Origin of the sequence: Curtobacterium flaccumfaciens (assembly GCF_013359815.1) — a bacterium.
In the GTDB taxonomy this organism is placed as follows: domain Bacteria; phylum Actinomycetota; class Actinomycetes; order Actinomycetales; family Microbacteriaceae; genus Curtobacterium; species Curtobacterium flaccumfaciens.
On the sequence record NZ_JABMCF010000040.1, the window covers coordinates 227,606 to 284,999 of the forward strand.

The window sequence follows — 57,394 nt, forward strand, 5'->3', positions numbered from 1 at the left end:
CGTCGGCCGGATCGTCGACGCGTACACAGTCTACGACGAGGAGCGCCTCGCCGAGCAGGCCGGGCAGCGCCCCGGTGGCCGTGGCACCGCCCCGGTCGGCAACCCCGACGGCGCCAACCGCGCCGAACGCCGTGGGCGCCCGCCGCAGGACCGCGCACGACCCCCGTACCCCCAGAACGACGCCCGAGGAGGCACCCGGTGAGCATCGAGCTCAACAACGAGTCCGGCGTCGAGGTGGACGAGGCCGCGATCCAGCGGCTCGCCGCCTTCGCCCTGGACGCGATGCACGTCCACGCCGATGCCGAGCTCGCGATCGTGCTGGTCGACGAGGGCGCGATGGAGCAGCTGCACGTGCGGTGGATGGACGAGCCCGGTCCGACGGACGTCCTGAGCTTCCCGATGGACGAGCTGCGTCCGGGCACCGAGGACGACCCCACGCCGGCCGGGCTGCTGGGCGACATCGTGCTCTGCCCGCAGGTGGCCGAGGAGCAGGCGAAGACCGCCGGGCACTCGAGCACCGACGAGATGCTGCTGCTCACGTGCCACGGCATCCTGCACCTGCTCGGCTTCGACCACGCCGAGCCCGACGAGAAGGCCGAGATGTTCGGCATCCAGGGCGAGATCCTGACCGCCTTCGCCGCCCAGCACCGAGGGCGGTAGCCGGTGGTCGTCGTCGCCGGACTCCTCGCGGTGGCGCTGGGGCTCGTCGTGCTCGGCGGGCTCCTCGCCGCGAGCGACGCCGCGCTCTCGGTGGTCTCCCGTGCCGACCTCGAGGAGATCGCCAGGGGCAACAAACGCCGCCACGCCATCGAGGCGATCGCGGACGACGTCGGGGCGCACGTCAACGCGCTGAACTTCTTCCGCGTCCTCGCCGAGACCGCGGCCGCGGTGCTCGTGACGATCGCCCTCGTGCGTGCCTTCGACAGCTGGTGGCTCGCACTCGTGCTCTCCGCCGCGATCATGACCGCGGTGTCGTTCGTGCTGGTCGGGTCGAGCCCGCGCAGCGTCGGACGCGCCCACGCCGAGCGGCTGATCGGTGCGACCGGCGGCATCGTCCGGGGGGTCCGCATCGTGCTCGGTCCGCTGGCCGGGCTGCTCGTCCGGATCGGCGACCGGGTCACCCCCGGCCGCGGCCGGAGCGCCTCCACCGTGTCGAGCGAGGAGCAGCTGCTCTCGCTCGTGGACGAGGCCACCGAGAGCAACGTGCTCGAGGACGAGGACCGCGAGCTCATCCACTCGGTGTTCGAGTTCAGCGACACCCTGGTGCGCGAGGTGATGGTGCCCCGCACGGACATGCTCACCGTCGACGGTGCCGAGACGCTCGCCGCGGCCATGGAGCAGTTCCTGGCCGCCGGGGTGTCCCGGATGCCGGTGACGGGCAAGGACAGCGACGACGTGCGGGGCGTGCTCTACCTGCGCGACGTCGCGCGGTCGCTGTACGAACGGCCGGCGTCCCGCAGCGAGCGGGTCAGCCGGCTGCTGCGGCCCGCCGAGTTCGTGCCGGAGTCGAAGCACGCCGACGACACCCTGCGGCACATGCAGGTCGCCAAGAACCACCTGGTGCTGGTGGTCGACGAGTACGGCGGAGTCGCCGGGCTCGTGACCATGGAGGACCTCATCGAAGAGCTCGTCGGGGACATCTCCGACGAGTACGACCGCGCCGTCGTCGACCGGACCGAGGTCGAACCGGGCATCTGGCGGATCTCCGCCCGACTGCCGATCGACGAGCTCGGCGACCTGTTCGGCATCGAGCTCGACGACGACGACGTCGACACCGCCGGTGGCCTGCTCACCAAGGAGCTCGGACACCTGGCCGTCTCCGGCGACACCGTCACCGTGTCCGGGGTCGTCCTGACCGCCGACCGGGTCGAGGGCAAGCGCCGCCACCTCATCACCGTGCTCGCCGAGCGCACCCACGCCCTGGCCGACGTCGAGGACGCCTTCGACGACGCCGAACCCACCACGACGGGAACCACGCACGCATGACCGACACCGACACCACCCAGGCCGGCTCGGACAAGCCCTACCGCGCGGGCTTCGTCTCGTTCGTCGGCCGTCCGAACGTCGGCAAGTCGACCCTGACCAACGCCCTGGTGGGCGAGAAGGTCGCCATCACCTCGTCGAAGCCGCAGACCACCCGGCGCGCCATCCGCGGGATCGTGCACCGGCCCGACGGCCAGGTCATCATCGTCGACACCCCGGGCGTCCACCGTCCGCGCACCCTGCTCGGCGAACGGCTCAACGACCTCGTGCAGTCCACGCTCGGCGACGTCGACGTGATCGGGTTCTGCGTGCCGGCGAACGAGCCGGTGGGCCCCGGCGACCGGTTCATCAACGACACGCTCGACCAGTACCCGCGGGCGAAGAAGATCGCGATCGTCACGAAGATCGACAGCGCCTCCAAGGACCGCGTCGGTGAGCAGCTGCTGGCCGTCTCGAAGCTCCGCGACTGGGACGCCGTGGTGCCGACCTCGGGCACCCGGGGCATGCAGCTCGAAGACCTGCTCGGCGTCGTCACGAGCCTGCTGCCCGAGTCGCCGCAGCTGTACGACTCGAGCGCGGTGACCGAGGAGACCGACGAGGAGCGCATCGGCGAGCTCATCCGCGAGGCCGCGCTCGAGGGCGTCCGTGACGAGCTGCCGCACTCGCTCGCCGTCGTCATCGAGGACATCGTCGAGCCCGACGCCGACGAGGACGCCGACGGCCCCCTGCGCATCTTCGCGAACCTGTTCGTCGAGCGGGACAGCCAGAAGGCGATCGTCATCGGACACAAGGGCGAGCGCCTGAAGGACGTCGGTTCGCGGGCCCGCGTCGAGATCGAGTCGCTGCTCGGCGGCCGGCACGTCTACCTGAACATCCGCGTGAAGGTGGCCAAGGAGTGGCAGCGTGACCCGAAGCAGCTCGGACGCCTCGGCTTCTGACCGTCGGCCGCTCGCACCCCGGGTCATCCGGGCGAGGGACGCGGGGACGAGCGGCCCGCCGTACCGTGGACGGGTGTTCCGTCCCATGCTGCGCGCGCAGGTCATCACCGACCTGCTGATCGCCGTGCTGCTCGGCGGCCTCGTGCTGGTCGCCAGCGGGCGCGGGCTCGACGGGCCGTTGTCCGTCGTCACCGTCGTCGGGATGACCGCCGCTCTGGCACTCCGGCGCCTGTCACCCGGGCTCGCCCTGGCCGTGGCGTGGGTGTTCGCGGTCTTCGAGATGGTCACCCTGCAGGTGCCGGACGTGTCGAACGCGTTCATCGCCGGCGTCATGTACACGACGAGTGCGTACGGCAGCCGCCGTGTGCGGCTGGCCGGGCTCGTGTCGGCGATCGTCGGGTCCGTCGCCGCGGCGGCGTACATGGGCTTCGACGACTACCGGAACCGCTTGACCTACGAGACCACCTCGACGTCGGTGCCGGAGTCGCTGCAGGTCACACTCTCGTTCTTCGCCGTCGTCCTGCTCCTGCTGCTGCTGCCGTGGCTCGCCGGACTCGTGGTCCGAACCCGTCGCTCGGCGAGCATGAGTCGCGAGGCCCAGCTGCTGGCCGAGCGTGACGCCGCGCGGGCCGACCGGGCCGTCGCGGTCGAGCAGGAGCGCGTGCGGATCGCCCGCGACATGCACGACATCGTCGCGCACTCGCTCGCTGTGGTCATCGCGCAGTCCGACGGTGCCCGGTACGCCCTGAAGGCCGACCCCGCGGTGGCCGACCAGGCCCTCAGCACCATCTCGGCCACGGCCCGGCGCGCACTCGGCGACGTGCGCGAACTCCTCGGCGCGCTCCGGCACGAGCAGGGGACCGCGCCGACGCCCGAGATCGACGACATCGACCGGCTCGTCGACGAGATGCGGCAGCTCGGGCTCGACGTGCGGGTGGAACGCGAGGGCGACCCCGCCGGGCTGCCCACCACCACGCAGCTCGCGGTCTACCGGATCGTGTAGGAGAGCCTGACGAACGCGTACAAGCACGGAGAGCCCGGCAGCCCGGTGCGTGCCGCCCTGACCTACCGGCCGGACACGGTCGAGATCGCCGTCGTGAACCGCCGTGCCGACGACGGCGTCCGCGGCCCCGGCACGGGCCACGGCCTGGTCGGCATGCGCGAGCGCGCCGTGATGACCGGCGGCACCATGACCGCCGGGGCCCGGGGGGACGACTTCGCGGTCGCCGTCCGGATGCCGACCGTCCCGGCCAGTGGGCAGATGCCCCGGGGCCGGATCACCCTGACCGAGCAGGAGCACACCGCCCGATGACCACGATCCCGACCGACGAGCACTCGATCCGCGTCGCCCTCGTCGACGACCAGGCGCTGTTCCGCACCGGCATCCGGATGCTCATCGACTCGCAGCCCGACCTGCGGTTCGTGGGCGAGGCGGGCGACGGTGCCGAGGGGGTCGAACTCGTCCGGCGGACCCGTCCCGACGTGGTGCTGATGGACGTCCGGATGCCCGTGATGGACGGCATCACGGCGACCGGTCACATCGTCGAGCAGTCCGGCACCGACGGCGCGAAGGTCCTCGTGCTGACCACGTTCGACTTCGACGAGGCCGCCGCCAAGGCCATCCGCGCCGGTGCGAGCGGCTTCGTGCTCAAGGACGCCGATCCCGAGTTCCTGCTCGCGGCGGTCCGGACCGTGCACGCCGGCACCGCGGTGTTCGCCGCGTCGGCCACGCGGGAGCTCCTGCGACGGTACGACGACTCGGTCGGCCGCGCCGCCGCCGTGCCCGCTGCGTTCGCCGACCTCACCCCGCGTGAGCGCGAGATCTTCGACCTGGCCGCCCGCGGGTTCAGCAACAGCGAGATCGCGCAGCACGAGTACGTCAGCGAGGCGACCGTGAAGACGCACATCTCGCGGGTCCTGACGAAGCTCGAACTCCGCGACCGGGTGCGGCTCGTCGTCTTCGCCCACGAACACGGGCTCGTCACCAAGGCCGACTGACGCCGGGTCATCCGCGGGGATGACCCCTCCACAGGCAACCGAGCCGAGCGGACGATCCACAGGAGCCGAGCGGGCGACGCGGGTCGGGACCGCTGAGCGTCATCGTGGATGCATGACCACGAGCCACGCCCCGATCATCCGCCTCGACCACGTGTCCAAGCACTACGGCGACGACGCCCGACGTGTGACCGCGCTCGACGACGTCAGCGTCGACATCGGCGCGGGGGAGTTCACCGCGGTGATGGGCCCGTCCGGGTCCGGCAAGTCGACGCTCATGCACGTCGCGGCCGGTCTCGACGCCGTGTCCACCGGTCGGATCCAGATCGACGGCGTCGACATCACGGCCCTGGGCGACAAGGACCTCACCGAGCTGCGTCGTCGTCGGCTGGGCTTCGTGTTCCAGTCGTTCAACCTCGTCCCGACGCTCGACGTCAGCGAGAACATCCGGCTGCCGTTCCTGCTCGGTGGGCACAAGCCCTCGCGCGAGGAGTCCGCCTGGATCGACCGGCTGGTCGAGATGCTCGGGCTCGGCAACCGGCTGACGCACCGTCCGCACCAGCTCTCCGGCGGGCAGCAGCAGCGCGTCGCCATCGCACGGGCGCTCGCTTCGCGGCCAGCGGTGGTCGTCGCCGACGAGCCGACCGGCGCACTCGACTCCCGCACCGGGCGCGACGTGCTCGCGATCCTCCGCGGTGCCGTCCAGGAGTGGGGCCAGAGCGTCGTCATGGTCACGCACGACCCGGTGGCGGCCGCGAACGCCGACCGCATCCTGTTCCTGGCCGACGGCCGGATCGTCGCCGACCGCCCCGCGATGGACGCCGGCGCGATCTCCACGACGATGCTCGGGATGGAGGCAGCAGCGTGAACGGCGTCCGCTCCTTCGCCCCCACCGTCCTGGTCGCGGCCCTCGGCACCACGTTCGGTTCCGCCCTCGTCATCGCACCGGGGATCGTGACCGAGGCGCTCCGAGCCGCAGGGGTCGCCGACCTCGGTCCGATCAAGGCGATCCTGTCGGTGGTCGGGTGGCTGTTCCTCGGCATCGCGCTCTACGTCGGCGCGATCGTCACCGCGAACACCTGCGCCACCCTGATCGCCGGGCAGACCCGGATCATCGCGCTGCAGCGGCTCGTCGGTGCGACCGGTGCGACCCTCCGTGCGCGGATCACCCGCACCGGCCTGGTCGTCGGCGTGCTCGGCGGGGTCGTCGGCGCCGTGGTGGGGACCGCGCTCTCGGCCCTGTTCGTCGTCGTCCTGCGGGGCAACGGGGTCCTGCCCGAGGCCGAGTACACGTACGTGCCGTGGGAGCTCGTCCTGCCGGTCGTGGCCGTTGTCCTCGCCACCTGGGGTGCCTTCGCTGCCGGGTCGCGCCGCGTGCTCACCGTCACCCCGCTCGAAGCGCTGTCGTCGTCCGTCGAGCCGAGCCACGACGACGTCCGGTCCGGCACGGCCCGCAAGGTCTGGTCGATCGTGCTCATGGCCGGCGGCGCGGTGCTCATGCTGCTCGGGCTCGCGGTGAGCTCGCTGTCCCCGGTCGCGGTCCTGCCGGCGGCGCTCGGCGGGTTCGTGTCCTTCGCGGGGGTCGCCGTGGGGGCGACGATCGTGATGCCGCCCGTGCTGCACCTCATCGGCCGCATCGGCTCGCACGACCCCGTCGTCCTGCTCGCCGGACGGAACGCGATGCGGGCGCCGGGGCGGTCCTCGCGGGCGACCATCGGGCTCGTCATCGGCGTCACCCTGCTCGTCACCTTCGCGGTCGCGCTCGGCATCATGCAGCACGTGCTCGAGACCGAGATGCGCGCCATGAGCGCGGGGAGCGCCACCCCCGAGATGATCGAGGCGCAGCGGGACCTCTTCGTGCAGATCAACGCCGTCGTCAGCGTGATCGTCGGGTTCTCCGCCGTGATCGCCGCCGTCGGGGTCGTCAACGCCCTGGCGCTCGGGGTGCTCCAGCGTCGACGCGAACTCGGGCTGCTGCGGGTGCTCGGCCTGACGGGTGCACAGGTCCGACGGATGATCGTGACCGAGGCCGTGCAGATGGTCGTCGCGGCCGTCGTCTCGGGGCTCGCACTCGGCACGCTGTACGGCTGGGTCGGCGGGCAGACGCTCCTCGGCTCGCTCGGGACGCCCGTGGCACCGGTGCTGCCGCCGCTGACAATCGGCATCGTGGTGATCGGCGCGCTGGTCCTGGCGGTCGTCGCCACCATCGCCCCGGTGCGGCGCGCGATGCGCGTCCCGCCGACCGAGGCCCTCGCGGTCGACTGACCCGTCGCCCTGGTCGCACCACGCGACGACACGGGAGGCCCGGTGCCAGCTGGCACCGGGCCTCCCGTCCGTCGTGGGGTCGCGCCGACGTGCCCTGCCCGGCCCCGCCACGCCGCTCACCTTCGCCGAGGTGCCACGAACCGTCGTCCAGACGCGGCCCGGGCGACACAACGTGACCACTCGGCGACCGGCCCGCGGCATGTCTCGAGCACTCGGCACCGCACCCGGCACCGCACCCGGCACCTCACCCGGCACCGCACCCGGCACCCTGCTCGGCACCCTCTTCGGAAGCCGCGGGCAGTCCCGCGTCACACGCTTGCGCCAGCCCGCTGCTCCGGTGCTACCGTGGGTCCCGATGTACTCGGCACTCCTCCTCCTTCGCTGCCGCGACGAGGCCTGACACTCCGGCCCACCTCGTCGCGGAGTCCGTCGTGGCCGCACCACAACAGCTCACGAACACGCGACGAAAGCGAAGAACGATGCAGAACACCCAGCAGCCCTCCGGGATGCCGATCCACAAGTACGTCCCGTTCCACGAGCAGATCAGCGTCGACCTGCCGGACCGCACCTGGCCCACGAAGCGCATCGACAAGGCACCGCGCTGGTGTGCGGTCGACCTGCGTGACGGCAACCAGGCACTCATCGACCCGATGGACGCCGAGCGCAAGCGGGCGATGTTCGACCTCCTCGTCCGGATGGGCTACAAGGAGATCGAGGTCGGGTTCCCGAGCGCCTCGCAGACCGACTTCGACTTCGTGCGGTCGCTGATCGACGAGGGCGCGATCCCCGAGGACGTCACGATCCAGGTGCTGACCCAGGCGCGCGAGCACCTCATCCAGCGCACCTACGAGGCGATCGACGGCGCGAAGCAGGCCATCGTCCACCTGTACAACTCGACGAGCATCGTGCAGCGCGAGGTCGTCTTCCGCACCGACGTGCAGGGCGTGGTGGACATCGCGGTCACCGGTGCGAAGCTCTGCAAGGCGGCTGAGGCGACGCTGCAGCACGACACGACGATCTACTACGAGTACTCGCCGGAGTCCTACACGGGCACCGAACTCGAGGTCGCACTGGAGATCTGCAACGCCGTCCTCGAGGTCTTCGAGCCGACGCCCGAGCGCAAGGTCATCATCAACCTGCCCGCGACCGTCGAGATGGCCACGCCGAACGTCTACGCCGACTCGATCGAGTGGATGTCCCGCCGCCTCGCCCACCGCGAGGACGTCATCCTGTCGCTGCACCCGCACAACGACCGGGGCACCGCGGTGGCGGCCGCCGAGCTCGGCTACATGGCCGGTGCCGACCGCATCGAGGGCTGCCTGTTCGGCAACGGTGAGCGCACCGGCAACGTGGACCTGGTCGCCCTCGGGATGAACCTGTTCACGCAGGGCATCGACCCGGAGATCTCGTTCGCCGACATCGACCAGGTGAAGCGCACGGTCGAGTACTGCAACCAGCTGCCGGTGCCCGAGCGCCAGCCGTGGGCGGGCGACCTCGTGTACACGGCGTTCAGCGGCTCGCACCAGGACGCCATCAACAAGGGCTTCGAGGCGATGAAGGCCAAGGCCGCCGCCGCGGGCAAGGACATCGACGAGATCGAGTGGGCGGTGCCGTACCTGCCCGTCGACCCGAAGGACATCGGCCGGTCGTACGAGGCCGTCATCCGCGTCAACTCGCAGTCCGGCAAGGGCGGTGTGGCCTACCTGCTCAAGACCGACCACGCCCTCGACCTGCCCCGCAAGCTGCAGATCGAGTTCTCCGGCGTCGTCCAGCGGCACACTGACACCGAGGGCGGCGAGTTCTCGTCGCAGCGCATCTGGGACGTGTTCCAGGACGAGTACCTGCCGGCGTCGATCGACGACGAGAAGTGGGGCCGGTACGAGCTCACCAAGACGGCGACGTCGAGCGACTTCGAGGGCACGACCTCGCTGTCCGTGGCACTCCGGGTCGACGAGGGCGCGGTCACGGCCGAGGCCGTCGGCACCGGTCCCATCGACGCGTTCCTGAAGGTGCTCGCCGAGCAGGGCGTCCAGGTCACGCTGTACGACTACTCGGAGCACACGATGAGCGCCTCCGGTGACGCGAAGGCGGCGTCCTACGTCGAGCTCGACGTCGACGGCGTGCGCCTGTGGGGCGTCGGCATCGACGCCGACATCTCGACGGCGTCGCTCAAGGCGATCGTGTCCGCGGTGAACCGCGCGGTGCGTGCGGGTGCCGCGGCCGGCGCGCCGGAACTCGTCTCGGCCTGAGACGCAACCAGCCCTGGAGGCGCGGTGCGGGTCCGTCCCGCACTGCGCCTCCCGTCTGTGCCCGGTCTTTCCCCCGTCACGCGCGATGGCAGGTCGAATCGGGCGTACCTGGTCGTTTCTTCCGACCAGGTACGCCCGATTCCACTCGGTACGCCCGGGCCCCCGCCCGCACCGCACGCGGCTGTCGGCGGGGCGGGGGATACTGGGGGCATGCCGCTGTACCGGGACGAGTGCGTCGTGTTGCGCACCCACAAGCTCGGTGAAGCCGACCGCATCGTCACGATGCTCTCGCGGCAGCACGGCAAGATCCGTGCCGTGGCCAAGGGCGTGCGACGAACGGCGTCGAAGTTCGGCAGCCGGCTCGAACCGTTCATGGTCGTCGACGCCCAGTTCTACGAGGGCCGGTCGCTCGACATCGTCACCCAGGCGGAGTCCCTCGGCGCCTACGGGGCCCAGATCGTCGCCGACTACGGCGCGTACACCGCGGCCAGCGCCATGGTGGAGACCGCCGACCGACTGAGCGAGGCCGACGCGGGGCTGCAGCAGTACCTGTTGCTCGTCGGGGCGCTGCGCTCGTTGTCCCGCGGGGAGCACCAGTCCAGCGCGACCCTCGACTCGTACCTGCTCCGCGCGATGAGCATCGCGGGGTGGGCGCCCTCGTTCAGCGACTGTGCGGTGACGGGGGAGCCCGGCCCGCACTCGGCGTTCGTGGTGCAGCTCGGCGGTGTCGTCGCCGACCGTGCGGCACCCCCGGGCACGCCGCGGCTCGACCCGGCGACGCTCGGGGTGCTCGGCTCCCTGCTCGCCGGCGACTGGGCGACGGTCGACGCCACCGACGAGCGGACGCGTTCGCGGGCCTCCGGCGTGGTCGCGGCCTACGCCCAGTGGCACCTGGAACGATCGCTCCGGTCCCTGCCGCACGTCGACCGCTCCGAGCACCCGATGCCGGTGCCGCAGACCCACGGCGGACCCGAGGCGACAGCACGTGCGGTGGCCTCGACCCCGGCACCCGCCGTGCCCGAGCCCGACCCCGCTGTCGAAGGAGCCCCCACCGCATGAGCCCCCGCCGCCCCGACGACGTCGAACCGTTCCGCCCGATCGACTGGACCGGCGAGACGCCGCCGGCGATCCCGGCCCGGTTCGTGCCGGAGCACGTGGCCATCGTCATGGACGGCAACGGCCGGTGGGCGAACGGCCGCGGCCTCACCCGGATCGAGGGGCACAAGGCGGGCGAGGCCTCACTGCTCGACGTCGTCGCCGGCGCGATCCAGATCGGCGTCGGGCACGTGTCGGCGTACGCGTTCTCGACGGAGAACTGGAAGCGCTCCCCGGAAGAGGTCCGGTTCCTGATGGGCTTCAACCGCGACGTCATCCGCCGTCGCCGTGACCAGCTGCACCAGTGGGGCGTCAAGGTGCGGTGGGCAGGCCGGCGTCCGCGGCTGTGGCGGAGCGTCATCGACGAGCTCGAGACCGCCGAGCGGATGACGGCGGGCAACGACGTCCTCACGCTGACGATGTGCGTGAACTACGGCGGCCGGAACGAGATCGTCGACGCCGTGCGGGGCATGGCCGAGGACGTCGCAGCCGGGCGCTTGAAGCCGAGCCAGGTCACCGAGAAGGCCCTGGCGAAGCGGCTGTACGTGCCCGAGATGCCCGACGTCGACCTGTTCCTCCGGAGCTCGGGGGAGCAGCGCACGAGCAACTTCCTGCTCTGGCAGTCCGCCTACGCCGAGATGGTGTTCCTCGACCGGCTCTGGCCGGACTTCCGTCGCACCGACCTGTGGGGTGCGATCGAGGAGTACGCCAGCCGCGACCGACGCTACGGCGGCGCGGTCGACGCCCCGACGGCCTAGCCCCGAGCCCGAGTCCGAGCCCAAGCCCGAGCCCGAGCCCGAGCCCGAGCCCAAGCCCAAGCCCGAACCCGAGCCCTGCCCCTCAGCCCGGCAGCGGCCCCTCGAGCAGGTGGGCCGCGGAGCGCACCGCGTCGAGCGCCGCACGGACGCTCGGCACCCGGTCGGCACCACGGGCGACGACGACCTCGACACGCCGGGCCAGCTCGTCGTCCACGGGGTCGATCGCGACACCGGCGGGGATGACCGTCGTCGCGAGTGCCAGCCGGGGGAGCAGCGCCACCCCGAGCCCGGCGGCGACGAGTCCCACCACCGCGGCGGCGTTGTCCGTCTCGAGCACGATGTCCGGCGTGAACCCCGCGCTCGCGCACGACGCGAGCAGGTGCCCACGGCACCGCGGGCAGCCCCCGATCCACCGGGCGTCGTGGTGGGACGCGAGGTCCACGACGGTGGAGCCGGCGGTGCGGAGTCGCTCCGTGCCTCCCGGCTCGACCGGTGTCACCAGCGCGAGCGGGTCGCGACCGAGCGCCCGGGTGACGAGGCCCGGGTCCGGGGTGGTCCCGACCTCGTCGCCGACGTAGGTGAAGGTGAGGGCGACGTCGACCTCGCCACCGCGCAGCAGGTCGAGTGCCTCGGGCGGCTCGACCTCGACGTACGAGGTCGTCACCCCCGGCGCCGTCGCGGCGAGCCGGGCGAGCACGGCGGGCACGAGGGCGGAGGACGCGCTCGGGAACCCGGCGAGTCGCACCCGGCCACGGCTGAGCCCGCCGACGGCGTCGAGGTCCTCGCGCGCCGCGGTCAGCGCGGCCTGCACGTGCAGGGCGTGGTCGGCGAGCACCTGCCCGGCGTGCGTGAGGGTCGCGCCGCGTCCGCCGCGCAGGACGAGCGCGTGCCCGAGCCGCTGCTCGGCCCGGGCCACCAGCTGGCTGACGGCCGGCTGGCTCGACCCGAGGGCGGCGGCGGCGCGGGTGATCGACCCGCCGTCCGCCACGGCACGCAGGATCCGGAGCAACTGGGGATCGATCTCGTCCATCACCCGATGTTATCGGTGGCACAACGAACCGGCTCTGGTGTGATGGTTCGGGAACCGGGACGCTGTCGGCATGGACTCCTTCCCTGCCGGCCGCGGCTACCTGGCGGCGTGCACCGCGGGCCTGCCGACCCGCGGCACCCTCGCCGCCCAGCGCGCCGACCTCGACGCGTGGTCCCGTGCGGAGACCTCACCGGCCCGGTACGGGGCGCTGGTCGAGCAGGGGCGTGCGCTCTTCGCCGCGCTGGTCGGCGTCCCGGCGGAGCGCGTCGCGACGGGCTCGCAGACGTCGGTGATGGCCGCGGTCGTCGCTGACGCACTGCCGGACGGCGCCGAGGTGGTCGTCCCCGACGGCGACTTCAGCTCGGTCGTCTTCCCGTTCCTCGCCCAGGCACACCGCGGCGTCCGGGTCCGGAGCGTCCCGCTGGACCGGCTCGCCGCCTCGGTCGGGCCCGACACCGCCCTCGTCGCGTGGTCCGCGGTGCAGTCCGCCACCGGCGTGGTCACCGATCCTGACCCGGTCGTGGCCGCCGCTCGACGTGTCGGCGCCCTGACCCTCTGCGACCTCACGCAGGCCGCCGGCGTCCTGCCCGTCGACGCCGCCCCGTTCGACGTGACGCTCACGCACACCTACAAGTGGCTCTGCGCGCCGCGCGGCGTCGCCTTCATGACGCTCTCCGACACCGCCCTCGGTCGGCTCCGCCCGGTGCAGGCCGGTTGGTATGCCGGAGCGGACGTCTGGTCCTCCTGCTACGGCCCCGCCATGCACCTGGCCGACGACGCGCGTCGCTTCGACGTCTCGCCGGCCTGGCAGGCTTGGCCCGGTGCCGTGGCCGCGCTCGAGCACGCGGTCGCGCTCGACCAGCAGGCGGTCTGGAGGCACGCCACCGGTCTCGCGGATCGGCTGTGCGACGCACTCGGGTCGCCTCGGCAGGGCGACGGGCAGGCGATCGTGACGTTCGCGGACGCCGACGGGTCGGCCCTCCGGGCCCTCACTGCCTCGGGGCTCACCGCCTCGGGGCGTGCCGGGCGACTGCGCATCGCGTTCCACCTGTGGAACGACGAGTCCGACGTGACCGACGTCGTGGCCGCGCTGGGCGGGGTGGGGTCGGCCACGTCGGCGAGGTGAGCGTGGAGGGCGGACCCGGGGCGGGCCTCCCGGGCCAGGATCGCCGGTAGTCTTGCCCGGACCGTTTCCGCACCGAGCACCCAGCTCGGCGACCTCTGGAGCACCCTTTGGCACAGCCCTCCCGTCTCGACAGCGTCATCGCCCTGGCCAAGCGCCGCGGCTTCGTCTTCCAGTCGGGTGAGATCTACGGAGGCTCCCGCTCCGCATGGGACTACGGGCCCCTCGGCGTGGAGCTCAAGGAGAACATCAAGCGCCAGTGGTGGCAGCGGTTCGTCCGCGGTCGCGGGGACATGGTCGGCCTCGACTCCGCGGTGATCCTGCCCCGCAAGGTGTGGGAGGCCTCCGGCCACGTCGCGACCTTCACCGACCCGCTGGTGGAGTGCCTGCACTGCCACCACCGGTTCCGCGAGGACCACCTGATCGAGGCGTTCGTCGCCAAGAAGGGCCGCGACCCCGAAGGCCGCATGGCCGAGATCGCCTGCCCGAACTGCGGCACCCGCGGCGAGTGGACCGAGCCCCGCGAGTTCTCCGGGATGCTCAAGACCTACCTCGGCCCGGTCGAGTCCGAAGAGGGCCTGAACTTCCTGCGCCCCGAGACCGCGCAGGGCATCTTCGTCGACTTCGCGCAGGTCGTCACGACCAGCCGCATGAAGCCCCCGTTCGGCATCGGGCAGGTCGGCAAGGCGTTCCGCAACGAGATCACGCCCGGCAACTTCATCTTCCGCACGCGCGAGTTCGAGCAGATGGAGATCGAGTACTTCGTGCCGCCGGCCTCGGCCCAGGAGCACTACGAGCAGTGGATCGCCGACTCGGTCGCCTTCTACACCGACCTCGGCATCGACCCCGAGAACCTGCGTCGCTTCGACGTGCCGGACGGCGAGCGGGCGCACTACTCCGACGCCACCGCCGACATCGAGTACCGCTTCGGCTTCACCGGCTCGGAGTGGGGCGAGCTGATGGGCGTCGCGAACCGCACCGACTTCGACCTGAACAACCACATCGAGGCGTCGGGCCAGGACCTCCGGTTCTTCGACCAGGCCGCCAACGAGAAGTACGTGCCGTACGTCATCGAGCCGTCGTTCGGGCTGACCCGTGCACTCATGGCGTTCCTGCTCGACTCGTACCACGAGGACGAGGCCCCCAACGCGAAGGGCGGCGTCGACAAGCGCACCGTCCTGCGCCTCGACCCACGCCTGGCCCCGGTGAAGGCCGCCGTCCTGCCGCTGTCGCGCAACGAGCAGCTCTCGCCCGTCGCCCGCGGCCTGGCCGACGACCTGCGCAAGAACTGGAACGTGGACTTCGACGACGCCGGTGCCATCGGTCGTCGCTACCGTCGCCACGACGAGATCGGCACGCCGTTCTGCATCACGGTCGACTTCGACACGCTCGAGGACAAGGCCGTCACGGTGCGCGAGCGCGACACGATGAGCCAGGAGCGCGTCTCGCTCGACCAGCTGCAGGGGTACCTGGCGCAGCGGTTGCTCGGCGCGTAGGGGTTCCGCGGGCGTCGCGGCGCGTCGGAACCAGGTTCCGGACACAGCACCACGAAGATCCACGGTGCGGTGTCCGGAACCTGGTTCTGCGGGAATGCGCGCCGCACGAGCGCGTTGGGGTCAGCATGAACGACTCCGTGAAGGTCGATGTCTGGTCGGACATCGCCTGCCCCTGGTGCTACATCGGCAAGCGCAAGTTCGAGGCCGGCGTCGCCGCGTTCGGCGCCTCGAGCGAGGGCCGTCCCGTCGAGGTTGAGTACCACTCCTTCGAGCTGAGCCCGGACACCCCCGTCGACTTCGAGGGGACCGAGGCCGAGTTCCTCTCGGGCCACAAGGGCATGCCCGTCGACCAGGCGCAGCAGATGCTCGACCAGGTCACGGCCATCGCCGCGGGCGTCGGCCTCGAGTACGACTTCGAGGCGATGCACCACACCAACACCGTGAAGGCCCACCAGGTCATCCACCTCGCCAAGCAGCACGGCAAGCAGCTCGAGATGGTCGAGCGTCTGTTCACCGCCTACTTCGAGCGCGGCGAGCACGTCGGACAGGAGTCCTCGCTCGCCGACCTGGCGGCGGAGGTCGGTCTCGACCGCGACGAGGTCCTCAGCACCCTGCGCGACGACGCCCAGCTCGCTGCAGTCCGCGCCGACCAGGCACAGGCGCAGGCGTACGGGATCAACGGCGTGCCGTTCTTCGTCATCGACGGCAAGTACGGCGTCTCCGGCGCCCAGGACCCCACGGCGTTCGAGCAGGTGCTCCGCCAGGTGGTCGCGCTCCGCGAGACCACGCCGGAGGAGGTCGCCTCGGCGGCCGAGCGCGCTGCGGACGACGCGAGCGCGGACGTGGCGGTGACCCGATGACGGACATGACCATCAGCGACCAGGGCGCGGTGCGCCTCCGGGCCGTGACGTCGGTCCCGTCCGTGCCGGACGCGCTCACGGGGCTGCCGGGCGTCCGCGGCCTCTCCGCCGCTTCCGGCGTTTCCGGCGTTCCCGGCCTGGAGGCCCGTCCCGCGTTGCTGACGCTCGTCACGCCCGGCGGTGCGCCGGTCTGCGAGGGCGATGCGTGCCTGATCGACGCCGGCTCGTTCGCCGGGGCCGAGGGCGACTGGTCCGAGGTCCCGGACTGACGGCTGCGTCAGTCGCGCTGCGGTTCCTCGTCGGTGATGTCGGCGACGGTCGCGCCGTAGGCGGCGACGAGCGCGTCGGCGTCGACGAAGGCGCTCGCACCGTGCCGGCCCGCACCCAGGGCGACCCGGCGGCCGACGATGCGTTCGTCGGCGTACACCGGCAGGTCGCCCGTGGCGCCGATCGGCGTGATGGTGCCGCGCTCGTAGCCGGACGCTCCGAGCGCGGTGGCGGCGTCGGGCATCGAGAGCTTGTTGACGCCGACGACCGTGCGCAGTTTCTTCCAGGCGATGCTGCGACCGCCGGGCACCAGGGCGAGCAGGAACCCGCCGTCGTGGCGCTTCACCACCAGGGTCTTGACGATGTCGCCGGGCTCGATGCCGAGCAGTCCGGCGGCCTCGTGCAGGGAGTCCGCGGCCGGGCGCTCGACCACCTCGACCGGCAGGCCACGGGCCTGGGCGTCGGCGTCGAACCGGGTGCTGGCGTCGGTCGTCATGTGGAGAACGCTACCGGCGCGCACCGACGTGGGAAGATGGGACAGGTATGACGATCACACAAGCACCCGCCTCGCGAGTCGGCGGCCCCCTGCGCATCGGCCCGATCGAGGTCGACGTGCCGGTCGTGCTCGCGCCGATGGCCGGGATCACGAACATGGCGTACCGCCGGCTGTGCCGCGAGTACGGCGCCGGGCTCTACGTGTGCGAGATGATCACCTCGCGTGCGCTGGTCGAACGGACCCCCGTGTCGATGCAGCTCATCCAGCACCACGAGTCCGAGACCCCGCGGTCGATCCAGCTGTACGGCGTCGAGCCGAACACCGTGGCCGAGGCGGCGTCGATCCTGGTGGGCGAGGACCGTGCCGACCACATCGACCTGAACTTCGGGTGCCCGGTGCCCAAGGTCACCCGCAAGGGCGGCGGCGCGGCCCTGCCCTGGAAGCTCGACCTGTTCCGCGAGCTCGTCACCAAGACCGTGCGCGCCGCGGGCGACGTCCCCGTCACCGTGAAGATGCGCAAGGGCATCGACGAGGACCACCTGACCTACCTCGACGCCGCACGCATCGCGCGCGACGCCGGTGTCGCCGCGGTGTCGCTGCACGCCCGCACCGCGAACGAGCACTACTCCGGGCACGCCGACTGGTCCGCGATCGCCACGCTGAAGGAGACCGTCACCGACATCCCGATCCTCGGCAACGGCGACATCTGGTCGGCCGCGGACGCGCTCCGGATGATCGACGAGACCGGCGCCGACGGCGTGGTCGTCGGCCGTGGCTGCCTCGGCCGTCCGTGGCTGTTCGGTGACCTGGCCGCGGCGTTCCGCGGCGAGGGGCTGCGGTACATGCCGTCCCTGGGCGAGGTCGCCGACGGGTTCCGCCGGCACGCCGAGCTGCTCGTCGAGTTCTTCGGCGACGAGGAGCACGCCTGCCGCGACATCCGCAAGCACGTTGCCTGGTACTTCAAGGGGTACCCGATCGGCAGCGACGTCCGGGCCGGCCTGGCGATGGCGTCGAGCCTGCAGGAGATCGACGACTTCCTCGGCCAGCTCGACCACGACGCGCCCTACCCGGGTACCGACGCCGAGGGGCCGCGCGGTCGTGCCGGACACCCGAAGCGCACCGCCCTGCCCGACCGCTGGCTCGAGAGCCGCGACGTCGACTCCGAGTTCCGTAAGGTCCTGGCCGCCGCCGAGCTGCACCACAGCGGCGGATGAGCGCCACCGCCTCGTACGGCCCGGCGGACGCGGAGCGCTGGCTCCCCGAAGAGCACGGCAACCGCCGCTCGGACTTCGCCCGTGACCGCGCCCGACTGCTGCACTCCAGTGCGCTCCGGCGCCTGGCCGCCAAGACCCAGGTGCTCAGCCCGACAGCGGGGCTCGACTTCGCCCGCAACCGGCTGACGCACTCGCTCGAGGTCGCGCAGGTCGGCCGCGAGCTCGCCGACTCGCTCGGGCTCGACCCCGACGTGGTCGACACCGCGTGCCTGGCCCACGACATCGGGCACCCGCCGTTCGGGCACAACGGCGAGACCGCGGTGAACGCCTGGGCGACCGGCATCGGTGGCTTCGAGGGCAACGCGCAGACGCTCCGGTTGCTGACGCGGCTCGAGCCGAAGGTCTACGGCGTCCGGCCCGGCGCCGACGTCGACCGTCCGTTCGGACTCAACCTGACCCGTGCGTCGTTGGACGCGAGCTGCAAGTACCCGTGGCCCGCTGCGCAGGGGGTGTCGGAGTCGTCGTCCGGGCGCACCAAGTTCGGGTTCTACGACGACGACCACGACGCCTTCGAGTGGCTCCGAGCCGGCGCCCCGCGTCGCCAGCGGTGCATCGAGGCGCAGGTGATGGACCTCGCCGATGACATCGCGTACTCGGTGCACGACTTCGAGGACGCCGTCGTCGCCGGGTTCATCGACGTCGCGGCCCTGGGCGACCGCGTCGGTGAGAACGACATCGTGACCGCCATGCACGCCTGGGTCGGCGACGACCTGAGCCGCGACGAGCTGCTCGAGGCGTTCGACCGCCTGCGTGCGCTGCCGCTCTGGATGACCGCGTACGACGGCTCCCGCCGGGACGCCGCACGCCTGAAGAACCTGACGTCGCAGCTGATCGGACGCTTCGCGCGCACCGCCACGACGGCCACCCGCGAGTCCTACGCCTCGGGATCGCTCGTGCGGTTCGCGGCGTCGGTCGTCACCCCGCCCGAGATCATCGGCGAGATCGCCGTGCTGAAGGGCATCGTCGCGGCCTTCGTGATGACCCAGGGCGACCGTCAGCCCGTGTACGAGGACCAGCGCCGCGTGCTCACCGAACTGCTCGACGCGCTGGCGGCGACCGGTGCGTCCGACCTCGAGCCGGGCTTCGCCGCCGACTGGCACGCCGCGGGCGACGACGCCGGCCGACTGCGCGCCGTGGTCGACCAGGTCGCGAGCCTGACCGACCAGGGCGCGCTCGCGTGGCACCGACGTCTGGTGGTGGGTGACCGTGACCCGGTCCACATCGCCGTCTGACCGGTCCGCCGACGTCGGTCCCACGAACTAGGATCGAGGGGTGGCTGGCAGGATCGCGCGGAACGACATCGACGAGGTCCGCTCGCGTGTCAACATCGCCGACGTCGTGGGCGACTACGTCACGCTGAAGCACGCGGGCGTCGGGTCGATGAAGGGCCTGTGCCCCTTCCACGACGAGCGCTCCCCGTCGTTCCACGTCCGGCCCCAGGTCGGCCGCTACCACTGCTTCGGCTGCGGCGAGGACGGCGACGTCTTCAGCTTCATCATGGCGCAGGACCACACCACCTTCGCCGAGGCCGTCGAGCGCATGGCCGCGAAGATCGGCTTCACCCTGCACTACGAAGAGGGCGACGGGCCGCGCACCGACTACAACACCCGTGCCCGGCTGATCGCCGCGAACGAAGCCGCGCTCGAGTACTTCACCGGGCAGCTCACGACGGCCGCCGCCGACCCCGCCCGCCGGTTCCTGGGGGAGCGCGGGTTCGACCCCTCGGCCGCCCAGCACTTCGGCGTCGGGTTCGCGCCGAAGTCCTACGACATGCTCAAGGACCACCTGCGCGGGCGCGGCTTCACGATGGAGGAACTCGTTTCCGCCGGCCTCGTCAGCCAGGGTGACCGCTCGCCGTACGACCGGTTCCGCGGGCGCCTGATGTGGCCGATCCGCGACGTGACCGGGGCCACCATCGGCTTCGGGGCGCGCCGCCTGCTCGAGGACGACAAGGGCCCCAAGTACCTCAACACGCCCGAGACCCCGGTCTACCACAAGAGCCAGGTGCTCTACGGGCTCGACCTGGCCCGCCGCGACATCTCGAAGCAGAAGCAGGTCGTCATCGTCGAGGGCTACACCGACGTGATGGCGTGTCACGTCGCGGGCGTCACGACCGCGGTCGCCACCTGTGGCACGTCGTTCGGCGTCGACCACATCAAGGTGCTGCGCCCGATGCTCGGTGACCTGGCCGGAGCCGACCCGAACGCCAACGGCGAGGTCGTGTTCACGTTCGACCCCGACGAGGCCGGGCAGCGCGCAGCCTCGCGTGCCTTCGCGGAAGAACAGCGCTTCGCGGCGCAGACCTACGTCGCCGTGGCGCCCGGCGGGCTCGACCCGTGCGACCTCCGGCTCGCCCGCGGTGACGACGCCATCCGCCGCCTGGTAACGAACAAGCGCCCGATGTTCGAGTTCATGATCCGCCGCACGCTTGACGGCCACGATCTCGAGACCGTCGAGGGGCGCGTCGGTGCCCTGCGTGCGGCCGCGCCCGTGCTCGCCGGCATCCGCGACCGCTCGCTGACACAGGGCTACGTCCGCGAACTCGCCGGCTGGCTCGGCATGGAGATCCCCGAGGTCCGTCGGTCGGTCGAGACCGCCCGACGCCGTGCGGGCTCCGCCGGGCAGGATGACCGGTCCGCAGGCGCCGGGCGCGACGGCCGCAACGGGAACGGCACCGACGGGGCCGACACCCCCGACGAGCCCGTCGCCGGCATCCGCTCGCTGCCGAACGACCCGATCAGCCGCATGGAGCGCGACGCCGTGATGGCGATGGTGCAGCAGCCCACGTCCGTCGGCGCACCGATGCTCGGGCTCGCCGCGTCGGCCACGTTCTCGACGCCGATGCTCGCCGCGGTGCGGGACGCCGTGGTCGCCAACGTCGACGTCATCGGCGCGGGGGACTGGCTCGACCGGCTGCTCGCCGACGTGCCAGCGCCCCTCCGCACCCTGACGCACGAACTCGCCCTCGCACCCATCCCCGCGCGCAACGCGGAGGACCTGGCGGCCTACTGCCGGAGCATCGTCGTGGCCCTGGTCGAGCGCGACCTGCTCGCCCGCAAGGCCTCGTTGCTCGGGCAGCTGCAGCGCGCCGACCCGCACGAGCAGGCCGAGCGTCGCGCCGAGATCCAGCGGCAGCTCGTCGACATCGACGGGCAGCGGATGCGGTTGCGCGCCGACGCCGAGGCGTCCTAGCGCTCTTCGCGCGGTCGGTGCCGGGCGTGCGCGAGGTCGCCCCGGGCGCCCCGGTCGCACGACGCGCCGCGTGCGCTTCGCCGAGGTCGCGCGAACTGACGCCCGGTGGGGCTGCGAGCGGCAGTTGGTGCGACCTCGGCGAGGGTGAGTGGTCAGGACGTGCCGTCTGTCGGGCCTCGAGTGGTCGCAGGGCGTCGGTTGGCAGGGGTCCGGTCGACGGGACGTGACCGCTCGGGGTGGGGCGGGCGGGGAGTCGTGACCGGTCGGCGGGGGCGATGGGCGCAGCGGACGCGGGGCGGGCGGGGAGTCGTGACCGGTCGGCGGGGGCGATGGGCGCAGCGGACGCGGGGCGGGCCTCCCGGCGGGGGAGGCGAGGTCGCACGACGCGCCGCGTGCGCTTCGCCGAGGTCGCACGAACTGTCGTGCGGCAGGCCCGCGAGCGGCAGCTGGTGCGACCTGGGGGTCCGTGAGTGGTCAGGACGCGTCGCCTGTCGGGCGGCGAGTGGTCGCAGATCGTCGGTTGGCCGGGGTTCGGCCGACAGGACGTGACCGCGCGGGGTGAGGCGGGCGGTGAGTCGTGACCGGTCGGCGGTGCCGAGGGGGCGGGGCGGACGCGGGGCGGGCCTCCAGGCCAGGGGAGCGAGGTCGCACGACGCGCCGCATGCGTGCCGCCGAGGTTGCACGAACTGTCGCCGGGTGGGGCTGCGAGCGGCAGTTCGTGCGACCTCGGCGAGGGTGAGTGGTTGGGACGTGCCGCGTGAGAGGCGTCGAGTGGTCGCGGATCGTCGGCTGGCCGGGGTCCGGCCGACGGGACGTGACCGCGCAGGGTGGGGCGGGCGGTGCGTCGTGACCGATCGGCGGGGGCGAGGGGGCGGGGCGGACGCGGGGCGGGCCTCCTGGCCGGGCGGGCGTGATCGCACGAACCGTCGCTCGACAGGCGCTCTCGAGCGCCAGACCGCCCCGGTTGCACCACGCAACTTTCGTGCGTGACGCGCCGCTCGACTCCGGCGGAATCATGCATCACGCGGCGGGCCCATGCATTACAGCGGTGTAAACAAATCGCCCCCGGTTCGTTCTGTTCCGTGACAGGGTGATACCAATGAGCGTTCCTGGCCGGGCACACAGACGTTCCACCCTCCGGCTCAGGACTCTTGCAATCATGACCAGAGAGGCAGCGGACATGGCATCCGTGACCAAGTGGGGCAAGCGCGGCATCGCGCTCGGCGCCGGTGCAGCAGCGACGGCGCTGGTGCTGACCGGCTGCGCGAGCAGCAGCGTGAGTGACACCGAACTGAACGGCCTGAGCATCGGGACGACGGACAAGATCACGTCCCTCGACCCGGCCGGTTCCTACGACAACGGCTCCTTCGCCGTGCAGAACCAGGTGTTCCCGTTCCTGATGAACACGCCCGTGGGGAGCCCGGACGTCGAGCCGGACATCGCCACGAAGGCGGAGTTCACGAACCCGACCACCTACGAGGTCACCCTCAAGGACGGGCTCGAGTTCGCAAACGGCAACAAGCTCACGTCGAGCGACGTGAAGTTCTCGTTCGACCGCGAACTGAAGATCAACAACGAGAACGGTCCGCAGTCGCTGCTGGCCAACCTCAAGAGCATCGACACCCCGGACGACACCACCGTGGTGTTCAACCTCGACCACGCCGACCAGACCTGGCCGCAGGTGCTCTCGAGCCCCGCTGGCCCGATCGTCGACGAGGACGTCTTCAGCGCGACGAAGCTCACCAGTGCCGACGACATCGTCAAGGGCAAGGCGTTCGCCGGGCAGTACCAGATCAGCTCCTACAAGGAGAACGACACGATCCAGTACAAGACGAACCCGAAGTACGACGGCCTCCTCGGCAAGGCGAAGACCGACGAGGTCACCGCCAGCTACTACACCAAGGAGACCGACCTCAAGCTCGCCGTGCAGAAGGGCGACGTCGACGTGGCGTACCGCTCCCTGACGCCGACCGACATCTCGGACCTGCGCAAGGACGACTCCCTCAAGGTCACCGACGGCCCCGGCGGCGAGATCCGCTACGTGGTCTTCAACTTCAAGACGCAGCCGTTCGGCACCGGGCAGGACGACGCCGACGAGGCGAAGGCCCTGGCCGTGCGTCAGGCCGCTGCCGACGTGGTCGACCGTGCCCAGCTCGCGAAGGAGGTCTACAACGACACCTTCACCCCGCTGTACTCGATGGTCCCGGACGGCCTGACCGGCGCGGTCCAGCCGTTCAAGGAGATGTACGGCGACGGCGACGGCGGCGCGGACGTGTCCAAGGCGAAGAAGACGCTGTCGGACGCCGGCGTCACGGGCAAGGTGCAGCTCGACATCCAGTACGCGCCCGACCACTACGGTTCGGCCTCGGACGACGAGTACGCCCTGCTCAAGCAGCAGCTCGAGGACTCCGGTCTGTTCACCGTCAACATCCAGTCGACGGTCTACACGACCTACGCGCAGGAGCGCACCAAGGACGCCTACCCCGTGTACCAGCTCGGCTGGTTCCCGGACTTCTCCGACGCCGACAACTACCTGTCGCCGTTCTTCACCAAGGAGAACTTCGTCCAGAACCACTACGACGACCCGGAGATCCAGGACCTCATCGCGAAGGAGCAGGCCGAGTCCGACCCGGACAAGCGTGCTGACCTGATCGAGCAGGCCCAGGAGCGCGAGGCCACCCAGATCTCGACGCTGCCGCTGCTGCAGGGCAAGTCCGTCGCGGTCGCCGGCAAGGACGTCAAGGGCCTGACCCTCGACGCCTCGTTCAAGTTCCGGTACGCCACCCTGAGCAAGTAGCACCAAGCCCCACGTGCAGGCCGCGGGCGTTCCCACGAGGAACGCCCGCGTGCCTGTGCAACGGCGACGAAAGGCACACACCCCGTGACCCTCAGCACTCCCGAGGCGACGCAGGACGTGAACGGCACCGATCCCACCAAGCCACAGGCACAACGCAGTGCCAAGAACAGTGGTGGCGGACTCGGCCGGTACATCCTCGTCAGGTTCCTCCTCATCATCCCGACCGTCTTCATCCTGGTGACGCTCGTGTTCTTCCTGATGCGCGTCATCGGGAACCCGATCACCGCGTCGGTCGGCGGCCGACTCACGCCGAGCCAGCTGCAGGAACGCCTGCACGCCGCCGGGTACGACCGGCCGGTGCTCGTGCAGTACTTCGAGTACCTCGGCAACATCCTGCGCGGTGACTTCGGCACCTCGTCGACGGACAACCGTCCGATCACCGACATCATCGTCACGTACGGCGGTGCGACCGCGGAGCTCGTGTTCTACGCGCTCATCGTCGCGCTGGTGCTCGGCATCCCCCTCGGCATGCTCGCCGCGTACACGCGTGACAAGTGGCCGGACGTGCTGCTCCGCGCGCTGGCGATCCTGACCTACGCCACGCCGGTGTTCTTCGGCGGTCTGCTGCTCAAGCTCGTCTTCTCGGTGTGGCTCGGCTGGTTGCCCCTCGGCGACCGGGCCTCGACCCGGGTGTCCCTCATCCTCGATGGCATCCCCGGCGCGAGCGGCATCTACATCATCGACGCGCTCCGCACCGGCAACGCCCAGGTCATCGGCGACGTGCTGCAGCACGCCGTCCTGCCCGCGCTGACGCTCGGCCTGCTCACCGCCGGCATCTTCCTGCGCCTGGTGCGCGCGAACATGATCGGGTCGCTCGGCTCCGAGTACGTCGACGCCGCCCGGTCCCGCGGTGTGCGCGAGTCGCGGTTGGTGCGCACCCACGCGTTCCGTCCGGCCCTCGTGCCGATCATCACCGTGATGGGGCTGCAGATCGCGATGCTGCTGGGCGGCTCGGTGCTCACCGAGACGACCTTCGGGTGGCGCGGTCTGGGCTTCGAGCTCAACCAGTACCTGTCGGCCCGTGACTTCGTCGCGGTGCAGGGCATCGTCGCGATGCTGGCGGTGATCGTCGCGGTGACCAACTTCATCGTCGACGTCGTCGCCGCCCTGATCGACCCGAGAGTGAGGTTCTGACGATGGCCGACACCACCCTCATCGACCGCCACGAGCCGCTCTGGAAGCGGCTCCCCGTGGTGGTCCAGCTGCGCCGGAGCACCGGTTGGCAGCGCGCCATGCTCATCGTCGGCGTGGTCATCTGCGCCCTCTACCTGCTGGTCGCGGTGTTCGCCCCGCTCCTCGCCCCGTACGGCTTCGGCCAGCTGCAGGGCGCGGACGGGCAGAGCTTCCCGCGCACCGGTGCACCGAGTGCCGAGCACATCTGGGGCACGACGGTCGGCGGCTTCGACGTGTTCAGTCGCGTCCTCTACGGCGCCCGCACGGCCGTGCTCGTCGTCATCGTCGCCGTGATCGTCTCGATCATCGTCGGTGTCCTGCTCGGCATGGTCTCCGGGTACCTGGGCGGCTGGCTCGACCGCGTCCTGGTGGTCGTGGCCGACGCCATCTACGCGTTCCCGTCGCTGCTGCTCGCGATCATCGTGTCCATCGTCATCTCCGGCGGCAACTCGAGCTACTCGGGCGGCATCATCGCGGCGGCGATCTCGATCACCGTCGTCTACGTGCCGCAGTACTTCCGCGTGGTGCGTGCCGAGGCCGTCCGGCTGAAGAACGACGCGTTCGTCGAGTCGGCGCGCGTGATGGGCACGAACCCGTGGCGCATCATGACGCGGCACGTCCTGCGGAACTCGACCCGTTCGCTGCCGCTCATCCTGACGCTCAACGCGAGCGACGCGATCCTGACCCTGGCCGGCCTCGGCTTCCTCGGGTTCGGCATCGGTCCGACGTCCGGTGCCGAGTGGGGCTACGACCTGAGCCGCGCGCTCTCGGACGTCGCGAGCGGCGTCTGGTGGACCGGTGTCTACCCGGGTGTCGCGATCGTGGTGCTCGTGCTCGGCGTGACCTTCATCGGCGAGAGCCTGAACGACATCTCCGACCCCCGCCTGCGTGCACGCCGACGCCTGAAGCAGCTCGTGTCGACGCGCGACTCGCGCAACCCCGAGGCACCGCGCACCGCCGGGAACGACACGGAAGGGACGGGCGCATGACCCCGACCACCCGCCTGCAACCGGGCGACACCACCACCGAGCCGGTCGTCGTCGTCGACGACCTGACCGTCACCTTCGCGACCGACGGCGGCGCCGTCGACGCGGTCAAGGGCGTCAGCCTCGACGTCCGCCCCGGCGAGGTCCTCGCCCTGGTCGGCGAGTCCGGCTCGGGCAAGTCCGTCACGGCCCGCAGCATGCTGCGGCTCATGCCGGAGACGGCGACACTCGGCGGCGCGGTGCTGCTCGACGGCACCGACGTGGTGTCGGTCGGCTCGCAGAAGCTCCGCGAGCTCCGCGGGACCGCCGGCGCGATGGTGTTCCAGGAGCCGTCGACCGCGCTCAACCCGGTCTTCACCGTCGGGTGGCAGATCGCCGAGGGGCTCCGTGCCCACGGCGGCGTGTCCAAGAAGGAAGCACGGGCGAAGGCCATCGACTACCTCGGTCGCGTCGGCATCCCCGACCCCGAGACCCGCGTCGACCACTACCCGCACCAGTTCTCCGGCGGGCAGAAGCAGCGCGTGGTCATCGCGAGCGCGCTGGCCCTCGAGCCGAGCGTCATCATCGCGGACGAGCCCACCACGGCACTCGACGTCACGGTGCAGGCCGAGATCCTCGACCTGCTGCGCCGCTGCCGCGACGAGTTCGGCACCGCGATCGTCGTCATCACGCACAACATGGGCGTGGTCGCCGACCTGGCCGACCGCGTCGCCGTGATGTACCAGGGCGAGATCGTCGAAGAGGCCACGGCGACGGCACTGTTCGCGACGCCGCAGGCCGACTACACCAAGCGGCTGCTCGCCGCGGTGCCCCGGCTCGAGGCGTCCACCGGGGTGGCCCGGCGCGCCGCGATCTCCGAGGACGTCACCCCGCTGGTGGAGGCGAAGGGGCTCGAGATCGAGTACCCCGGGCGGCTCGGCTCGCCCGCGTTCAAGGCGGTCAAGGGCGTCGACCTGGCGATCCGTCCGGGCGAGGTCCTCGGCCTGGTGGGGGAGTCCGGCTCGGGCAAGACCACCATCGGCCGGGCCATGGCGGGCCTGACGAAGGTCACCGGCGGCTCGCTCAAGGTGCTCGGCGCCGAGATGCTCGGGTACCGCGAACGCGACTTCAAGCACCTGCGCAAGGACATCGGGTTCGTGTTCCAGGACCCGGCGACCTCGTTCAACCCGCTGCTGACGATCGCCGAGTGCGTCGCCGAGCCGCTGGTCGTGCACAAGGAGGTCTCGAGCCCCCGTGCCGCGCGCAAGCGGGTGGACGAGCTGCTCGAGGCCGTGCAGCTCCCGGCCGCCTACGGCGACCGCTACCCGCACGAGCTCTCCGGCGGGCAGCGCCAGCGTGCATCGCTCGCCCGGTCGCTCGCGCTCCGGCCGAAGCTGCTCATCGCCGACGAGCCGACGAGTGCGCTCGACGTCTCCGTGCAGGCCCGGGTGCTCGAGCTCTTCCTCGAGCTGCAGCAGGACCTCGGCTTCGCCTCGCTGTTCATCAGCCACGACCTCGCGGTCGTCGGCGCGCTGTCCGACCGGATCGCGGTGCTGTACCGCGGCGACCTGGTCGAGACGGGCACGACGGCGCAGGTCCTCGGCGCGCCGCAGCACCCCTACACGCAGCGGCTCCTCGCGTCGCTGCCGGTGCCGGACCCAGCCGAGCAGGCGGAGCGACGGCGTACGCTGGAGCGACTGGAGAACGTCGGGTCCTGACCCGACGTGACCCGCCCTGGAGGTCCGGCCAGCGTCGTCGACGCACGCCGGGCCTCCAGGGCGGTCGTCTCCACTGCTGCACGCACGACGGACCTGCCAGGGCGGCCCGTCGCGAACCGCCGCCAGGGGGCGGCGTGGAAGGGGACCCATGATCGCGGTCAACGGACCGGCGGTCGTCGCGGACGACGTGTCGATCGAGTACCGGGGCGGACGCGGGGGCGAGTCCATCCGGGCAGTCGACGGCGTGAGCCTCACGGTCCGGCAGGGGGAGATCCTCGCCCTGCTCGGTGAGTCGGGATCGGGCAAGTCGACCTTCGCCGCCGCCATCGCCGGCCAGCTCGGATCCCACGGCGAGGGCGAGGGCGCCCTCCGTCGGCACATCGTCGGCGGCGAGCTGACCGTGCTCGGCCAGAAGACCCGGGGCCTCCGTCCCTCGTCGCGCAAGCTCGAACGGCTGAGCGGCCGGATCGGGTACCTGGCGCAGGACGGCGCCGACCGGCTCAGCCCGGACCTGACCGTCGGCGAGGCCGTCGCCGAACCGATCTACGCCCGCGACCGCCGGTTCGACCGGCGCGAGGCCGGGCTCATCGTGGCCCGGCTGCTCGACGCGGTGCACCTGCCGCTCGGGGCGATGCGCCTGAACACCTGGGAGCTCTCGAGCGGGCAGCGTCAGCGTGTCGCCCTGGCGAAGGCGCTCGTGCTCGAGCCTCAGCTCCTGGTCGCGGACGAACCGGCGCGTGGCGTCGACGTACTCGTGCGGCAGTCCGTGCTCGAGGCCCTGGCGACCCTGCAGCGCGGCCGGCAGTTCTCGGCCGTCGTCGTGTCCAGCGACCTGCGCGAGGCCCGCGCCCTCGCCGACCGCGTCGCCGTGATGGCCGATGCCCGGCTCGTCGGGCTCGGCACCTTCGACGAGGTCCTCGACAACCCGGTCGACCCCTACGTCAAGACCCTCGCCTCGACCGCGGCCCGCGGCGTGAAGCGTCGTCCGGCACCGACGACGGCCCGCCGTTCGTCCGCGCCGCGCCGTCCGCTCGCCGCCGGCACCGGCCCGCGCACCGACCGTCAGGAGAACGCGTGAGCACCACTGCCCAGGGCCTCCGCGGCCACCGCGCCGTCGTCCCCACGTCGGGTGCACCGCTGCCGATCGACGCCCCGCAGCCCGGGCCGGTCGCCGTGCTGCCGGAACCGACGGACCTGCACGTGGACGCCGTGACCGAGGCCGGCGGCACCGTCGCGCCGCTCGACGCCGACACCCGCGGGGTCGTCTGGCTCGACCCCCGCGACCCGGCCGGCCTCGCCGACGCGCTGTCCTCGGCGCCGGGGGTGGGCTGGGTGCAGCTGCCGTTCGCCGGCGTCGACGCCTTCGCGCACCTGATCCAGGAGCACGGCGACCGCGTGCTGTTCACCTCGGCCAAGGGCGCCTACGCGGAGCCGGTCGCCGAGCACGCGCTCGCGTTGACCCTCGGCACGCTCCGGGTCCTGCAGAAGCGCGCTCGTGCGTCGTCGTGGGCGACCGAGCCCGAGGGTGTCTCGCTGTACGGGCGGAACGTCGTCGTGATCGGTGCGGGCGGGATCGCCCTCGAGTACCTCCGGCTGCTCGCGCCGTTCGACGTCGACGTCACGGTCGTGCGCCGCTCGCCCGAGCCAGTGCCGGGAGCCGCGCGGACCGTCACCACCGACGAGCTCGACCGGGTCCTGCCCGACGCCGACGTCGTGATGATCGCGGCGGCGATGACCTCGGGCACCGCGAAGCTCTTCGGCGAGCGGCAGTTCCGCATCATGAAGCCGTCCGCCCGGCTCGTGAACATCGCCCGCGGCGGCCTCGTCGACACCGACGCTCTGGTCGCCGCACTGCGCGCGGGGGAGATCGCCGCGGTCGGCCTCGACGTCACCGACCCCGAGCCGCTGCCCGACGGGCACCCGCTCTGGTCGGAGCCCGGCGCGGTCATCACCCCGCACCAGGCCGACACCCCGGAGATGGTCGCACCCCTGCTCGCCGAGCGCGTCCGGCTCAACGCCGCGGCGTTCCTCGGGGGCGACGGCGGGGGCTTCGTCGGCGTCGTCGACCCGGTCGCCGGCTACTGACACGGGGGCCTCGAAGCGCGGCGCGCCCGGGCGGCGTGTCCGATGCGGTGGAGGGCCTCGGCGTCCTGCTATGCTGTTACCCGTTGTTCGCACGTCATTCGCCAGCGGACAGTGATCCTCGATAGCTCAATTGGCAGAGCAGCCGGCTGTTAACCGGCAGGTTGTTGGTTCGAGTCCAACTCGGGGAGCGACAGGTCCTCATCCCTTCGGGGGTGGGGACCTTTTGCGTTGCTGTCGTCGTGCGCGTTCGGTGCTCCCTGTACGATCGTTCCGTCATGACGAACACTCGGGAGTCCCGCCGCGGACGTTCGGAGCGAACGGAGCGGCGGTCCGTCGTGCAGGCGGTGGACGTCGCACTGTCGTCACGAGCGTCGTTTGTGGTGGTGCTGACGGTCTTCGTCGTCATGGGGTTCGCCTTCGCCGGGTGGTTCCACGTCCACGTGGCCGCGGCCCCGGACGAGCGAGGGCACGTCTGGAACATCCTGCTCTACGCCGAGCGCCCCGTGCTCGCGGGCCCCTACCTGCAGCAGGTCGACCCGTCGCAGCTCTGGATGGGCGAGCTCGTCCGGTCGCCGCTGTACCTGTACCACTACCTGATGTCGTTCCCCGCGCGCGGAGCACTCGCGATCGGGCTCGACTACGAGCAAGTCGTCTTCGTTCTCCGTGCCGTGGACGTGCTGTGGGCAGCTTCGGGGCTCATCGCGCTCCGGTCGCTGTTCCAGCACGCTCGCGTCCCCGCGTCGATCGGGCTGCTCGCGATCGTGGCGACGGCGTTCACGGGGCGGTTCACCTGGCAGGCCGCGTCGGTGAGCTACGACGCCCCGGCCATGGCAGCGCTCTTCGTGTTCGCCGCCGTCGCGGTCCGTTTCGTCCGCGGTGGGGGACTGCGCACGCTGGCCTGGATGGCCGTCGCAGCGCTGTTCGCCCTCCTGATGAAGTACTCGCAGGCGCCGTTCGTGCTCGCGGGAGGGTTCTTCGCCATCCTGCTGCGGTACCGCGCCGCCGGCTGGTCGTGGTTGCGGCACCCGGTGCAGCGAACCGTCGGGGGACTCCGCGCGCGACCCGGACAGTCGATCGTGCTGCTCGTGATCGGCGGTGTGCTGACCGCTCTCGCGATCGAGCGCTTCGGCCTGAACCTGTTGCGGTTCCACGCGGTGAACCCCGCCTGTACTGCCCTGCACAGTCGTGCCGATTGCATGGACTACGCGATCTTCCGCCGGAACTACGCCGCTTCCCGCGCCCACGACCTGGCCGAGGTGAACGGAACGCTGCCGGCGTTCGCGCCGCTGTCCTTCCTGTGGTCATGGGTGACGATCTACTTCCAGTCACTGTTCTTCTTCTGGGGCGCCTCGTTCCCGTGGCGTCCGAACCCGTCGGTCGTCCTGTTCGGAGCCTCGAGCGCCGTCGTCGGCATCGGGATCGCGCTGACGCAGGCCCGACGGATCCTGCACGATGCGGCGCTCACCTGGTGCGCCGCGGTCGCGGCGACCTACACGTTCGCCGTCCTCTGCTTCAACGCCGCCACGATGGTCAACTTGGGGGAGTCGTACGCGTTCTCCGGTCGCTACCTGCTGCCAGCGATGCCGTTGGCCGTGGTCGTCGTCCTGGTCGGTGTCCGGACGTGGCTCCGACGTCTCCGACCGCGAATGCGTTCCGTCGCGACGGCCGTGGTCGGCGTGGTGCTCGCCGCGCTCTTCGTGCTGTACAACCCGCTGAGCGCGTTCTTCCCCTACGCACACTCCGCCGCGTGGTACTCCGATTGGGGGCTCGACGTCCTGCCGAGATGGCTGACCGGGGTCGAGTCGTGAGCGCGTCCCGTCGCGCCCGTGGGGTGAGCGTCGGAGTCGCCTCAGCTGCCTTCGTCGTGGTGATCGGTGTCGCAGCCTTCCTCAGGCCGGGCGACGACGGGGGTACGAGTCACGATGTCGACGGTTGTGCGGTGGTGTCCGAGCCGGGGCCGGCCACGGCGACGGCGTGCCCCGGAGCCGACCTGTCATCGGTCGATCTCTCGACGGCCGACCTCCGGCTCGCAGACCTGCGTGGTGCTGACCTCCGTGACGCAGACCTCTCCGAGACCGTGTTCTTCGGAGCCGACCTGCGCTCGACCGACCTGCGCGGCGCGGACCTCCGGGAGGCTGATCTGCACGCCGCCGATCTGCGCGGTGCTGATCTGCGCGGAGCCCGGCTCGCGGACGCTGATCTCTCCTCCGCCCGGATCGACGGTGCAGACGTCTCCGGTGCCGACCTGTCGGGCGCTCGGATCGAGCAGATGAGCGTCCGGGGCACAGCACTGGAACCCGGAGCGCTCTCGGTCCGGAGCACCGACGGCACAGCAGTCCGCGTCGTGCTCCGACTGGCACTGCCACTCGGACTGACTTCTCCGAACTGCAGTGACCGTGTGGTCACCGCGCCGGTCGGCACGACGACCGTCCGGTGCCAGATCCGCACGGACGCACGACACGGCGGTCGTCTCGAGGCGCCGGTGGACGTCGTCGTCGCCGGACAGGACAGCTGAACCTCGATCGCGGTCAGCGAGCGTCGGGCTCGACCCTGAGCGTGCCGTCCCGGTTGTTGTCCTCGATGATGCCCTGTCGGGGCACGTAGACGTCGAGGTAGTCGAGCCGGAAGTGCTGGAGTTCTGCAGCGTGTTCGTCGAGGAACGTCCGGACCTGCTCGGGCATGGTCCGCCGGGTGTCCGAGCCGACGACGACAGCGTCGAACGGTCCGTTCTCAGGGCGCATGGAGCCACGGTCCCCGAAGTAGATGCGCCAGGTGTTGGCGCTGAACTGGCTGAAGAGGACGCCTTCGGAGTCGTGTCCGCGGACCTTCAGAGCATCCGAGAGCAGAGCGATCCCGCTCGGACGGGTCTGCACGACGGCGACGCCCAGCCGTGCGACGGGGATGAGCAGCGCGGCGACGAGCACTGCCGCCGTGATGCGTCCGACGGGCGGCCGGACGGTCGCCAGCCGCCCGTACCCGATCGCCGCCAAGGCGATGATGAACGGCATCCACGCGTCGTAGTAGTACGGCAGCGAGACGTTGGCGACGATGACGTAGAAGACGAGGAAGACACCGAGGGCGATGCCGAGGTACGCGACCAGGCGGTCCGGTCGGACGACGAGCGCGGCGACCACACCGATGGTCAGGACGGTGAGCAGCAACCAGCCCGTGCCGTCGGCGAGGAACGCGAAGTTCGCCCACCACGGTGCCGCCGGGTAGATCGTCCCGAGGATGGTCGTCGGGTGCCCGTGGGCGTTCTGCTGCGCCTGGAACCGGAGCATCTGCCCGATGGCCCCGAAGAGCCCGACCGGCAGGTAGACGACCACGAACACGACCACGAACGCGACGCCGCCGTACAGCGCACCGACGCCCAGGTCGCGCCACCGACGGAAGAGCAGGGGGAGTGCGCCCACGGCGAGGACGAGCACCGCCGTCGACACCTTCGACGTCACGGACAGTGCGAGCAGCGCACCGGCTGCGGCCACCCACCACCGGTTGCCGGTCCGCATCCAGCGCCAGGCCGCGGCGAGCGAGGCGACGGCGAAGAAGACCATGAGGGGTTCGAGCATCGCGAACCGGTCGATGCGGACACCGATGACCGACCCGGCTTCCGCCCAGGACGAGCCCGAGCCACGCGGCGTCAGCCACCACATCGCCGCCGCGGTCAGGCCGGTCCAGAAGCCGACCTCGCGTCGCAGCCAGAGGAACAGGACGACACCCGTGCCGAGCATCGCGGTCGCAGCCACCAGCCTCGGCCCGAGCGGCCCCTGTCCCACCAGGAGCTGCGCCACGCCGTACACGTACTTCGCGAGCGGCGGGTGCTCGAGGTTGAGCGAGAAGTTCCCGTGCACGTAGGCCCAGCTCGCGCGGAGGTACACGAACTCGTCGTTCACGATGGTCGGACGGCCGAGGTGCCAGTAGGCGACGAACACAGCAGCCAGGGCGACGACCACGAGGGCCGTCGCACGGACGGGGCGGGAGTGCAGGCGGGGGATGAGGACCTCCAGGACAGGGCGATGCCGGACCATCATCGCAGGAGCCGCCGTACGGGTCGTCCGCAGCGCTTGCTGTTAGCGTTCACAGGTGCACCGTTCCCGTTCGCCTCGACTCACGCTCCTCGGCGTCGTCGTCGCCGTGACGGCGGTGCTCACCGGCTGCAGCAGTGTCGGCCCGGACACCGACGCGTCCGAGGACCCGACAAGCTCGGACACCGGCCTGGGCTCGGGCGCGTCGCCCGTGGTCTTCGCGTTCGTCTGCGCCGCCGACGGATCGGACAGCGAGACCTACACCACCTACTCGGCGGTGTGGGAGGCCGAGCGCGCCGACTGCTCGGCGAAGCGCCTGACCGGGTCGGTGCCGTCGAGCCAGCAGCAGGCCGCGGTGGCGGCGGCGCGCGGTGACGCGACCCTGGTCGAGCTCGCGAGCACGTGCGCTGTCCGCGGCTCGGCGCCGTGGACGTCGGCGGTCGCCGACGCGCGCGGTGCGCACGTGGCCGCCGGGCTCCTGCGGTACTGCCCCGGGCACCCGGAGACCGACCGCCTGCGGGACGCACTCGCTGCCTACCGGGGCTGAGCCGGGCCTCCAGGCCGACCGCCGCCGGACCAGCGACCGGCTGGACGGCACCGGGTGCCGACGCCGACGGGCGTCAGCCCTCGGGGTGGTCGCGACCCGGCAACCAGGACTGGCCGGGGCCGCCCCAGCTGCTCTTGCGGATCGCCTTGGCGACCTGCTTGCCGTAGGGGTGCACCAGGCGGTCGGCGTAGAGCCAGCCGTCCAGGTGGTCGTACTCGTGCTGGAAGATCCGGGCCAGCCAGCCGTGCGCCTCGACCTCGAACGGCGTGCCGTGCTCGTCGAAGGCCCGCAGCAGGGCGCCCTCGGAGCGGCGGAGCGGGAACCGCTCGCCCGGGATCGACAGGCAGCCCTCGGACTCCTCGTCCTCGTCGAGCTCCTCGACGGACTCGGGGACCGCGGGCGTGATCCACAGGACGGGGTTCACGGCGGCGCCCCGGTGCAGGACGTCGTCGTCGTCGATGTAGGAGTACACGAACAGGCGCTTACCGACGCCCACCTGCGGACCGGCCAGGCCGACGCCCGGTGCCAGGTCCATGGTCTCGAGCATGTCGGCGACGAGGGTGCGGAGGTCGTCATCGAACGCGGTGACCTCGGCTGCACGCTCGTGCAGGACGGGTTCGCCGGTGATGCGGATCGGGAGAACGGCCATTCACCCAGGTTATCCGGCGGGGGACGGTAGCCTCGACGCGTGACGACGGACCTCCAGCTGCCCGACGCCGTGAGCAACCTCACGCCGTTCCAGGCGCTGATGATCCCGGTGGCGCTGATCGGTGCGGTGTTCCTGTCGCTCGGGGCGCAGTTCCAGAGCCGCGGGGTCCAGCGGGTCGAGGCGCGTCTCGGTCGGCAGTCGAAGGGGCTGAGCGTCCGGCACGTCGTCGGGCTCGTCTCGAGCGGCTACTGGGTGCTCGGTACGCTCATGCTCGGCATCGCGGTGGTGCTCCAGCTGATCAGCATCACGTTCGCGCCCCTGATCGTCGTGCAGCCCCTGGGTGCCGTCGCCCTCGTCATCACGACGTGGTTCTCGTCGCGGTCGTCCGGTGTGCCGCTCGGTCGCCGTGCCCGGCGGGCCGTGTGGACGTGCATCATCGGCGTCGGCATCTTCGTCGGGATCGCGGCGTTCGTCGGGCACGAGAGCGCGATCACCCGCCAGCAGCTCGTCACCGTGCTGGTGATCCTGGCCGTCGTGCTGGTGCTCGTGCTGGTGTCCTTCCGGCTGGTCGCCAAGCACCGCAGTGCGCTGTACTACATCGTCGGGGCGGGGGTGCTCTACGGGTTCGTGGCGACGCTGGCCAAGGTGGTGCTGAACCGGTTCGTGAACGGCACCTTCGACTGGCTGACGGTGCTCGCCATCGTCGGGGTGGTCGTGGCGGCGTCGCTCGGTGGGTACTTCGTGCAGAACGCCTACTCGAGCGGCTCGGCCGACCTCGTGATCGCGGGGTTGACGGTGATCGACCCGATCGTCGCGGTCGGCATCGGCGTGATCGTGCTCGGCGAGGCCTCGGGGGCGCCGTGGTTCGCGGTCGCGGGCTTCGTGGTGGCCGCGGGCATCGCCATCACCGGGGTGTTCCTGCTCGCCAAGCACCACCCGCAGACCCGGGCCTGACGCCGCGCGCCCGGTGGTCGCCGCCCTCATCCGCGCGGCTGACGCGACCGTCGATCCTGGTGCGATAGCGTCACTGCCGACCAGCCATCGCCCACGAGAGGACGAACTCAGCCGTGTCAGGAGACGCCACCACCGCCACCGCCGGACCGACGGAAGCGACGGGCGGTCACCGACCGTTGCGCGTGCTGATCGCAGCGGACACCTTCGCCCCCGACGTCAACGGCGCCGCCACCTTCGCCGAGCAGCTCGCCGTCGGCCTGGCCGAGCGCGGGCACGAGGTGCACGTCGTGGCCCCGGCCTCGAGCCGCCACTACGGCACCTTCGACGAGGAGCACCACGGCGTCACGCTCGTCGTGCACCGCCTGAAGTCGTACAAGTGGCCGCTGCACCCGTGGCTGCGCTTCGTCTGGCCGTGGAGCGTCCGGAAGTGGACCGGACCGATCCTGGACGCCGTCAAGCCCGACGTGCTGCACATCCAGTCGCACGTGGTCATCGGCCGCGGCATCGTGCACGAGGCGAACGACCGCGGCATCCGGGTCATCGCGACGAACCACTTCATGCCGGAGAACCTGCTCGAGTACACGCCGTTCGGCAAGTGGACGCTGCCCCTCGCACTGAAGATCGCGTGGAGCGACGCAGCCAAGACCTACCGGCTGGCCGACACCATCACGACGCCGACGAACCTCGCCGCCGACTACCTGCGGAAGGCCATCGCCGGCCAGCAGGTCCTCGCGATCTCGTGCGGCATCGACGCGTCCCGGTACGTGGCGCGCGAGGGACGCCCGGTCAACAACGACATCGTCTTCGTGGGCCGTGTGGCCCCCGAGAAGAACCTCGACGTGCTCGTCCGCGCGGTGGCGCTGCTGCCCGCCGAGCTGTCCGCGACGCTGACCATCGTCGGCGACGGCGAGATGATCCCGAAGCTCACCGCGTTGGCGAAGGAGCTCGGGCTCGAGGACCGCGTGCGGTTCCTGGGCTTCGTCTCCGACGAGCGCAAGCAGGAGGCCCTGACCAACGCGACGGTGTTCGCGATGCCGTCCACGGCGGAACTGCAGAGCATCTCGTCGCTCGAGGGGATGGCGTCCGGGCTGCCCGTCGTCGCCGCCGACTCGATGGCGCTGCCGCACCTGATCGACGGCAACGGGTACCTGTTCACCCCGGGCGACGTGGACGACCTGGCGGCGAAGCTCACGACGGTGCTCACCGCGCCCGAGTCGGAGTACGTGGCGATGCGGGATCGCAGTCTGGCCATGATCGAGGCACACGACATCAACCGCACGCTGTCGACGTTCGAGTCGCTGTATCGTGGTGAGCCGGTGGCCTGAGGGTCTCCGGCGAGGGGCGGTAGCCAAGCTGGTCAAGGCAGTCGGCTCATAACCGAACGATCCGCGGGTTCGAGTCCCGCCCGCCCTACGTGCACATGCCAAGGAAGCGCGACACGTCGCAGGACGACCACGCACCGACACCGAACGTCACCTTCGAGGTGACCCGTGGCGGTACCGGTGTGCGCGTGAACGCCTTCCGTCTCGGGTTCATGGGTGCCATCGGTGTGCTCGTCGCACTGCTCGCCGGTGCGATCATCAACGAGCTCAGCACGGTCCTGGTCTACATCGGGGTCGCACTGTTCCTGGCACTCGGCATCGACCCGCTCGTGTCGTTCCTGGAGCGGATCATCCCGCGCTGGTCGGCCATCACGATCGTCGTGGTCGCGGTGCTCGGGGCCTTCGCCGGCATCGTGTTCGCCGTGGTGCCGATCCTGGTGGAGCAGGCGTCGAACCTGATCCAGAACTTCCCCGACATCGTGCAGGACATCTCGCAGCAGCAGTGGGTGCAGGACCTGTCGAAGCAGTTCGCCGGGTCGTTCGACATCGACCACGCCCTGCAGTCGCTGCAGTCGTTCGTCGAGAAGCCGGGCAACCTGCTCAGCGTCGGCGGCGGGATCCTGGCGGTCGGCAGCGGCATCCTGTCCGGCGTCACCGGGGCGCTCATCGTCATCATCCTGATGCTCTACTTCCTCGCGTCGATGCGGGGCATGAAGCGTGCGACGTACCGGTTCGTGCCGGCCTCGCGCCGCCAGAACTTCATCGACGTGAGCGAGCAGATCACGCAAGCTGTCGGCCGCTACGTCGTCGGGCAGGTCTCGCAGGCACTGATCAACGGCATCCTGAGCTTCTTCTTCCTGCTCATCATCGGCGCGCCGCTGCCGGTGTTGCTCGCGTCGTTCGCGTTCCTCGGTTCGCTCATCCCGCTCGTCGGCACGCTCGTCGCCGCGATCGTCATCTCGCTGCTCTGCTTCTTCGCGTCGCCGGCGACCGCCCTCGCCGCTGCCATCTACTACCTCGTCTACATGCAGGTCGAGGCCTACCTGATCTCCCCGCGCATCATGTCGCGTGCGGTCCAGGTGCCCGGCGCGCTCGTGGTCATCGCGGCGGTCGCGGGCGGCACGATCGGCGGCGTGCTCGGCGCACTCGTGGCGCTGCCCGTCGCGGCGTCGGTCATCATCATCGTGCAGAAGGTCATCTACCCCCGCCAGGAGCAGGCGTGACGAGCGGCACCGGCGCACCCGAAGACGCGGTCGTCGCCGCCTTCGCCGAGCACGTCCACGACCGTGACCGCTGGGCGCGCAGTGCCCGTGGGCCGCTCGCCCTGGTGAACGCCCAGCACGTCGACCACCCGCAGCCGGTCTGGCCGGTCCCCGGGACGTGGGCCCCGGCCGTCGGCGGACTCACCGTGACGGCCGAGGCCTCCGCCGGTGTCGTCGTCGACGGCGTCCCGGTCGACGGCACGGTCCTGGTGGCCGGCGACACCGCCGTCGTGCCGTCGACCGTCGCGCTGCCGGACGGCTTCGCCGGCAGCGTCAGCGGCGACACCCTGCGCGTCTGGGACCCGTCGTCCGAGTCGATCGCCCGCTTCGCGCAGATCGCCCGCTTCGCGTGGTCCGGCGACTGGGTGACGTCCGGCACGTACGTTCCGCTTGCGGGAGACGCCCTGGAGGCCCGTGGCAGCGTCCGCGACGCCGCCGGCGACGCCCTGCCGGTCGCCGGACACATCGAGACCGTCGTGGGTGGCGCAACGGTGCGGTTCGTCGCCGTCCGGTCGGCTGCCCACCGCGGAGCCCCGCGGCTGCAGCTCATCGTGCAGGACGGCACGAGCGCCCTGCCCGAGGACGACCCGGGCAGCACCTACTCCATGGGTCGGTTCCTGTACCTCGACGACCCCGGCATGCAGGCCACGGTCGAGCTCGACTGGAACCTGCTGGTCCTGCCGCCGTGCGCGTTCTCGTACCAGTACGCGTGCCCGATCCCACCGGAGGACAACCGCGTCCCGGTGCCGATCACGGCGGGGGAGCGACACCCGGTCGACGCGGACGGTGCCGTCCTGCACTGATCGGGGTCGGTTCCTTGCCGTTCCCAGCCGCAGCGCTGCATAATGGGCGTGTCCCGTCGGGACATCACAATCGCATACCGATGGTTCCGTGGCCCCTCGGGTCAGGATCCTCCGCACCAGGTCGATGGGGAAGTCGCACCTGACGTATCGGAGGAACCGTGAACGGAACGACGACAGGAGTGCTCTACGTGCACTCCTCACCCCGCGCGCTCTGCCCGCACGTCGAATGGGCAGCAGGTCGCGCGATGAACCGTGCCGTGAACTTCTCGTGGCTCGACCAGCCCGCACAGGACGGTGCGCGCCGGACCGAGTACACGTGGACCGGTGTGGTGGGCGCCGGTGCCGCGATCGCGTCGGCCCTGCGCGGGTGGGAACACCTGCGGTACGAGGTCACCGAGGAGCCGACGAGCGCCTCGGACGGCGGCCGCTGGATGCACACGCCCGACCTCGGGGTGTTCTACGCGCAGACCGACGTCACGGGCAACATGGTCATCCCCGAGGACCGGGTGCGCTACGCGATGGAGGTCGCGGGCAGCAACGCCCTCGAGCTGCACCGTGAGCTCCGGCTCGCCCTCGGGCAGGCCTGGGACGACGAGCTCGAGCCCTTCCGCCACGCGGCCGAGGGCAACCCGGTCGTCTGGCTGCACCGCGTCGGCTGACCCGACCACCAGACCGGCCACCGGAACGACGGAAGCCCGCCCCGACGACGCGGGACGGGCCTCCTGGCAGGGTGCGACGGATCAGACGCTGCGGAACGCGACCACGGCGTTGTGGCCGCCGAAGCCGAACGAGTTGCTGACCGCGAGCAGGTCGCCCTCGGGCAGTGCACGCGGCTCGCGGGCCACGTCCATGACGATCTCCGGGTCCTGGTCGTGCAGGTTGATCGTCGGCGGGGCGACGCGGTTGTGCAGCGCGAGGACGGTGAAGACCGCCTCGATCGCACCGGCACCACCGAGCAGGTGGCCCGTCGAGGCCTTGGTCGCGGACACCACGACGTCGTCCAGGTGGTCGCCGAAGACCCGACGCATCGCGTGGTACTCGGCGACGTCGCCGACGGGGGTCGAGGTGGCGTGCGCGTTGACGTGCACGACGTCCTCGATGCTCGCGTCGGCGTGCTCGAGGGCCTGCAGGACCGCACGGGCGGCGGCGCTGCCCTCGGGGTCCGGCGCAGTGATGTGGAAGGCGTCCGAGGTGATGCCGGAGCCGGCGACCTCGGCGTAGATCGTCGCGCCGCGGGCCTCGGCGTGCTCCTTCGACTCGAGGATGAGCGCCGCAGCGCCGTCACCGAGCACGAACCCGTCACGCGTGACGTCGTACGGACGCGACGCGGTCTCGGGGGAGTCGTTCCGGCGCGACAGGGCCTGCATCGCGGCGAACGCGGCCAGCGGGAGCGGGTGCAGCGCGGCCTCGGCGCCACCGGTGATGACGATGTCGGCGTCGCCGTCGGCGATGTGCCGGTACGCCTCGGCCAGCGACTCGGTCGACGACGCGCAGGCGGACAGGTAGGTGCGGGCACCACCACGGGCGCCGAACTCCATCTCGATGGCGGCGGCGGGGCCGTTCGCCATGAGCATCGGGACCGTCATCGGCAGGACGCGACGCGGACCCTTCTCGCGCAGGGTGTCCCAGGCGTCGAGCAGCGTGTTGACGCCACCGATGCCGGTCGCCCAGTCGACGATGAGGCGCTCGGGCACGACCGACTCGTCGTCGATGCCGGCGTCGGCCCAGGCCTCGCGTGCCGCGACGAGCGACAGCTGCGACGAGGGGTCGAGGCGCTTCGACTCGGGGCGGGTGAGCTGGTCGGTGAGGAACCGGCGCGCCTGGCCGGCGAACTCCACGGGGAGTTCGAGCTCGGCGTAGCGGGGGTCCTCGATGCGGGTGATGCCGGACTTGCCGGCGAGCAGCGCGTCCCAGGTGTCCGGGGCGGTCGCGGCGAGGGGTGAGATCGCACCGATCCCGGTGACGACGACGGTCTTCTTGGTCATGGGACGACGTGCTCTTTCGTTGGGGTGAACAAGATGAGCGCCACGGCCCGCAGGGGTCCGCGGGCCGCGGCGCTCAGGAAGCTCGTGTCAGGCCTGGGCCTTGACGATGTAGTCGACCGCGTTGCCCACGGTCTTGAGGTTCTTGACCTCTTCGTCCGGGATCTTCACGTCGAACTTCTCCTCGGCGTTGACCACGATGGTCATCATCGAGATGGAGTCGATGTCGAGGTCGTCCGTGAAGGACTTGTCGGCAGCGACGGTGTCGGTGGCGATACCGGTCTCGTCGTTGATCAGCTCGGCCAGGCCGGCGAGGACTTCTTCGTTGGACAGGGCCATGAGTGTTCTCCTTGAAGGGGGGTGTCGTTTGACCGTTGACCAGCCTAGGGCACGCGGGGTCCGGGTGCGCGGAGGCTCGTCGGGATGGGCACCGGGCGCGCGGGTGCGCGACCGGAGGGGGATCAGGGGAGGACGACCACCTGGGCACCGAACACGAGTCCGGCGCCGAAGCCGATCTGCAGGGCGAGGCCGCCCGACAGGTCCGGGTGCTCCTCGAGCAGGCGGTGCGTGGCGAGCGGGATGCTCGCGGCGGAGGTGTTGCCGGTGGTGGTGATGTCGCGGGCGATCGTCACCGTCTCCGGCAGGCCGAGCTGCTTGGCGAACTCGTCGATGATGCGGATGTTCGCCTGGTGGGGCACGAACGCGGCGAGGTCCTCGGGGCGGACGCCGGCGGTCTCGAGCGCCTGGCGGGCGACCTTGACCATCTCCCAGACGGCCCAGCGGAACACCGTCTGACCGGCCTGGCGCATGGTCGGACGCGGTGCCCCGGCCTCCCACTCGTTGTAGGTCGCGGTCATGCCGATGGCGTCCCACTTCGAGCCGTCGGAACCCCAGATGGTGGGGGCGATGCCCGGGAAGTCGCTCGGGCCGATCACGGCCGCGCCGGCACCGTCCCCGAGCAGGAACGAGATCGAGCGGTCGGTCGGGTCGACGACGTCGCTGAGCTTCTCGGCCCCGACGACCAGCACGTGGTCGGCGAGTCCGGACTTGATGAACGAGTCGGCCTGGGCGATGCCGTAGGCGTACCCGGCACAGGCGGCGCTGATGTCGTACGCGGCGGCCGGGGTGGCCCCGATGCGCTCGGCGAGCAGCGACGCCATCGACGGGGTCGCCACGGTGTGCGTGACGGTGCTCACGAGCACGACGCCGATCTGGGACGGCTCGATGCCGGCCTTCTCGATGGCCTCGCGTGCGGCGGCCTCGGCGAGGTCGACGGCCTCGACGTCCTTGCCCGCGCGCTTGCGGGTGATGATGCCGGTGCGCTGGCGGATCCACTCGTCGGACGAGTCGATCGGGCCGACGAGGTCGTCGTTCGGCACGACGTTCTCGCCGCGGGCGGCGCCGAACGCCAGGATCCGGGTGAACTCGTGGCCGCGACGCTGCTGGAGCAGCGGGCGCGCGGATCCGGTCGGGAGGCCCGTGGGGGCGTCCGTCGGGGTGGTCGGGTCGGTCATGCGGTTGCGTCTGCTTCCTGGCCCGCGCGCTGCAGCAGGTCGATCGCTGCAGGCAGGTCGTCGGGGGTCTTGATGGCGACGGTCGGCGTGCCGCGGAGGCCGCGCTTCGCCAGGCCGACGAGGGCACCGGCGGGTGCGAGCTCGATGATGCCGGTCACGCCGGCGGCGGAGAAGGACTCCATGACCGCGTCCCAGTGCACGGGGCTCGCGATCTGCTGGACCATCAGGTCGACGAAGCGGCGCCCGTCGTCGACGCGGGAGCCGTCGGCGTTGGTCCAGATCGGCAGGGTCGGGTCCTGCACGGTGGCGGCGGCCGCGACCGGGGCGACCCGCTCGACGGCGGGGGCCATGTAGCGGGTGTGGAACGCACCGGCCACGGCGAGCGGGATCACCCGGGCCTTGGCGGGCGGGTCGGCGGCGAGGGCCGCGATGGCGTCTGCGGCACCGGCGACGACGGTCTGGCCGCCACCGTTGTGGTTCGCGGGCACGAGGCCGTGCTCGGCGAGGGCTGCGGCGACCGCGTCGGCGTCGCCACCGAGGACGGCGGCCATCGAGGTCGGCTCGAGCGCTGCGGCGTCGGCCATGGCCCGGCCGCGCTCGGCGACCAGGGCGACGGCGTCGGTCGGCTCGAGGATCCCGGCGACCGCGGCGGCGGTGAACTCGCCCACCGAGTGTCCGGCGACCCCGCCCACCAGGGCACGACGGCCCGCGGCGAGCAGTGCGTCGGCGGTCACCAGGCCGGCGGCCACGATGAGGGGCTGTGCGAGCGCGGTGTCCTTGATGGTGTCCGCGTCGGAGTTCGTGCCGTGCTCGGCGAGGTCGACGCCGATCGACTCCGACCACTGCCCGACTCGTTCACGAACGGTGGCGTCCTCGAGCCAGGGGGCGAGGAAGCCGGGGGTCTGGGAGCCCTGTCCGGGCGCGACGACGACGATCACCGGACAATCCTCGCGTTCTCACCCCGCGGGGCCCGTGTGGACTTCCCACACGAATCCCCGCGGGACATTGTCGGTTCTCTACCGTCCGGAGCGCTCTAGCGTCGGGGCGTGATGCGGCGGCGGCCGGTCGCGGACTCGGACATCGCGCCGAGGATGAGCGCCGACTGCACGATCAGGGCGTCACGGGCGTGCGTGGCGTCCCACCCGATGATGTCGGCGACCCGGCGCAGGCGGTAGCGCACGGTGTTCGGGTGCACGAAGAGCTCGCGCGCCGTGGCCTCGAGCGAACGCCCGGTGTCCAGGTAGCACCAGAGCGTCTGCAGGAGCTCGGTCGATTGGTCCTTGAGTGGGACGTAGATGCGCTGCACCAGGGCCGACCGGGCGAGCGGGTCGCCGGCCAGGGCACGTTCGGGCAGCAGGTCGTCGGCCAGGGCCGGGCGCGGGACGCCTCGCCAGGCACGCGCGACGGCGAACCCGGCGAGGGCGGCCTTCGCGCTGGTCGAGGCGTCGACGACCCCGGGGACCTCGTTGCCGAGCACCAGGTGCCCGTCGCCGAACAGCGGTTCGAGGGCCTGCGCGATGGTCGTGAAGGAGACGGGCTCCTCGCCCTCGGGGACGTCGTCGCGCGGGGTGGCGCGGCCGATCACCACGACGAGCCGCGACCCCTGGACCCCGACGAGCACGTCGGCGTCCATGTGCCGTGCGGTCCGCCGGACCTGGTCGACCTCGAGCTGCTTCGGCGCGGTGCCGACGAGCACCGCGACCTCGCCGTGGCCGTGCCACCCGAGGGCGGCGATCCGGGACGGCAGTTCGTCGTCGTACTCGCCGGAGAGGATCGAGTCGACCACGAGCGCTTCGAGCCGGGCGTCCCACAGGCCGCGGGCCTCGGCTGCGCGGGCGTAGACGTCGGCGGCGGCGAACGCGATGTCGCGGGAGTACTTGAGGATCGCCTCCTGCAGCATCTCGTCGTCGGCGGCGCGTTCCTCGACCACGGTCACCACGACGCGGATGAGCTGCAGGGTCTGCTGCAGGCTCACCGAGCGCAGGAGTTCCCGCGGGGCGGACCCGAAGACGTCGGCCGCGGCGATCCACGGCGTCGACGCGGTGCCCTCGAGCCAGCTGATGAACGAGGTGATGCCGGCCTGGGCGACGAGGCCCACGGCGGAGCGGCGCCCCGGCGGCATCTCGCTGTACCAGGGGAGCGTGTCCTCGAGCCGCTTGATCGTGGCTGTGGAGAGTTCTCCGGACACCTGACGGAGCCAGGAGAGCGCGCGCTCGCGCGCGCTCTCCTGGCTCTCGTGGTCCGGGCGGACCGTCGTCACGGGTTGATCAGCTCTCGCCGCCCGCGCTGCCGGTGGTGCCGGCGGTCACGTCGTGCAGGCGGTACTTGTCGATCGCCTGCTGGACGAGCGCGCCGTCGACCTTGCCCTGGCGGGCGAGCTGCTGCAGCGTCCGCACGACGACCGAGGGGCCGTCGATGTGGAAGAAGCGGCGAGCGGCCGGACGGGTGTCCGAGAAGCCGAAGCCGTCGGCGCCGAGCGTGGCGTAGTCGGTCGGCACGAACGGACGGATCTGCTCCTGCACCAGGTGCATGAAGTCGCTCACGGCGACGACCGGACCCTCGGTGCCGAGCAGCCGCTCGGTGACGAACGGCGTGCGGGCCGGCTCGTTCGGGTTGAGGAACGCCTGCTGCTCGGCGGCCACACCGTCGCGGTACAGCTCACCCCAGCTCGTGACGCTCCAGACGTCGGCCGACACGCCCCAGTCCTCGGCGAGGAGCTGCTGCGCCTCGAGGATCCACGGCACGGCGACACCGGACGCGAGCAGCTGGGCCTTCGGGCCGTCGTGCTCGCTCGCCTTGAGCCGGTACATCCCCTTGAGGATGCCCTCGACGTCGACGCCCTCGGGCTCGGCCGGCTGCACCAGCGGCTCGTTGTAGACCGTCAGGTAGTACATGACGTTCGGGTCGGCGTGCTTCGGCGAGCCGTCCTCGTTCGTGCCGTACATGCGGTCGAGGCCGGCCTTGACGATGTGGCCGATCTCGTAGCCGTACGCCGGGTCGTACGACACGACGGCCGGGTTCGTCGTGGCGAGGAGCGGCGAGTGACCGTCCGCGTGCTGCAGGCCCTCGCCCGTCAGCGTGGTGCGGCCGGCGGTCGCGCCGATCATGAACCCACGGGTCATCTGGTCGCCGGCGGCCCAGATGGCGTCGCCGGTGCGCTGGAACCCGAACATCGAGTAGAAGACGTAGACCGGGATGAGCGGCTCGCCCTGCGTCGAGTACGAGGTACCGACCGCGGTGAAGGCCGCGAGGGCCCCCGCCTCGTTGATGCCGACGTGGATGATCTGGCCCTGCGGGCTCTCCTTGTAGGCCAAGAGGAGCTCGCGGTCGACCGACGTGTAGTGCTGGCCGTTCGGGTTGTAGATCTTCGCCGACGGGAAGTAGGCGTCCATGCCGAAGGTGCGTGCTTCGTCCGGGATGATCGGGACCACGCGGTCGCCGAAGTCGGGCGAGCGCAGCAGGTCCTTCAGCAGGCGTGCGAACGCCATGGTGGTGGCGACCTCCTGCTTGCCGGAGCCCTTCTTGACGACCTGGTACTTCGAGTCGTCCGGCAGCGTGAACTGCGTGTACTTCGTGCGACGTTCCGGCACGTAGCCACCGAGCGCGCGACGACGCTCGTGCATGTACTGGATCGCCTCGTCGTCGTTGCCCGGGTGGTAGTACGGCGGCGTGTACGGGTTCTCTTCCAGCTGCGCGTCGGAGATCGGGATGCGCATCTCGTCGCGGAACTGCTTGAGGTTGTCGAGCGTGAGCTTCTTCATCTGGTGGGTCGCGTTGCGGCCCTCGAAGCTCGGGCCGAGGCCGTAGCCCTTGACCGTCTTCGCCAGGATGACGGTCGGCTGGCCCTTGTGCTCGGTCGCGGCCTTGAACGCGGCGTAGACCTTGCGGTAGTCGTGGCCACCGCGCTTGAGGTTCCAGATCTGGTCGTCGGTGTAGTCCTTGACGAGCTCGAGCGCCTTCGGGTCGCGCCCGAAGAAGTTCTCGCGCACGTAAGCACCGTTCTCGGCCTTGTACGTCTGGTAGTCGCCGTCCGGCGTCTGGTTCATCAGGTTGAGGAGCGCGCCCTCGGTGTCGCGGGCGAGCAGGTCGTCCCACTCGCGGCCCCAGACGACCTTGATGACGTTCCAGCCCGCACCGCGGAAGAACGCCTCGAGCTCCTGGATGATCTTGCCGTTGCCACGGACCGGACCGTCGAGTCGCTGCAGGTTGCAGTTGATGACGAAGTTCAGGTTGTCGAGGCCGTCGTTCGCGGCGACCTGGAGCTGCCCGCGGGACTCGACCTCGTCCATCTCGCCGTCGCCCAGGAACGCCCAGACCTGCTGGTCCATGGCGTCCTTGATGCCGCGGTTCGACAGGTACTTGGCCTGCTGCGCCTGGTAGATCGCGTTGATCGGGCCGATGCCCATCGACACGGTCGGGAACTGCCAGAAGTGCGGCATGAGTCGCGGGTGCGGGTACGACGACAGGCCGCCGCCGGCGTGCGACTTCTCCTGCCGGAACCCGTCGAGCTGGTCCTCGGAGAGGCGCCCTTCCATGTACGCGCGGGCGTACATGCCGGGGGAGGCGTGGCCCTGGAAGAAGACCTGGTCGCCACCGGAAGGGTGGTCCTGCGCGCGGAAGAAGTGGTTGTAACCGACCTCGTACATCGCGGCGCTCGACGCGTACGTCGAGATGTGCCCGCCGACCCCGATGCCGGGACGCTGTGCGCGGTGCACCGTGATGGCCGCGTTCCAGCGGATCCAGCGGCGGTACCGGCGCTCCAGCTCTTCGTCGCCGGGGAACTCCGGCTCGTTCTCCGGCGCGATGGTGTTCACGTAGTCCGTCGTCGGGACCATCGGCACACCGAGGTGCAGTTCCTTGGACCGCTTGAGCAGGCTCAGCATGATCTCGCGACCGCGCTGGTGTCCGTGGGTCTGGACCAGCCCGTCGAGGGACTCACGCCATTCGGCGGTCTCCTGCGGATCCTGGTCGTTCGCCCCGGCGCTGTACGGGTCCTGGTCGTTCACCGTCACCCTTGACCTCGTTCGTTCTCGTGGTGGTGGACATGGTGGCTCCGGTGGTCGGGTCGCGACCGGCTGGGGCCCCGTCCACTCTAGGCCCCAGGACCGACGCTGATGCTGATGGTGACGTGCAGGTGGACGGGTGCTTGCATTCGCGTGTCGTCGGCGTAGCATGGCCGATCGTGCACACGCGATCCGCGGCGCACGGACCCGACGGGCACACCCCACGCCCGAGGAAGAAGCACACGTAGCGATGGCACTGGAGATCGGCTCACTCGCGCCGGACTTCGAGCTCCCGAACCAGTTCGGTGAGCACGTCCGACTCAGCGACTTCCGCGGCAACCGCCCGGTCGCACTCGTCTTCTTCCCGCTGGCGTTCTCGTCCGGGTGCACGAACGAGCTCTGCACCCTGCAGGACAACATCACGATGTTCCAGGACCAGCGCATCGAGCTGCTCGGCATCTCGGTCGACTCGAAGGCCACGCTCCGGTCGTTCGCCGAGACGAACGGCTACGACTTCGAGCTGCTCGCCGACTTCTGGCCGCACGGCGCCGTCTCGAAGGAGTACGGCGTGTTCCTCGAGAACAAGGGCTTCGCCACCCGCGCGACCTTCGTCATCGACGTGCAGGGCCGCATCAAGGCCTCGATCATCACCGAGCCCGGCCTGCAGCGCGACGTCGCCGAGTACAAGGCGGCCCTCGACCGGCTCGCCGCCTGCTCGGCACCCGTCCCCGTCGGCTAGCGTTCCGAATCCCTCCTGACGGACGCGTCCGCGTCGACGGTCGGACAGGAGGCCCGGTGCACGCCATCGACACCGACCCGCGTGGTCACGAGGTCACCGCTGATGCCTACGCCCCGTACCCGGTGCGCGTCACGCCCGGCGCCTGGGGGCTGACCCGCACGGTCGTGGAGGCCCCGACCGGACCCGTCGTGGTGCACCACCGCTCCGGCCCGGACCCGCTCCTCCTGCTGCACGGCGTCGCCGGCTCCTGGTCGACGTGGACACCGTTGCTGCGCGCCGCGGACGGGATCGGGGACCGCGGGCTGGTGCTCGTCGACCTGCCCGGCTGGGGGTCCTCGCCCGCTCCGGACGGTCCGCTCGGGCTCGACGCCGTCACGGGTGCCGTGTCTGCCGTCCTCGGCGCGCTGGGTCTCGGCGCGGTCGACGTGGTCGGGCACTCCATGGGAGCGTTCGCCGGGTTGCACCTGGCGGTGGTGGCGCCCGAGCGGGTGCGGTCGCTCGCCCTGGTGTCCGGCACCACGGTCGCGACCGCCGGTGCGGCTCGGCACCCGATGCGGGCGCTCGGCACCCTGCCGGCGTTCACCCTGCTGCGCGCGGGCCTGACGGTGACCGGTGGCGCCGCTCGTCCGCTGCTCCGGGGGATCGCGCGGATCGGTCTGTTGCCGCTCGTTGCGGCGCCGGTGTTCACGCACGTGCAACGCCTGGACCCGAGCGTGCTCGAGGCCTTCGTCGAGGAGCTCCGGCCGGAGCAGTTCACGGAGGCGGCACGGTCGGCGGCGGCGTACGACGTCGACCGGTGGCGTTCGATCACCTGCCCGGTGACGGCGATCGCCGGGCGCGACGACGTGTTCGCCCGCGTCTCGGACCTCGAGGCGCTGCGGGCGCTCGTGCCGCAGGTCCGGACGGTGCTGCTCGACGACTGCGGGCACTTCGCCCACGTCGAGCGTCCCGACGCCGTCGCGCGGGAGCTCGGCCTGCGCTGAGCCGGTCGGGCCGCGTCAGGTGTGGACGGGGAACGTCGCCGCGACGCGGGAGCGCACCTCGGCGACGACGGCCTCGCGCATCGTCGGGGAGAACAGCGCGTGGTCGCCGTCCTCGACGCGGACGACGGACACCGAGCCGCGACGGTCGTCACCGGGCCAGCGCCGGACGGCCTTCTGCCCACCGAGCCGGTCGAACAGGGCGGCGTCCTCGGGAGCGACGATCACGACGACGTCGGTGCCGTGCTCGACGAGCGGGCGGACGTGGCCGACGACGCCGCCCATCCGGTCGCGGCGGGCGATCCGGTCGCGGACGGCCTTCGGCACGAACCGGTTGTAGCGTTCACGCACCCACATCCGTGCGGGCGACGGGGCGTCGATCGCCCGGACCCCGTCGGCGTACGAGCCGGGCTCGGCCGGGACGCGCCGGTAGTCGTTCGGGCTGATCTCGACGACCAGGCGCGGGGCCTCCTCGACGGCGCGGCCCGCGACCCAGGCGCCGGCGCACATGCCGACGAGCACGAGCCGGTCCGAGGGTGTGGCGAGTGCGGTGACGACGGCGGACTGGTCCTCCACCCACTCCTGCGCGAACAGGAAGCTCCGCTCGTCCTCGTGCACGCCGGTGCTCTCGCCGGTGGCACGACGGTCGACCCGGACGACCCGGGCGCCGTCGCGGGCGAGGGCGCGGGCGAGTTCGACCTGGTAGTCCGTGGCACCCACCCGGTGTTCGGCGCCGCCGCTGTGGAGCACGACGACGGGGGCGTCGTGGTGCTGGGCGGACGAGACGGTCTCGATCCCGAACAGGCCCTGATCGCCGAGGTGGACGATCCGCTCCGACACGCGGCCGTCGACGTCGAGGACCTCGTCGAGGACGGGCGTGCGGACGGGCACCGCCGTCTCGGGCGCCCAGGTGTCGAGCCAGGCCACGACGGTGTCGACGGCGGCTCCGGGGATGCGGGCGTGGATGCTCGTGCCGTCGAGGAGCTCGGCGCTGCCGGTGACCTCGGTCACCTCGACGCCACCGAGGTGCTTCGGCGGCCGAGCACCCGGACGGACGAGCGCGACGGTGGGCCCGGTGCGCGGGGCGAAGGCGAGGTCCGCGAGTGCGGCGGCCTCGTCCGGCTCGACGTCGAACCCGATCAGGCTCTCGACGCCGTCGACCACGCGGTCGGCGCCGATCGTGATGGTCGCGAGGGCGCGCTGCCGGCGGAGCCAGCCCTTGCCCGATGCCGAGGCGTCCCAGACGACGAGGCCGTCGGTGTCCGCGGCCGCGTTCGCCGCGACGAGGGCCGCCGAGGCCAGCCCGACGAAGGCGACGTGCTGCACCCCCGTCGTGCGGAGCACGGCGGCGGCGTGGCGTGCGGACCGGACCTGCGCGTCGGGCGCGGTGTCGGGTGCGCCGTCACCACGTCCGGACGGGTCGTAGCGCACCGAGGCGATGCCACGGGCCTCCAGGCGGTCGGCCAGCAGACGGAGCGTGCGGTACGCGATGACGCCCTCCTGCCCGAGCGGCGGGCAGATGACGACGCCGGCGCGCGCGGCGGCGGGGAGCTGGACCGCGGCGCGGATCGCCGGCGATCCGGACCAGCCGTGCAGCGTGGTCACAGGGCGAGGGCGGCGCGGGCGGACGCCGGCCAGGCGTCGAGGTCCGTGCCGTGGGCGGCGAACAGGGCGATGGTGATGCGTTCCAGGCCGAACGCGATGCAGGCGCTGTGCGCGACCTGGCCGTCCTCGGTGCGGAGGCTGAACGAGGTGCCGAAGTGGTCCTCGTGCAGGTTCGCGGAGCTGATCGCGGTGGCGTCGTGGTCGGGGCCGTAGACCTTCGTCACGAACTCGAACTTGAGCGCCTGCTCGACCTGGTTGCGGGCGAGCATCTGCCCGACGCGGCCGAAGAAGGGGTCGTTGGCGGGGACGACGTCGATCTCGAGCCCGAACGACTCGAGCAGCGCGCGCATCACCGGGATGCTGCCGTCGCGGTGGGCCGCTGCGGACGCGGGGGTGCCGACGTGCACGAACTCGTGCATGTGGAAGGCCTGCAGGCGCATCGGGTCGAGCGAGGGTTCACGGCGGAAGGAGTCGCCGAGGACGTCGAAGAACCGGCCCTGCTGCGGCACGGTGTCGCCGATCAGGCCGTAGACCGGGTGGCAGACCGCGGGGGTGAGCATGAGGTCGGCCGGCTCGAGGAACCCCTCCCAGCGCTCACCGCGCTCGCGGGCGGCGAGCAGTGCGCGGTGGGTGCGGTCGTCGCCGGTGAACCCGGAGATCGACGCGGCGAGGTCCGGGAACGACGCGATGTAGTCGGTGCGCTCGAACGACGCGAGCGGCTCGACCGGCGGGAAGCGCAGGACCTCGGCGCCGAGGTGCTGCTGGCTGCGGACCGCTGCGGCGTCGACCGCGGCGTACACGCGCTCGAAGACCCCGGTGCGGCCGTAGAGGCCGGGCGTGCCGAGGTCGAGGAGGACGCCGTCGGTGAGCAGGCGGGCGCGGAGGGCGGCGCGGGCGGCGTCGAGCGCGGCGGCGTCGGCGGCGGTGTCCGCGGTGGTGGTGTCGGTGGTGTGCGTGGTGGTGTCCGTGATCGTCACAGGATCACTCCCGTCATGATGGCCAGGTCGGCGTCGTTCTTGAGGAGACGGTCGTTGCTCACCATGACGGCGGCACCGTGGGCGTCTCGGAGGTGTCGGGCGATGCTCATCGGACCCGAGGCGGCGTAGCCGGCGATCCCGACGATGCGCAGCGCCTTCGTGACGATGTCGGTGACGCGCTCGGACGCACCGATCTTCAGGGCGTTGGCGGCGAGGGCGTACGCGCTCGAGGCCAGCACGTCCGGGTCGTCGGCGGCCGCGTCGAACCGTTCGGCGGCGTGTCGCACCGAGTCGGCGAGGGCCTGCAGGTCGACCAGGAGCTCGGCGAGCCGGAGAGCACCGGGCGGGGTCGTCCCGACGGCGGCGCGGGCCTGCTTGCGGACGGCGCTGCGGGCACGTTCGGCGGACGAGACCGCGATGCCGAGCCAGACCGAGGCCCAGAGCACGTGCGACACCGGCAGGACCGTCTGGGCGGAGATCGCGGCGTAGTCGTCGCGGAACACCCGGTCGGTCGTCGTCTCGGTGTCGAGGATCCACCCGTTGCTGCACGTGCCGCGGAGCCCCATGGTGTCCCAGGTGGACGTCTGCGACAGGACCATCGTGTCGGTGCGGCAGATGAGCAGTCGCTGGTCCGACGCCGGGGCGTCGGGGTCGCGACGGGCGGTGACGAACACCGCGTCGGCCTCGGTGGCGTACGAGATCACCGGCGCGTCCTTGCGCAGGCGGATCCGGCCGTCGTCGGTCGGCTCGATGGAACACGTGGACCGCCGGGCGTCGCCGCCGACGCCGCGCTCGGTGGTGGCGGACGCGACGAGTGCCCCACCCCGGACGGCCTCGATCGTCTCGAGCACGCCGGCGCCGTCGCCGCCGTGCCGCCAGAGCGCCATGACCTGGCCCTGGTGCATCGCGAACACCATGCCGGTCGCGGCGCAGGCCCGGCCGAGTTCGGTCGCGATCGCGGAGAGCTCCGCCACGGAGGCACCCTCGCCACCGTGCTCGGTCGGCACCGCTGCCGCGAGCAGGCCGTACTCCCGCATCGCGGCGATGGCCTCGCGCGGGGGTCGGGCGTCGCGGTCGACCTCGTCGGCGAACTGCGCGGCGACCTCGGCGACCGCGCTCGCACGCTCGGCGAAGCGGTCGACGACCGATGGTGCCGGCAGGACCAGGGTCACGAGGCGAGCTCCGCGGCGAGCTCCGCCGCGGCGACGATCGACTCGACGGTCGCGAAGGTGGACCGGTTCAGCACGGAGTCGGGGAACTCGACGTCGAGGTCCGACTCCACCGCGAGCATCACGTTGACGGTGGCGTGCGAGGTCAGGCCGAGGGCGTAGAGGTCGGCGATCGACGCGACGTCCCACGCGTCGACCGTCAGCCGGCCGTGCTCGGCGAGGGCGCGACGGACGGCCCGGTCGGTGGCCGGGTCGGCGATCGTCGCGGTGGTGCTGGAGGGGTTCGGGTCCTGTTCCATGACTGCAACCGTAAAGAGGAACGGCGCTCGGGAAACCGCCGTGCCGGTGCGGGAAACCGCACCCCTGTCCGGAGCGCCGGGTCAGCGCTCCGAGAGGGCCACCGCCGTCGCCACCGCGAGCCCCCGTTCGTGTGCCAACGAGACCGCGATCGGGCCGCACCCGATCGACTCCGCCAAGGCCGCGGCCGCCCCGGACAGCTCGACCGTGGGGGCGCCGCCGGCGTCGAGCACGACGGCGACGTCACGCAGCGGGATCGCCTGGTCCGGAGCCGGCCGGAGCAGTTTCACGACGGCCTCCTTGCCCGCGAACCGGGCAGCCAGGCGCTCCGGGTCGTCGCCGGTGTCGGTGCGCTCCCGCAGGGTGAACACCCGGTCCAGGTACCGCTCGCCGTGCGCCGTCAGGGCGTCGACGACGTCCTCGACCGCTGCGAGGTCGGTGCCGGTGCGGATGGTCATCACGAGGAGCAGGCTACGCACCGGTTGTCCACAGTGCATGCCCTGACCGGCATGGGGCACGCCGGGGGTTCGTATGATCGTCGCCAGGGACCACCGAGGGGGAACGATGGCATCACCGTGGACGGGCATCATCGAGGACGCGCGGCACTACCCGTCGCCGCACAACTCGCAACCGATCGTCGTGCGCGTCGAGGACGACCGCACCGCGACCGTGTTCTACGACCTGCGACGGGGGTTGCCGGCGGAGTCGTTCGGCATCCCGTTCGGGCACGTCTGCGCCGGGGTGTTCCTGGCCGGGCTCGACGTGGTGGCACGGGCGCACGGGTACACCGTGCAGGAACGGCTCGACCACGCCGAGATGGACTTCGGTCGGCTCGACGCTGGTGCGGAGGACCGCCTGCACCGGCTGGGCACGGTGACGTTGCGTCCGCACGTGGTCACCGCGGACGACCGGGAGGCCCTGGCCGGCTTCCTCGCACGGCGCACCTCACGCAGGCCCTACGACGCAACGCTCGTCGACGCCTCCGCGATCGAGGCCGCGTCCGCCATCGCGTCGGCGGCCGGGCAGCGCTTCCGCACCACCGACGACCGGGCCACGGTCGACGAGATCGTGCGCGTCAACCAGGAGACCCTGTTCGACGACCTGCAGCACGACGCCGTGCACGACGAGATCCTGCACTGGCTGCGGTTCTCGAAGCGACAGGCAGCGGCCACCGGCGACGGGCTGTCCGCCGAGACGATGCTCATGCCCGGCCCGGTGCTCCGGTTCGCCATGGAGCACCGCGGACTCTGGCAGGCCCCGGGCATCGGCGGGGTCTTCCGCAGGGTGTACCTGTCCACCATGCGGGGCGTCCGACAGCTCGCCTGGCTCGAGGGACCGTTCAGCACCCCGGCCGAGTACGTCGAGGCCGGACGGGTCTTCATGCGCATCTGGCTGGAGTTCTCCGCCCGCGGCATCGCCATGCACCCCTTCGGCACCGTGATCACCAACCCGCGGTCACACGCCGCGTTCGTGGAACGTGCGGGCGTCGACGAGTCCGACGGGCGGATGGCCTGGATGCTGTTCCGCTTCGGACACAGCGACCCACCACCCCTGGCACACCGCCGACCCGCAGCAGCGATGACCGTCGGCGGTGCCCGGTGAAGCGCGCAGCGGTGTTCTCGGTGGTGTGGGTGGTCGAGACCTTCGTCGCACTGTTCATGCCCCGGGTCGGCACCCACAAGCTCCTGCTCACGCCCGGCATCGAGCCGCTCCGCTGGACCCTCGGACGCTGGCGCGCCTGGCGGACCGCGGAACGGGCTGCGAAGCGGGTCCCCGCGTACCGCGCGTTCCTGGCGGAGTCGGGACGGGCCTGCCGGCTCGACACCCGTGGCGGGATCGCCGCGGCGATCTCGGGACTGCCCGAGATGGACAAGGACTCCTACGTCAAGCGCTGGAGCATCCCCGAGCGCTGCATCGACGGACGCCTGCCCCGACGCGGCGTCGTCGTCGACGAGTCCAGCGGATCGAGCGGCACCCCGACCAGCTGGGTGCGCGGCCCCGACGAACGCCAGGCCACCCGACAGCTGCTGCAACTCGGGTTCTCCCGCACCGCCAAGGACCTGTCGAAGCAGCCCTTCGTGCTCAACGCCTTCTCGCTCGGGGCCTGGGCCACCGGGATGAACGTGACCGCCTCGCTCACCGAGTCCTCCATGATCAAGTCGATCGGCCCGGACCGCGACAAGATCGTGCAGACGATGCGCGAGTTCGGCACCGACTTCACCTACATCATCTGCAGCTACCCACCGTTCCTGAAGGCCCTGTTCGAGGACGACCGGCTCGACTGGAGCCAGTACACGATCGTCGCCGCGTTCGGGGGCGAGGGCATCAGCGAGAACATGCGCGCCCACATCGAGCAGTACGCGCAGGCCGTCCTCGGCTCCTACGGGGCGAGCGATCTCGAGATCAACCTCGGCATCGAGACCCCGTTCAGCGTGCAGCTGCGCCGGGCGATCGCCGCCTCACCGGAACTCTCCGCCGCCCTGACCAAGCAGAGCGAGTACGGGGTGCTGCCGATGGTGTTCCAGTTCAACCCGTTCGGCTACCTGATCGAGACGAACGACCTCGGCGAACTCGTCGTGACCATCGCCCGCTCCGAGAACATCAGCCCACGCATCCGCTACAACATCCACGACCGCGGACACGTGGTGCGGATGAAGGAGCTGCGGTCCGTGCTGCGGGCGACCGGACACGCGGCGCTCGCCGCGGAGGCCGAGCTCGACCTGCCGCTGCTGTTCCACTACGGCCGGTCCGACCTGTCCGTCGACTACAACGGCGCCGTCGTCGCACCCGACGTGGTGCGGGACGTCGTGTACGGCGACCCGGAGCTGCTCGAGGCCGTCGAGAACCACCGGCTGATCAGCTACGAGGACGACCACGGCGACCGGCAGCTGCACATCGCGTTCCAGCTCGCGTCGGGTGCCGGCGGGTTCGACGCGGACGCCGCCCGGGGCGACGTGATCGCCGAGCTGCGGCGGTTGAACAAGGACTTCTCGAACGCGATCCGCACGGCCCCGCCCGGCACGCTGCCGACCGTCGCGTTCTACCCGTACCGGACGGGGCCGTTCCGCGAGGACGGCAAGAAGCTCAAGAACGAGTACGTGTGGCAGCTGCCGGCCGGGTCGGTCGAGCAGTGGGACCTCGACCTGTCGTGGGTCGCGGCGAAGGAGGCCTGAGCCGAGCCGGTTCCGGCGCTAGTCGTACTGCGGCGGCCAGTCGAAGGGCGCCGGCAGGTGCGGGACCTCGCCGACGGTCGTGACGACGAGGACGATCTGGCGCAGGTCCGTGAGCTCGATCGAGCGCGGGTTGCCGATCCTCCGGTGTCCGTCGACCCACACCGTCAGTTCGCCGCGCAGACCACCGACGTGCTCCGGACCGAGCGAGACGCCCCACTCGTCGAAGAACTGCCCGAGCGTGAACGTCTGCTCCGTCGGGGACTCGACGTGCACGATGCCCGACGTGTCGTGCGTGTGGATCTCCGCGGCGAACTTCCGGCTGTCCGAGTGCCCGATGTTCGCCGGGACAGTCACCGGCTCGTCGCCGTCCAGGATCGTCAGGTGCGTGTGCACGTGCTCGGCCAGCCGTTCGCCCCAGACGTTCCGGAGCCCGGCGGACTCGGCGCGGGCCGTCAGGTCGGACGGCCGTGGCCAGGGTGGAGCGTCGCGGGTGGTGGCCGGTCCAGATGCGGCGCACCCGGACAGCAGCAGGAGTGCGGCCACCGCGACCGCGACGCTCCGCAGGTTCACCAGC

General features: G+C 71.4%; 53 protein-coding genes, 2 tRNA genes and 1 pseudogene (2 of these 56 cut by a window edge). 39 read left to right on the forward strand and 17 right to left on the reverse strand.

What is annotated here, in order from left to right; all coding sequences use genetic code 11:
* The 12 genes from HP445_RS14785 to HP445_RS14840 form a co-directional block, all read left to right on the forward strand.
* Nucleotides 1–202, forward strand: partial view of a PhoH family protein gene (locus HP445_RS14785; RefSeq protein WP_128779707.1) — the final stretch only. The gene continues 941 nt to the left of window position 1, outside the view; only the last 202 of its 1,143 coding nucleotides appear in the window; its start codon lies off the left edge, out of view; it ends in the stop codon at nt 200–202.
* A complete protein-coding gene (ybeY, locus tag HP445_RS14790) occupies nt 199–660 on the forward strand; it encodes an rRNA maturation RNase YbeY (RefSeq protein WP_017886675.1) in 462 nt (153 codons plus the stop codon). The genes HP445_RS14785 and ybeY overlap by 4 nt, the downstream gene beginning before the upstream one ends.
* Nucleotides 661–663: 3 nt before the next feature.
* The gene (locus tag HP445_RS14795; protein ID WP_128779708.1) at nt 664–1,986 is read left to right on the forward strand and encodes a hemolysin family protein; all 1,323 of its coding nucleotides are present in this window, start codon (nt 664–666) and stop codon (nt 1,984–1,986) included.
* Nucleotides 1,983–2,921 (forward strand): GTPase Era, encoded by a 939-nt coding sequence (gene era, locus HP445_RS14800; RefSeq protein ID WP_111023145.1) that lies wholly within the window; start codon nt 1,983–1,985, stop codon nt 2,919–2,921. The genes HP445_RS14795 and era overlap by 4 nt, the downstream gene beginning before the upstream one ends.
* 73 nt (nt 2,922–2,994) lie before the next feature.
* Nucleotides 2,995–3,924: a sensor histidine kinase gene (locus tag HP445_RS19210; protein ID WP_128779709.1), complete on the forward strand. Its 930-nt coding sequence runs from the start codon at nt 2,995–2,997 to the stop codon at nt 3,922–3,924.
* 45 nt (nt 3,925–3,969) lie between these two features.
* Nucleotides 3,970–4,233, forward strand: a complete 264-nt coding sequence (locus HP445_RS14810; RefSeq protein ID WP_128779710.1) for an ATP-binding protein — start codon at nt 3,970–3,972, stop codon at nt 4,231–4,233.
* Complete coding sequence (locus HP445_RS14815) at nt 4,230–4,919, forward strand: response regulator (protein WP_035808237.1); 690 nt, start codon at nt 4,230–4,232, stop codon at nt 4,917–4,919. The genes HP445_RS14810 and HP445_RS14815 overlap by 4 nt, the downstream gene beginning before the upstream one ends.
* 112 nt (nt 4,920–5,031) lie before the next feature.
* Nucleotides 5,032–5,784, forward strand: a complete 753-nt coding sequence (locus HP445_RS14820) for an ABC transporter ATP-binding protein (protein ID WP_128779711.1) — start codon at nt 5,032–5,034, stop codon at nt 5,782–5,784.
* Nucleotides 5,781–7,181 (forward strand): ABC transporter permease, encoded by a 1,401-nt coding sequence (locus HP445_RS19215; RefSeq protein WP_128779712.1) that lies wholly within the window; start codon nt 5,781–5,783, stop codon nt 7,179–7,181. The genes HP445_RS14820 and HP445_RS19215 overlap by 4 nt, the downstream gene beginning before the upstream one ends.
* A gap of 479 nt (nt 7,182–7,660) precedes the next feature.
* Nucleotides 7,661–9,430 carry a 2-isopropylmalate synthase gene (gene leuA / locus HP445_RS14830; RefSeq protein ID WP_128779713.1) on the forward strand — a complete coding sequence of 590 codons (1,770 nt, stop codon included), beginning with the start codon at nt 7,661–7,663 and terminating at the stop codon, nt 9,428–9,430.
* A 210-nt stretch (nt 9,431–9,640) separates the two neighbouring features.
* On the forward strand, nt 9,641–10,489 hold the full coding sequence (recO, locus tag HP445_RS14835; protein ID WP_128779714.1) for a DNA repair protein RecO: 849 nt from the start codon (nt 9,641–9,643) through the stop codon (nt 10,487–10,489).
* On the forward strand, nt 10,486–11,283 hold the full coding sequence (locus tag HP445_RS14840; protein ID WP_017886684.1) for an isoprenyl transferase: 798 nt from the start codon (nt 10,486–10,488) through the stop codon (nt 11,281–11,283). The genes recO and HP445_RS14840 overlap by 4 nt, the downstream gene beginning before the upstream one ends.
* A gap of 82 nt (nt 11,284–11,365) precedes the next feature.
* On the opposite strand, the gene HP445_RS14845 is transcribed toward HP445_RS14840, so the two are convergent.
* Entirely contained in the window at nt 11,366–12,313 is a 948-nt protein-coding gene (locus HP445_RS14845; RefSeq protein WP_128779715.1) for a LysR family transcriptional regulator, read from the reverse strand.
* 70 nt (nt 12,314–12,383) lie between these two features.
* Between HP445_RS14845 and HP445_RS14850 the strand changes: the two genes are divergently transcribed.
* From HP445_RS14850 to HP445_RS14865, 4 genes are all read left to right on the forward strand, one after another.
* On the forward strand, nt 12,384–13,439 hold the full coding sequence (locus HP445_RS14850) for an aminotransferase class V-fold PLP-dependent enzyme (protein WP_128779716.1): 1,056 nt from the start codon (nt 12,384–12,386) through the stop codon (nt 13,437–13,439).
* 107 nt (nt 13,440–13,546) lie between these two features.
* On the forward strand, nt 13,547–14,932 hold the full coding sequence (locus HP445_RS14855) for a glycine--tRNA ligase (protein WP_071405363.1): 1,386 nt from the start codon (nt 13,547–13,549) through the stop codon (nt 14,930–14,932).
* A gap of 125 nt (nt 14,933–15,057) precedes the next feature.
* Nucleotides 15,058–15,792, forward strand: coding sequence for a DsbA family oxidoreductase (locus HP445_RS14860; RefSeq protein WP_128779717.1), 735 nt, complete (start codon nt 15,058–15,060; stop codon nt 15,790–15,792).
* A gap of 5 nt (nt 15,793–15,797) precedes the next feature.
* Nucleotides 15,798–16,061, forward strand: coding sequence for a hypothetical protein (locus tag HP445_RS14865; RefSeq protein WP_128779718.1), 264 nt, complete (start codon nt 15,798–15,800; stop codon nt 16,059–16,061).
* 8 nt (nt 16,062–16,069) lie between these two features.
* Here HP445_RS14865 and HP445_RS14870 read toward each other — a convergent pair whose 3' ends face one another.
* Entirely contained in the window at nt 16,070–16,555 is a 486-nt protein-coding gene (locus HP445_RS14870; protein WP_128779719.1) for an aminoacyl-tRNA deacylase, read from the reverse strand.
* A gap of 47 nt (nt 16,556–16,602) precedes the next feature.
* Between HP445_RS14870 and dusB the strand changes: the two genes are divergently transcribed.
* From dusB to HP445_RS14930, 12 genes are all read left to right on the forward strand, one after another.
* Entirely contained in the window at nt 16,603–17,769 is a 1,167-nt protein-coding gene (dusB, locus tag HP445_RS14875) for a tRNA dihydrouridine synthase DusB (protein WP_128779720.1), read from the forward strand.
* Complete coding sequence (locus HP445_RS14880) at nt 17,766–19,061, forward strand: deoxyguanosinetriphosphate triphosphohydrolase (RefSeq protein ID WP_128779721.1); 1,296 nt, start codon at nt 17,766–17,768, stop codon at nt 19,059–19,061. Before dusB ends, HP445_RS14880 begins: the two co-directional genes overlap by 4 nt.
* Before the next feature lie 40 nt (nt 19,062–19,101).
* Nucleotides 19,102–21,021, forward strand: coding sequence for a DNA primase (gene dnaG / locus HP445_RS14885; protein ID WP_128779722.1), 1,920 nt, complete (start codon nt 19,102–19,104; stop codon nt 21,019–21,021).
* A gap of 1,180 nt (nt 21,022–22,201) precedes the next feature.
* Nucleotides 22,202–23,818, forward strand: coding sequence for an ABC transporter substrate-binding protein (locus tag HP445_RS14890; RefSeq protein ID WP_111093200.1), 1,617 nt, complete (start codon nt 22,202–22,204; stop codon nt 23,816–23,818).
* Between the two features lie 84 nt (nt 23,819–23,902).
* Complete coding sequence (locus HP445_RS14895; protein ID WP_372439454.1) at nt 23,903–25,012, forward strand: ABC transporter permease; 1,110 nt, start codon at nt 23,903–23,905, stop codon at nt 25,010–25,012.
* A 2-nt stretch (nt 25,013–25,014) separates the two neighbouring features.
* On the forward strand, nt 25,015–26,040 hold the full coding sequence (locus HP445_RS14900) for an ABC transporter permease (RefSeq protein ID WP_128779723.1): 1,026 nt from the start codon (nt 25,015–25,017) through the stop codon (nt 26,038–26,040).
* On the forward strand, nt 26,037–27,734 hold the full coding sequence (locus tag HP445_RS14905; RefSeq protein ID WP_110864663.1) for an ABC transporter ATP-binding protein: 1,698 nt from the start codon (nt 26,037–26,039) through the stop codon (nt 27,732–27,734). Before HP445_RS14900 ends, HP445_RS14905 begins: the two co-directional genes overlap by 4 nt.
* Before the next feature lie 148 nt (nt 27,735–27,882).
* Complete coding sequence (locus HP445_RS14910) at nt 27,883–28,812, forward strand: ATP-binding cassette domain-containing protein (RefSeq protein ID WP_128779724.1); 930 nt, start codon at nt 27,883–27,885, stop codon at nt 28,810–28,812.
* Complete coding sequence (locus HP445_RS14915) at nt 28,809–29,819, forward strand: D-isomer specific 2-hydroxyacid dehydrogenase family protein (protein WP_241660346.1); 1,011 nt, start codon at nt 28,809–28,811, stop codon at nt 29,817–29,819. The genes HP445_RS14910 and HP445_RS14915 overlap by 4 nt, the downstream gene beginning before the upstream one ends.
* A 115-nt stretch (nt 29,820–29,934) precedes the next feature.
* Nucleotides 29,935–30,007 (forward strand) — tRNA-Asn (locus HP445_RS14920).
* Nucleotides 30,008–30,094: 87 nt separating this feature from the next.
* Nucleotides 30,095–31,627 (forward strand): hypothetical protein, encoded by a 1,533-nt coding sequence (locus HP445_RS14925; protein ID WP_164941087.1) that lies wholly within the window; start codon nt 30,095–30,097, stop codon nt 31,625–31,627.
* Nucleotides 31,628–31,758: 131 nt separating this feature from the next.
* Nucleotides 31,759–32,334, forward strand: a complete 576-nt coding sequence (locus tag HP445_RS14930; protein WP_164941088.1) for a pentapeptide repeat-containing protein — start codon at nt 31,759–31,761, stop codon at nt 32,332–32,334.
* Nucleotides 32,335–32,347: 13 nt separating this feature from the next.
* Here the strand turns inward: HP445_RS14930 and HP445_RS14935 are convergent, their stop codons facing one another.
* A complete protein-coding gene (locus tag HP445_RS14935) occupies nt 32,348–33,850 on the reverse strand; it encodes an ArnT family glycosyltransferase (protein ID WP_128779725.1) in 1,503 nt (500 codons plus the stop codon).
* A 52-nt stretch (nt 33,851–33,902) separates the two neighbouring features.
* On the opposite strand from HP445_RS14935, the gene HP445_RS14940 reads away from it, so the two are divergent.
* Nucleotides 33,903–34,391, forward strand: coding sequence for a hypothetical protein (locus HP445_RS14940; RefSeq protein ID WP_071405350.1), 489 nt, complete (start codon nt 33,903–33,905; stop codon nt 34,389–34,391).
* 73 nt (nt 34,392–34,464) lie between these two features.
* Here the strand turns inward: HP445_RS14940 and def are convergent, their stop codons facing one another.
* Entirely contained in the window at nt 34,465–35,040 is a 576-nt protein-coding gene (def, locus tag HP445_RS14945) for a peptide deformylase (protein WP_128779726.1), read from the reverse strand.
* Between the two features lie 39 nt (nt 35,041–35,079).
* Between def and HP445_RS14950 the strand changes: the two genes are divergently transcribed.
* The 6 genes from HP445_RS14950 to HP445_RS14975 all read left to right on the forward strand — a co-directional run bounded on the left by HP445_RS14950 (nt 35,080) and on the right by HP445_RS14975 (nt 40,040).
* Complete coding sequence (locus tag HP445_RS14950) at nt 35,080–35,994, forward strand: DMT family transporter (protein ID WP_171907811.1); 915 nt, start codon at nt 35,080–35,082, stop codon at nt 35,992–35,994.
* Between the two features lie 113 nt (nt 35,995–36,107).
* Nucleotides 36,108–37,319, forward strand: a complete 1,212-nt coding sequence (locus tag HP445_RS14955; protein WP_111023008.1) for a glycosyltransferase — start codon at nt 36,108–36,110, stop codon at nt 37,317–37,319.
* A gap of 13 nt (nt 37,320–37,332) precedes the next feature.
* A tRNA-Ile gene (locus tag HP445_RS14960) sits at nt 37,333–37,407 on the forward strand.
* Nucleotides 37,408–37,414: 7 nt separating this feature from the next.
* Nucleotides 37,415–38,539 carry an AI-2E family transporter gene (locus HP445_RS14965; RefSeq protein ID WP_175330824.1) on the forward strand — a complete coding sequence of 375 codons (1,125 nt, stop codon included), beginning with the start codon at nt 37,415–37,417 and terminating at the stop codon, nt 38,537–38,539.
* On the forward strand, nt 38,536–39,381 hold the full coding sequence (locus HP445_RS19220; protein WP_128779727.1) for a DUF1684 domain-containing protein: 846 nt from the start codon (nt 38,536–38,538) through the stop codon (nt 39,379–39,381). The genes HP445_RS14965 and HP445_RS19220 overlap by 4 nt, the downstream gene beginning before the upstream one ends.
* A 158-nt stretch (nt 39,382–39,539) precedes the next feature.
* Nucleotides 39,540–40,040: a DUF3145 domain-containing protein gene (locus HP445_RS14975; protein ID WP_241660347.1), complete on the forward strand. Its 501-nt coding sequence runs from the start codon at nt 39,540–39,542 to the stop codon at nt 40,038–40,040.
* 81 nt (nt 40,041–40,121) lie between these two features.
* Here the strand turns inward: HP445_RS14975 and HP445_RS14980 are convergent, their stop codons facing one another.
* The 6 genes from HP445_RS14980 to aceE all read right to left on the reverse strand — a co-directional run bounded on the left by HP445_RS14980 (nt 40,122) and on the right by aceE (nt 47,889).
* Complete coding sequence (locus HP445_RS14980) at nt 40,122–41,366, reverse strand: beta-ketoacyl-[acyl-carrier-protein] synthase family protein (RefSeq protein WP_027465338.1); 1,245 nt, start codon at nt 41,364–41,366, stop codon at nt 40,122–40,124.
* Between the two features lie 87 nt (nt 41,367–41,453).
* Nucleotides 41,454–41,702, reverse strand: a complete 249-nt coding sequence (locus tag HP445_RS14985; protein ID WP_017886710.1) for an acyl carrier protein — start codon at nt 41,700–41,702, stop codon at nt 41,454–41,456.
* Between the two features lie 122 nt (nt 41,703–41,824).
* A complete protein-coding gene (locus HP445_RS14990; RefSeq protein WP_071405345.1) occupies nt 41,825–42,877 on the reverse strand; it encodes a beta-ketoacyl-ACP synthase III in 1,053 nt (350 codons plus the stop codon).
* Nucleotides 42,874–43,815 (reverse strand): ACP S-malonyltransferase, encoded by a 942-nt coding sequence (locus HP445_RS14995; protein ID WP_128779728.1) that lies wholly within the window; start codon nt 43,813–43,815, stop codon nt 42,874–42,876. Before HP445_RS14995 ends, HP445_RS14990 begins: the two co-directional genes overlap by 4 nt.
* A 95-nt stretch (nt 43,816–43,910) precedes the next feature.
* Complete coding sequence (locus HP445_RS15000) at nt 43,911–45,137, reverse strand: PucR family transcriptional regulator (protein ID WP_111033506.1); 1,227 nt, start codon at nt 45,135–45,137, stop codon at nt 43,911–43,913.
* 7 nt (nt 45,138–45,144) lie between these two features.
* Nucleotides 45,145–47,889 (reverse strand): pyruvate dehydrogenase (acetyl-transferring), homodimeric type, encoded by a 2,745-nt coding sequence (aceE, locus tag HP445_RS15005; RefSeq protein WP_111023004.1) that lies wholly within the window; start codon nt 47,887–47,889, stop codon nt 45,145–45,147.
* A 241-nt stretch (nt 47,890–48,130) separates the two neighbouring features.
* Between aceE and HP445_RS15010 the strand changes: the two genes are divergently transcribed.
* The gene (locus tag HP445_RS15010) at nt 48,131–48,619 is read left to right on the forward strand and encodes a peroxiredoxin (RefSeq protein WP_071248033.1); all 489 of its coding nucleotides are present in this window, start codon (nt 48,131–48,133) and stop codon (nt 48,617–48,619) included.
* 56 nt (nt 48,620–48,675) lie between these two features.
* On the forward strand, nt 48,676–49,602 hold the full coding sequence (locus HP445_RS15015; RefSeq protein WP_164941089.1) for an alpha/beta fold hydrolase: 927 nt from the start codon (nt 48,676–48,678) through the stop codon (nt 49,600–49,602).
* A 15-nt stretch (nt 49,603–49,617) separates the two neighbouring features.
* On the opposite strand, the gene HP445_RS15020 is transcribed toward HP445_RS15015, so the two are convergent.
* The 5 genes from HP445_RS15020 to HP445_RS15040 form a co-directional block, all read right to left on the reverse strand.
* A complete protein-coding gene (locus tag HP445_RS15020; protein WP_128779730.1) occupies nt 49,618–51,204 on the reverse strand; it encodes an alpha/beta fold hydrolase in 1,587 nt (528 codons plus the stop codon).
* Nucleotides 51,201–52,181 (reverse strand): amino acid--[acyl-carrier-protein] ligase, encoded by a 981-nt coding sequence (locus HP445_RS15025; protein WP_206647584.1) that lies wholly within the window; start codon nt 52,179–52,181, stop codon nt 51,201–51,203. Before HP445_RS15025 ends, HP445_RS15020 begins: the two co-directional genes overlap by 4 nt.
* The gene (locus HP445_RS15030; protein WP_071405339.1) at nt 52,178–53,353 is read right to left on the reverse strand and encodes an acyl-CoA dehydrogenase family protein; all 1,176 of its coding nucleotides are present in this window, start codon (nt 53,351–53,353) and stop codon (nt 52,178–52,180) included. The genes HP445_RS15025 and HP445_RS15030 overlap by 4 nt, the downstream gene beginning before the upstream one ends.
* Complete coding sequence (locus HP445_RS15035) at nt 53,350–53,649, reverse strand: acyl carrier protein (RefSeq protein WP_111033509.1); 300 nt, start codon at nt 53,647–53,649, stop codon at nt 53,350–53,352. The genes HP445_RS15030 and HP445_RS15035 overlap by 4 nt, the downstream gene beginning before the upstream one ends.
* 81 nt (nt 53,650–53,730) lie before the next feature.
* Nucleotides 53,731–54,105, reverse strand: a complete 375-nt coding sequence (locus HP445_RS15040) for a holo-ACP synthase (RefSeq protein WP_164941090.1) — start codon at nt 54,103–54,105, stop codon at nt 53,731–53,733.
* 106 nt (nt 54,106–54,211) lie between these two features.
* Here HP445_RS15040 and HP445_RS15045 point away from each other — a divergent pair, with 106 nt between their 5' ends.
* Both HP445_RS15045 and HP445_RS15050 read left to right on the forward strand, forming a co-directional pair.
* Nucleotides 54,212–55,249, forward strand: a complete 1,038-nt coding sequence (locus HP445_RS15045) for a nitroreductase family protein (RefSeq protein ID WP_128779732.1) — start codon at nt 54,212–54,214, stop codon at nt 55,247–55,249.
* Complete coding sequence (locus tag HP445_RS15050; RefSeq protein WP_241660348.1) at nt 55,246–56,820, forward strand: phenylacetate--CoA ligase family protein; 1,575 nt, start codon at nt 55,246–55,248, stop codon at nt 56,818–56,820. The genes HP445_RS15045 and HP445_RS15050 overlap by 4 nt, the downstream gene beginning before the upstream one ends.
* Before the next feature lie 18 nt (nt 56,821–56,838).
* Here the strand turns inward: HP445_RS15050 and HP445_RS15055 are convergent, their stop codons facing one another.
* Both HP445_RS15055 and HP445_RS15060 read right to left on the reverse strand, forming a co-directional pair.
* The gene (locus tag HP445_RS15055) at nt 56,839–57,390 is read right to left on the reverse strand and encodes a hypothetical protein (RefSeq protein ID WP_128779733.1); all 552 of its coding nucleotides are present in this window, start codon (nt 57,388–57,390) and stop codon (nt 56,839–56,841) included.
* Nucleotides 57,387–57,394, reverse strand: a pseudogene (locus tag HP445_RS15060) (aldo/keto reductase); it runs 972 nt beyond the window's last position. The gene HP445_RS15055 and the pseudogene HP445_RS15060 overlap by 4 nt, the downstream one beginning before the upstream one ends.

Excerpts from the sequence above, each read along its gene's own strand:
- era (WP_111023145.1), top strand. The coding sequence starts at position 1,983 with ATGACCGACACCGACACCACCCAGGCCGGCTCGGACAAGCCCTACCGC.
- HP445_RS14815 (WP_035808237.1), top strand. The coding sequence starts at position 4,230 with ATGACCACGATCCCGACCGACGAGCACTCGATCCGCGTCGCCCTCGTC.
- HP445_RS14820 (WP_128779711.1), top strand. The coding sequence starts at position 5,032 with ATGACCACGAGCCACGCCCCGATCATCCGCCTCGACCACGTGTCCAAG.
- leuA (WP_128779713.1), top strand. The coding sequence starts at position 7,661 with ATGCAGAACACCCAGCAGCCCTCCGGGATGCCGATCCACAAGTACGTC.
- recO (WP_128779714.1), top strand. The coding sequence starts at position 9,641 with ATGCCGCTGTACCGGGACGAGTGCGTCGTGTTGCGCACCCACAAGCTC.
- HP445_RS14840 (WP_017886684.1), top strand. The coding sequence starts at position 10,486 with ATGAGCCCCCGCCGCCCCGACGACGTCGAACCGTTCCGCCCGATCGAC.
- HP445_RS14845 (WP_128779715.1), bottom strand. The coding sequence starts at position 12,313 with ATGGACGAGATCGATCCCCAGTTGCTCCGGATCCTGCGTGCCGTGGCG.
- HP445_RS14850 (WP_128779716.1), top strand. The coding sequence starts at position 12,384 with ATGGACTCCTTCCCTGCCGGCCGCGGCTACCTGGCGGCGTGCACCGCG.
- HP445_RS14860 (WP_128779717.1), top strand. The coding sequence starts at position 15,058 with ATGAACGACTCCGTGAAGGTCGATGTCTGGTCGGACATCGCCTGCCCC.
- HP445_RS14865 (WP_128779718.1), top strand. The coding sequence starts at position 15,798 with ATGACCATCAGCGACCAGGGCGCGGTGCGCCTCCGGGCCGTGACGTCG.
- HP445_RS14870 (WP_128779719.1), bottom strand. The coding sequence starts at position 16,555 with ATGACGACCGACGCCAGCACCCGGTTCGACGCCGACGCCCAGGCCCGT.
- dusB (WP_128779720.1), top strand. The coding sequence starts at position 16,603 with ATGACGATCACACAAGCACCCGCCTCGCGAGTCGGCGGCCCCCTGCGC.
- HP445_RS14880 (WP_128779721.1), top strand. The coding sequence starts at position 17,766 with ATGAGCGCCACCGCCTCGTACGGCCCGGCGGACGCGGAGCGCTGGCTC.
- HP445_RS14890 (WP_111093200.1), top strand. The coding sequence starts at position 22,202 with ATGGCATCCGTGACCAAGTGGGGCAAGCGCGGCATCGCGCTCGGCGCC.
- HP445_RS14900 (WP_128779723.1), top strand. The coding sequence starts at position 25,015 with ATGGCCGACACCACCCTCATCGACCGCCACGAGCCGCTCTGGAAGCGG.
- HP445_RS14905 (WP_110864663.1), top strand. The coding sequence starts at position 26,037 with ATGACCCCGACCACCCGCCTGCAACCGGGCGACACCACCACCGAGCCG.
- HP445_RS14910 (WP_128779724.1), top strand. The coding sequence starts at position 27,883 with ATGATCGCGGTCAACGGACCGGCGGTCGTCGCGGACGACGTGTCGATC.
- HP445_RS14925 (WP_164941087.1), top strand. The coding sequence starts at position 30,095 with ATGACGAACACTCGGGAGTCCCGCCGCGGACGTTCGGAGCGAACGGAG.
- HP445_RS14935 (WP_128779725.1), bottom strand. The coding sequence starts at position 33,850 with ATGATGGTCCGGCATCGCCCTGTCCTGGAGGTCCTCATCCCCCGCCTG.
- def (WP_128779726.1), bottom strand. The coding sequence starts at position 35,040 with ATGGCCGTTCTCCCGATCCGCATCACCGGCGAACCCGTCCTGCACGAG.
- HP445_RS14965 (WP_175330824.1), top strand. The coding sequence starts at position 37,415 with ATGCCAAGGAAGCGCGACACGTCGCAGGACGACCACGCACCGACACCG.
- HP445_RS14980 (WP_027465338.1), bottom strand. The coding sequence starts at position 41,366 with ATGACCAAGAAGACCGTCGTCGTCACCGGGATCGGTGCGATCTCACCC.
- HP445_RS14985 (WP_017886710.1), bottom strand. The coding sequence starts at position 41,702 with ATGGCCCTGTCCAACGAAGAAGTCCTCGCCGGCCTGGCCGAGCTGATC.
- HP445_RS14990 (WP_071405345.1), bottom strand. The coding sequence starts at position 42,877 with ATGACCGACCCGACCACCCCGACGGACGCCCCCACGGGCCTCCCGACC.
- HP445_RS15010 (WP_071248033.1), top strand. The coding sequence starts at position 48,131 with ATGGCACTGGAGATCGGCTCACTCGCGCCGGACTTCGAGCTCCCGAAC.
- HP445_RS15035 (WP_111033509.1), bottom strand. The coding sequence starts at position 53,649 with ATGGAACAGGACCCGAACCCCTCCAGCACCACCGCGACGATCGCCGAC.
- HP445_RS15040 (WP_164941090.1), bottom strand. The coding sequence starts at position 54,105 with ATGACCATCCGCACCGGCACCGACCTCGCAGCGGTCGAGGACGTCGTC.
- HP445_RS15045 (WP_128779732.1), top strand. The coding sequence starts at position 54,212 with ATGGCATCACCGTGGACGGGCATCATCGAGGACGCGCGGCACTACCCG.